Origin of the sequence: Stenotrophomonas sp. 2694 (assembly GCF_040548715.1) — a bacterium.
GTDB lineage: Bacteria > Pseudomonadota > Gammaproteobacteria > Xanthomonadales > Xanthomonadaceae > Stenotrophomonas > Stenotrophomonas indicatrix.
The window spans coordinates 225,306-282,976 of the sequence record NZ_JBEPSG010000002.1; the positions used below are offsets into that span (position 1 = coordinate 225,306).

Sequence of the window (57,671 nt, forward strand, 5' to 3'; positions counted from 1 at the left end):
GGCTGGAATAGCCGGTACCGAAATCATCGATGGCGATGTGCACGCCCATCGCGGTCAGATCGTTGAGGATCGCCAGGCTGGCCTCGACATCCTTCATCGCCGTGGTTTCGGTGATCTCCAGGGTCAGCCGCGCCGGGTCGATGCGATGCCGCTGCAGGACCGAACGCACGCTTTCAAGCAGGGCCGGCGAGGCGAACTGCAGCGGCGACAGGTTCACCGCCATCGTCCAATGGCTGTGTCCGCCGTCATGCCAGGCGCGCAGCTGCGCGCACGCCTGGTCCAGCACCCAGTCGCCGATCGGCAGGATCAGGCCGCTGCGCTCGGCGATGGGAATGAACACGTCCGGCGCCAGCAGGCCCAGTTCCGGGTGCTGCCAGCGCAGCAGCGCCTCGGCGCCGGTGGCCGGTGCATCGGCCGCCGGGAATTTCGGCTGGTAGTGCAGCAGCAGCTCGTTGCGCGCGATCGCCTTGCGCAGGTCCTGCAGCAGCCGCAGCTGGCGGTTGGCACTGAGCTGCATCGAGGGAATGAAGAAGGTGTAGCCGTTCCGGCCGGTTTCCTTGGTGTGGTACATCGCCGCATCGGCATGTGCCATCAACTCGCGTTCGTCGCTGGCATCGTCCGGATACAGGGCAATGCCCAGGCTGGCGGTAACCTGCAGTTCGGCAGCGTCCAGCACGAACGGTTCACCGGCCGCGGCGATCACCCGCTCGGCGACCACCGCCGCATCATCAGGTGCATCGATGGCCAGCACGATCACGAACTCGTCGCCGCCGAGGCGGGCGAGGGTGTCCTGCGGGCGCAGCTGCGCGCCCAGGCGCTGGGCCACCGCGACCAGCAGGCGGTCACCCAGCTGGTGGCCATAGGCATCGTTGACGGCCTTGAAGCCATCCAGGTCGCAGAACATCACCGCCACCGACTGCTGGCGGCGTTGCGCCTTCTCGATGGCCTGCTCGATGCGATCCTGCAGCAGCATGCGGTTCGGCAGCTGGGTCAGCGGATCGTGCAGTGCGGCCTGGATCAGCTTGTCGTTGGCGTGTGCCAGGGAATCGGCCAGCAGGCCGGTGCGCACGCGCATCTGGCGGTCGAACAGCGAGGCCACCAGGGCGATGCCGAGCGTGGCCAGGGTGGTCACGATCACCAGCACTGCCAGCCAGCGGGGATCGATGCCGCCGCTGCCGATGGCGCCGCAGACGCTGCCTGGCGGGAAGCGCGCGGCGGCCATGCCGGTGTAGTGCATGCCGACGATGGCCAGGCCCATCACCAGCGACGCCAGCATCCGCAGGCGCACCGTGTTGCGCTGTTCCACGCGCAGCCGGAAGGCAATCCACAACGCTGCACCGGCGGCAGCGATGGCCACTGCGATCGACGCGGCAAACCAGCCGGGGTGGTAATCGATACCAGGCTGCATGCGCATGGCGGCCATGCCCAGGTAGTGCATGGCGGCGATACCCAGTCCCATCAGCACCGCACCCGCGGCCAGCCGCTGCAACGGCAGGCTGGGGCGCGACACCAGCCACAGCGCATAGGCCGACGCGACGATCGACACCGCCAGCGAATACAGGGTGATCGCCAGGTCGTAACCGACCGGAACCGGCAGCTTGAAGGCCAGCATCGCGATGAAGTGCATCGACCAGATGCCCAGGCCCATCGCGGCGGCACCGCCGGCCAGCCACCAGCGGGCGACCCGGCCCTGGGCCGTGGCCAGGCGGCCGGCCATATCCAGCGCGGTATACGATGCCAGCATGGCCACCAGCAACGAGATGGCGACCAGGCTCTGACTGTAACTACCAGTCATGTTGAATCCAGAGGAGGAGGGAGGGGCGCCCGCAAGGCGCACGCCCGCCACCGCTATCGGCACCGACGGGTGGGACTTGAGTGGTCGCAGCAGCTGCGACCCGGCTCGGCTATCCTGCCACGCTCGTTGCCCCTGCAGGAAATCTCCGATGGCCAAAGCCCGCACCGCGTATGTCTGCAATGAATGCGGCGCCGAATACAGCAAGTGGCAAGGCCAGTGCACCGAGTGCAATGCCTGGAACTCGCTGTCGGAAATCGTCCTTGAGAGCGCTGCGGCGGCCAAGGCGCCCGCCTCGCGCCGTGCCGGCTGGGCGGGCAAGATCGACCCGCCGAAGATCACCGCACTGAAGGACGTGGCGCAGACCGAACACAACCGGGTCAGCACTGGCATCGGTGAATTCGACCGCGTGCTCGGCGGCGGCCTGGTCGAGGGCGCGGTGGTGCTGGTCGGTGGTGATCCGGGCATCGGCAAATCCACCCTGCTGCTGCAGGCGGTGGCGAAGATGGCTGCGGTCCTGCCGGTGCTCTACGTCACCGGTGAAGAATCACTGGCCCAGGTCGCCGGCCGCGCGCATCGGCTGGAGCTGCCGCTGGAGGGCGTCAACGCGCTGGCCGAGACCGGTGTCGAATCCATCCTGCAGCACGCCACCAAGAGTGGGCCGCGGCTGATCGTGGCCGATTCGGTACAGACCCTCTGGACCGAGACGCTGACCGCCGCGCCCGGTTCGGTCAGCCAGGTGCGCGAGAGTGCCGCACGGCTGGTGCGTTTCGCCAAGGAAACCGGAACCGCCGTGTTCCTGGTCGGCCATGTGACCAAGGAAGGCGGCATCGCCGGCCCGCGCGTGCTGGAGCACATGGTCGATGCCGTGCTGTATTTCGAGGGCGAGAGTGGCAGCCGCTTCCGCCTGCTGCGCGCGTTCAAGAACCGCTTTGGTGCGGTCAACGAGCTGGGCGTGTTCGCGATGGGCGACAAGGGCCTGAAGGAGGTCTCCAATCCGTCGGCGATCTTCCTTTCCGGTGCCAGCACGCACCAGCCGGGCAGCTGCGTGATGGTTACCCGCGAGGGCACCCGGCCGCTGCTGGTGGAAGTGCAGGCGCTGGTCGACGCCTCGCCGCTGTCCAATCCGCGCCGCGTGGCGGTGGGGCTGGAGCAGAACCGCCTGGCCATGCTGCTGGCGGTGCTGCATCGGCATGGCGGCGTGCTGGTCGGCGACCAGGACGTGTTCGTCAACGTGGTCGGCGGCATCCGCGTGCAGGAGACCGCCGCCGACCTGCCGGTGCTGCTGGCGGTGCTGTCCTCGCTGCAGGACCGTCCGCTGGCCGAGAAGACCATCGCGTTCGGCGAAGTCGGCCTGTCCGGTGAAATCCGGCCGGTGCCCAACGGCGAGGACCGCCTGCGGGAGGCGGCGACCCACGGTTTCAAGCGCGCCATCGTGCCCAAGGCCAATGCCCCCAAGGGCGGCTCGGTGAAGGGCATGGAAGTGATCGCGGTCGAACGCCTGTCCGAGGCCATCGACGCGGCGTGACCGGGGTCGGGTCCGTGCTCGGACCTGCAGATGCAGCCGACGGCACAGCAGCGGTCAGCCAGCCTGTGCTAGTTTTCCCGGCTCGACGAAGGCGCCCCCTGGCGCCTTTCCGTGGCAAGGAGTAATCGTTTACATGCAGGACCCGATGTTCAGCACCCCCGCCGCCGAAATCCGCCGCGCCGGGGTCGATCTCAATGGACTGATGACGGTGCTGGGCAAGCACCTGTATTCCACGCCGATGGTGGCGCTGCGCGAGCTTGTGCAGAACGCGCACGATTCGATCATCCGTCGCCGCATCGAGCAGCCCGGCATCCAGAGTGTGTCGCGCATCGACGTGCAGGTCGATGTCGCCGCCGGTGTGCTGCGCATCACCGATACCGGTGCCGGCCTGACCCGGCAGGAAATCCACGATTACCTGGCCACGGTCGGTGTCGGCTACACCCGGGGCCTGCGCCAGGACGGCGAGGACGATGAAGGCCTGATCGGCATGTTCGGCCTGGGTTTCCTGTCGGCCTTCGTATTGGCGCGCCGTGTCAGCGTGCGCACCACCTCGTACCAGGCGCCGCAGCTGGGCCACCTGTACGTGTCCAGCAACGCCGAGCAGTACACCGTCAGCGAAGTGCCGGCGCGCGCGATCGGCACCGAGGTCGAGCTGGAGCTGCATCCGGACTTCCTGCCGCTGGCCAACGAAGCGCGCCTGCACGAGGTGCTGGGCCGCTACTGCGCGCTGCTGTCCGAGCCGATCTTCATCGGTGCGGCGACGGCCGCGATCAATCCCGAACCGCCGCCGTGGCGCGGGCAGGGTGACGTCGCCCTGCATCCGGTGCAGGCACGCCGCCAGGCGCAGCAGTTCGCGGCCCGTTTCGAACACGATTTCGAGCCCATCGTGACGATGCCGCTGCAGCCCGATGGCAGCAGCGACGCCGTCGGCATGCTCTGGGTGCAGGACGGTGCCACCTACGGCACCAGCGACAACCGCAACCTGTCGGTGTTCGTGCGCGGCATGCTGCTGGACGACGATGCGCGCGACCTGCTGCCGCCTTGGGCCGGTTTCATCGGCGGGGTGATCGAATCGTCGAAGCTGACCCCGACCGCCAGCCGCGAGGACCTGCAGCGCGATGACCACTATCGCGCCGTGCAGCACGCCCTGCTGGAAGCGCTGATCGATGGCCTGGCCGACGTCGCCCGGCAGCAGCCCGAAGCCTGGCGCCGCGTGCTCAGCCGCCACAATGAAGCCCTGCTGGGCGCGGCGCTGTGCGATGAGCGCCTGTTCGACCTGCTGCTGGAACACGTGCGCGTGCCGACTTCGCAGGGTGACCTGCCGGCCAGCGCGTTGCCGGCGCGCGGCGCAGTGCATGTGATCCTCGACAACGGTGGTGGCTTCGAGGAAATGCTGTTCCGCGCGATGGGCGTGCCGGTCGCGCATGGTCATCGCTACGCGGTGGTGCCGTTCCTGCGGCGCTGGGCCCAGGCCAAGGGCCTGCGCCTGGTCGAACTGGGTACCGAGCAGGGCAACCGCGCACTGTTCCGCACCGACGACAGCCTTGACGATACGCAGCTGGCCTGGCTGCGCGAACACCTGGGCGACGGCGAACAGCTGCTGCCGGCGCGGTTCAGCCCCGAGGCGCTGCCGGTGGTGGTGGTGCCCGACCGCGAGGCCGAACTGAAGCAGCGCCTGGAAGACGACGAGAACGACAAGCGCGTATCGATGGCGGCACTGCGGCTGGCGCGCCAGTTCACCGCGCGCATCGAGGCGCGTGCGCCGTCGCGGCTGTACCTCAACCTGGACAATCCAGCGGTGCAGGCGTTGCTGCAGGCCCAGCGCGAGGGCCACCCGCAGGCCGGGGCGGCAGCGCGCCTGCTGCGCTCGCTGAAGATCATCGTGTCCGCACAGGGCCGGCCGCTGCAGCAGAGCGCGGCGACGCCGGGCCCCGATCTCAATGGTGCATTTACCGACATTGCCGGTGCCCTGCAGCAGATGCTGCGCTGAGCACCGCTATCCCCTCTCATCCAGCCTTCGCTAGACAGGAGCATTACCCCCATGGATATCTGGAACTGGGTCGAAAAACTGCAGGAAGACCTGCGCCAGGCAGGCCAGGCGCAGAACGCCCACCTGCTGACCCGCCTTGCCGATGAAGTCAGTGAACTGCAGGTCGACCGCGTCGATGCACTGCTGCCCGAAGCGCGCGCGCTGGGCAAGGCGCTGGACAACCCCTGGGTCGACGTCTATGTCGGCCATTGGGCGCTGCGCAACCGCGTCGGCAACCGCGTGGAAGGCGAAAGCGCGCTGGGCGAGTCGGTGGCGCTGTTCGAGCGCGCACACCGTGCCGATACCCTGGACTGCCCGCAGTCGATCTGCGTCACCCAGGATCTTGCCGCCTGCTACGGCAACATCGATGGTCCGGGCTGGGTGCCCGAACGCATCGAGGTCTGCGACGAGACGCTGGGCCGCATCGACCCGAGCTGGGCCTGCTTCCAGTGCCTGAGCTGCGAGAAGGCCGACGCGCTGCTGGACGACGGCCGCGGCCAGGACGCGCTGGATTACCTGCAGGTGCAGGCGGCGGCGATCCAGGCGCGCGGCAAGGAAGTGTTCGACAGCTTCCCTGAAATGCAGATCAAGATCCTGCTGGCCAGCGGCCGTGCGCAGGAAGCGCTGGCGCTGATCGAGAAGCGCGAAGCCGAAGTGGCCGCTGCGGGCGAATACGAGCCTGCCAACTGCACGGTGCCGCGCCGGCTGTCCAAGGCCTGGGCACTGGCCCAGCTGGGGCGCGATGAAGAGGCGCTGCAGCAGCTGGTGCCCTGGAGCGAGCTGACGCCGAATCACTGGCGGTTGTGGGCCAATACCGCTTCGACACTGTGCAGCCGTGATGCCGCCCGCAACACCTGGGATCTGGGAACGCGCTTCAACACGATCATCGAACACTTCGCCGCTGTCGGCGCGCATCGCCTGGTGATCGAGATCGCCGCGTTGAGCCTGGAGCTGGCCCTGCAGCGCGGTGCACGCTGGGTGGCGCAGCGCCAGCTGGGTCTGGCCCGCACCCATCTGGCGCAGCTGCGCCAGGACCGTGGCGCGGCCGCGCTGGTGGCCGGTCTGGCGGCACGCATCGAAGCGCTGCCGCAGATGGCGCCGCTGCCGGTGCCTGCCGATGAGCTGCTGGCGTGGCTGGAAGCGCAGGGCGAACAGAACCAGTCGCGCGATCCCGAGCGCGAAGCGCAGTGGCTGCTGCAGGCGCACGCCGAGCGGCCGGACGACGGCGCGCTGGCCGAAGTTGCCGCCTCGGCGCTGCATGCCTGTGGCGCGAAGAGCGAAGCGCAGGCGCTGCTGTGGGACTTCGTGCGCGGCCACGCGCAGGAAGACGGCGCGGCGGCCTACACGCTGATGCGTTGGCTGGCCGAGCAGGGCGATGATGATGGCCTGCGCAGGCTGGCCGCGACCTACCGCGACAGCGTGCCGGTGTTCGCGCACTGGTGCGAGGTGCAGCGTGCACGGCGCGCGTCCGACTGGCCTGCACTGGAACAGGCCGCGCAGGCATTGCTGGCGTTGTCGCCAGGTTCGAACGGCGCACGCGGGACGCTTGCCCGCATGTACATGGAGACCGGCCGCTTCAGCGAAGCACAGGCCTGCTATGCGCAGCTGGTGGAACTGCTGGAAGAGCCCAGTGCCGCGCATTGGGACCATATGAGTGCGGCCAGTGCGGCGCGCGACTGGGATGCGGTGCGCCGCTCGGCGGCAGCAATCGGCATGGAACTGTCCAGCCAGCAGGGTGTGGTCGAAGAGCCCTGGGGCTGGGTGATCATCCGCAGCGAAGAAGGCGGCGAGCCGATGGAGTACTACGCCCGCCGCAGCGGCCCGGTGACCGCGCGCATCGTCGAGAACGCACCGGCCAACCGCGCGCAGCAGGTGGGGGACTGGGTGGTGTTCGACGCCGGCCTGGTACACCCCGCACCAGAGGACGAAGCGGAGCGCGAGCACTTCATTCCGACCTATGCGCAGGTGCATGTGCTGGAGCGGGGTGGTTTCGCGCGCAGCTGGCTGGTCGACGGCGCGCACCCGGGCGAGGAGGCATGGAACGCTTTCGTGGAGGCAGCCGAGGGACAGGGCTGGAAGGTGTGGTCGCACAGCCGTGCGGACTACACCGTGACCGATCCGGATGCGGAAGACGGGACGTTGCCGGGCCTGTTGTTCACCGTCGCCCAGCCGCAGGACCATGCGCCGCTGGCGCTGCACCGCTTCCTGCAGCAGGCCACGGCGGATTGGGCACATCCACACTGCTGGCTGCGCCTGGCCGAGGCCTGCGACCAGGACCGCCAGCCGCATCTGGACGCGATCGAACGGTACGGGTTGTAATCCGCCGATATCGGGGGTGCCAGCCGCTGGCCGGCAACCCCATGGAATCACGCGTTGCCGGCCAGCGGCCGGCACTACCACCAGGGAATTGGAACATGCGGAAGACAGGGATGTGGGTGATCATCGGCCTGCTGCTGGCCCCCACCGTGCAGGCCGCGCCGGCCTGCCAGCAACCGGCTGACGTGGCGCGGGCCTTCTTCGAAGCGACCACCGGCAAGGGCGACCTGCTGGAGCCGCCGCAGGCACTGGCCAGTGCGGCGTTTGCCAAGGCGCTGCACGGCGAGCGTGCCTGCCAGGTGCGCGAAGAGGGCATCTGCACGCTCGATTCCGATCCGTGGCTGGACGCGCAGGACGGGGAGATCGACAGCCCGGTGCGCTACAGCTGGAAGCAGGCCTCGGCCACGGCCGGCCAGGTCGAAATGCGCTATCCGGTCTGGGGCAAGGCCTACGTGACCCGCGTGCCGATGGTGCGCAAAGGGGAGGGCTGCTGGCAGGTCGACGACATCCTCACCAACAGCGGTCGCTCGGTGCGCAGGATCCTGGCCCAACCGCTGCCCTGAGCATCCGGGGCATCCACGCATGGCGTGGATCTACCGCGCTCCCATTGTCGGCCGGCGGCCGGCACGACCAGGTGATGTTGGGGTGGGTGCCGACCGTTGGTCGGCACGCCTCTAGCGCGAATGCCCGAACACCAGCTCGATCACGAATTGGCTGCCGAAGAACGCCAGCAGCAGCAACAGCATCGCCGTCAGCGTCCAATGCACGGCCTTCGTGCCGCGCCAGCCATAGCGGCGGCGGCCGATCAGCAGCACGCCGAACACGATCCACGACAGCACGCTCAGCACCGTCTTGTGCACCAGCTTCTGCGCCAGCAGGTCGTCGACGAACAGCACGCCGGTAACCAGGGTCAGGGTCAGCAGGGCGAAGCCGACGGTGATCACCCTGAACAGCAGCGATTCCAGATCGGCCATCGGCGGCAGCGCACGCAGCCACGGACGGAATTCACGGCGCCGCAGCGCACGCTCCTGCAGCCACAGCATGATCGCCAGCAGCGCGGCGATGCTCAGCGTGGCGTAGGCCAGCAGTGCCAGCCAGGCGTGGCTGGCCAGGCGCCAGCCCAGCACCTTGCTCGGTTCATGGCCATAGCCGTGGTAGACCACCAGCAGCAGCGCGGCCAGCGGGAACACCACTACGCCCAGGGTGGACATGCGCCCGCGCGCGCCCACCAGCGAGGTCAGCCAGGCCATTCCCAGGCCGACCAGCGACAACGCGGCGAAGAAGTGCATGTCCGGGCCGCCGGTCGTGCGCATCGCCACCAGCACGTGGTAACCGCCATGCAGCAGCATCGCCGGCAGCGCAGGCCACAGCCAGGCGGGCGAGGTCACCCCGTCGTTGCGACCAAGGGCGCGCACCAGCAGGGCGCTGGCGGCCAGGTAGAGCAGGACGGCGATGAGAACGATTGTCATCGTTGAAGTTTCGCATACCCCCGCGGTGCTGGCGACGGGCGTGGCGTCGCAGTCCGGGGAGCGCGATGGACCCGTTATACTGTGGGCCTTATTGTCCCCCGCTTTCAGACAGGTTGCGCCGCATGTTCGAGTCCCTGACCCAGCGCCTTTCCGGCACCATCGAGCGCCTGCGCGGCCGTGGCCGCCTGACCGAAGAGAACATCCGCGAGGCGACCCGCGAGGTCCGCATCGCGCTGCTTGAAGCCGACGTCGCGCTGCCGGTGGTGCAGGCCCTGATCGAACGCATCAAGGTGCGTGCGGTCGGCCAGGAAGTGCTGAAGTCGCTGACCCCGGGCCAGGCCCTGATCAAGGTCGTGCGCGACGAGCTGACCGCGGTGATGGGCGCCGAAGCCAGCGACCTGAACCTCAACGTTCCCGCGCCGGCCATCATCCTGATGGCGGGCCTGCAGGGCGCCGGCAAGACCACCACGGTCGGCAAGCTGGCCAAGCACCTGAAGGAAAAGCGCAAGAAGAAGGTGATGGTGGTCTCGGCGGACGTCTACCGTCCGGCGGCGATCGAGCAGCTGAAGACGCTGGCCGACCAGGTGGGCGTGCTGTTCTTCCCGTCCAGCGCCGAGCAGAAGCCGGAGGCCATCGTCCGCGCCGCCATCGATGACGCGCGCAAGTCGTTCGTCGACGTGCTGCTGGTCGATACCGCCGGCCGCCTGGCCATCGACGAAGCGATGATGGCCGAGATCAAGGCCCTGCACGCTGCGGTCAACCCGGCTGAAACGCTGTTCGTGGTCGATGCCATGACCGGCCAGGACGCGGCCAATACCGCCAAGGCCTTCGGTGATGCGCTGCCGCTGACCGGCGTGGTCCTGACCAAGACCGACGGTGACGCCCGTGGCGGCGCCGCGCTGAGCGTGCGCTACATCACCGGCAAGCCGATCAAGTTCGTCGGTGTCAGCGAAAAGCCGGAAGGCCTGGACGTGTTCCACCCGGACCGTATCGCCAGCCGCATCCTCGACATGGGCGACGTGCTGTCGCTGGTCGAGCAGGTCGAGCAGCAGGTCGACAAGGACAAGGCGCAGAAGCTGGCCGAGAAGGTCGCCAAGGGCAAGAAGTTCGATCTGAACGACATGCGCGACCAGCTCGAGCAGATGCAGAACATGGGCGGCATCGGCGGCCTGATGGACAAGCTGCCGGGCCTGGGCCAGATTCCCGAGCACCTCAAGCAGCAGGTCAGCCAAGGCAAGGAAGTGCCGCGCATGATCGCCATCATCGGCTCGATGACCAAGAAGGAACGGCGCAACCCGAACCTGCTCAATGGCTCGCGTCGCGCCCGCATCGCCAAGGGCTCGGGCGTGACCCCGGCCGACGTCAACAAGCTCATGAAGCAGTACATGCAGATGGAAAAGATGATGAGCAAGATGGCCGGTGGCGGCATGAAGGGCATGATGCGCAGCATGAAGGGCATGATGGGCGCCATGGGCGGCCGTGGCATGCCGTTCCGCTGAGCGCGCGCTGTATCGGACGCTTGAACAACCCGCGGAATCAATCAAAGGAATGTGCATGAACAAGTCGATCGTGGTGATGGCGCTGGCCCTGGGCCTGGTTGCCTGCAAGGACGACACCTCCGTGTCGCAGAAGGCCGGTAGTGCCATCAGTGGTACCGCTGCCGATTTCGTCGCCGGGCTGGGCGAGGGCGTGGACAAGCGCATGAACGTGACGCTGCAGGCCGATCCGGGCCTGGTCGCGCAGGGCCTCACCGTCACCCTCGGCAAGAGCCGTGGCATGGGCTCCAAGGACGCGGCGGTGTACGTGGTGGCCGACAAGGCGTTCAAGGGCAAGCTGGTGGCGCGTGCGCTGGATGCCGAGGGCACCGAGATCGGTCGCGCCAGCGCCGAGGAAGAGTTCGCCGCTGATGACGCGCGCTACGTGACGTTCAAGTTCAACGAAGAAATGGACAGCCAGCTGGTCCGCACCTACGCGGTGTCTGCACGCTGAGCCGGGCGGGAGCGGATCGCCCGCGGCGACGCTCCCGTCCACAGTGTCTGGCGTATGCTGGCAGCGACTCCTCCCACAGGTGCGTCGCGTGAGCCTTTCGCCGATTCTCGAACGCGCCGACGATTTCTGTCGGCGTTTTTCATTGCAGCTGCCGATCCTGCTGGCACCGATGGCCGGTGCCTGTCCGGTTCCGCTTTCCGCCGCGCTGGCCAACGCCGGCAGCATGGGCGCGATGGGGGCCGTGTTGTCGCCGGCGGCGGATATCGGTCGCTGGATGCAGGACTTCCGTGCAGCGTCCAGCGGGCCGGCGCAGGTGAACCTGTGGTTGCCCGATCCCGCGCCGGTGCGCGATGTGGCCGCCGAGGCCGCCACGCGTGCGTTCCTGGGCCAGTGGGGGCCGGAGGTTGCGGCCAGCGCAGCGGATGCCGCGCCTGCCGATTTCGAGGAGCAGTTCAGTGCGCTGCTGGCGGCACGGCCGGCGGTGGCCTCGACCATCATGGGCGTGCTGTCGCCGCGTCATGTGCAGCAGTTGAAGGATGCGGGCATCGCCTGGATCGCCTGCGCTACGACGCTGGCCGAAGCGCGCGCTGCGCAGGACGCGGGTGCTGACGCGGTGGTCGCGCAGGGCGCCGAAGCCGGCGGCCATCGCGGCGCCTTCGATCCGATGCGTGCAGAGCAGCAGCTGGTCGGCTTGTTCGCACTGCTGCCGCGGCTGGCGGACAACCTGGATATTCCGGTGATCGCTGCGGGCGGAATCGGCGACGGTCGCGGCATTGCTGCTGCCTTGATGCTCGGGGCCAGCGCCGTGCAGATCGGCACGGCCTTCCTGCGCACACCCGAAGCAGCGGTGGCGCCGGCATGGGCCGATGCATTGGCCCGCAGCGAACCCGAAGACACCTGGCCGACGCGCGCGTTCAGTGGGCGCCTTGGCCGCGGCCTGGCGACTGCCTACGTGCGTGCAGCTGCTGCCGAGGGCGCACCCGCGCCGCGCCCGTACCCGGTGCAGCGTGGCCTGACTGGACCGATGCGCAAACAGGCCACGCAGGAAAACCGGCTTGCTGCGATGCAGGCCTGGGCCGGGCAGTCGGCATGGATGGCACCGGCAGCGCCGGCCGCTGGCGTGCTGCGTGGCATGTGGGAACAGGCACAGGCGCTGCTGCGATGACGGTGACCTGCAACGGCGCAACGGCGCGGGCCGAAGACCTGCTGCCGGCGCTGACCAACTACGGCCACTTCACCTCGTTGCAGGTGCGCGGCAACGCGGTGCAGGGTCTTGATCTGCATCTGCAGCGGCTGGCCAAGGCAACGCAGGAACTGTTCGGCAGCGGGCTCGATATCGCGCAGGTGCAGGCGTGGATGGCGCAGGCGCTGCAACAGGCCGGCCAGGTCGACGCATCGATGCGGGTCACCGTGTTCTCGCGCCGTTTCGATTTCCGTGAGCCACTGGCAAGCGTGCCGGTGGATGTACTGGTTGCCGTCTCCGCGCCGGTCGCGCTGACCGCGCCGAAACGCGTACGCAGCGCGACATGGCAGCGAGAGCTGCCGCAGATCAAGCATGTCGGTACGTTTGGACTGTTCGCCCAGCGCCGTGCCGCGTTGGCAGCGGGTGTCGACGATGCGCTGTTCGTCACTGCCGACGGGCAGATCAGCGAGGGCACCACCTGGAACCTGGCCGTGCATGACGGCGAACACCTGATCTGGCCACAGGCGCCTGCGCTGCGGGGAACCGCTGAAGCGCTGCTGCAGGCGGCCTGGGTGGGCCCACAGCAGACCCGGCCGTTGCGGCTGGAGCAGCTGGCCGGCATGCAGGCCGCCTTCGCCTGCAACGCCAGTGGGGTGTGGGCGCTGGACGCCATCGACGGTCAGGTGCTGCCGGGTTCGCAGGCCCTGGCCGAACAGGGCAGGGCGGTGTTGGCCCGGGTGCCCTGGCAGTCGCTTTCCTGAATGGAACCGTTGGAGTCAGAACCCTTTTGCTCGGTAAAAGGGATCTGACCCCGGGGTAGACGCCCGGGGTTGGCTCGGCCGGACTCTGCCGCTATAATCGCCCGCTTACCGCGCCATCCTGGCGACTGGGCAATAGGAAAAAACCACCATGGTCAAGATTCGACTGACCCGCGGCGGCGCCAAGAAGCGTCCGTTCTACCACATCATCGTCACCGACGTCCGCAGCGCCCGCGACGGCCGCAACATCGAGCGCGTTGGCTTCTACAACCCGGTTGCACAGGGCGGCGAGAAGCGCATCGAGCTGGACCTGGCCCGCGTTGACCATTGGGTCAAGAACGGCGCCCAGCCGACCGAGAAAGTTCGCAACCTGATCAAGGAAGCGAGCAAGTCCCAGGCCGCTGCGGCCTGATCCTGACGGGCCGCGCCCTGGTGCGGCCCATCTGATTGAACGCAGATGAAAGATAACGAGCGCCGCATCCTGCTTGGCAGGATTGTCGGCGCTTTTGGTGTGCGCGGCGAAATAAAGCTCGAGTCCTGGACCGAGCCGCGTTCCGCTATTTTCCGTTACCAACCGTGGATCCTGCGCAGCCCCAACGGGCAGGAATCGACGCTTGAAGGCGCCCGTGGCCGGGATACCGGCAAGCACCTGGTGGCCCGTTTCCCGGGCATCGAGGATCGCGACACGGTCGAGGCGATGCATGGCACCGAGGTCTTCGTGGCCCGCAGTGCGCTGCCGCCGCCCAATGCCGACGAGTATTACTGGGTCGATCTGGAGGGCCTGGATGTGAAGACCGTCGAAGGCGTTGCCCTCGGCCAGGTCTCGCACCTGTTCAGTACCGGCGCCAACGATGTGGTGGTCGTACGCGGTGACCGCGAGCGGATGATTCCGTTCGTCGTGCCGGAGTTCGTCAAATCCGTCGACTTCGAGGCCAATCTGGTCGTGGTCGACTGGGACCCCGAGTTCTGAGTGTGAGCATGCGTTTCGACGTCATCACCCTGTTCCCCGATTTCCTCGCCCAGTCCGCTGGGCTGGGTGTGGTCGGCCGTGCGCAGGAAAAGGGATTGTTCAGCCTGCATGGCTGGAATCCCCGTGATTACGCCGAGGGCAACTACCGCCGGGTGGACGATCGTCCGTTCGGCGGTGGCCCGGGCATGGTGATGCTGATCGAGCCGCTGCAGGCGTGCCTGCAGGCGATCCGTGAGGCCGATCCGACGCCTGCGCGGGTGATCCATCTCAGCCCGCAGGGCGCGCCGTTGACCCAGGCCAAGGTGCGGGAACTGGCGGCATTGCCGCGCATGGTCCTGCTCTGCGGCCGCTATGAAGGCATCGACGAGCGCTTCCTGGCCGCCAATGTCGATGAGGAGATTTCCCTCGGCGACTATGTGCTGTCCGGCGGCGAGCTGGGGGCGGCGGTCATCATCGACGCGGTGGCCCGGCTGCAGGAAGGCGCCTTGAATGACGCCGAATCCGCGGCGCAGGACAGTTTCGAGGGCGACCTCGGCCTGCTCGACTGCCCGCATTACAGCCAGCCGGCCCAGCATCCGCTGGGGGACGTGCCGGACGTGCTGCGCTCGGGCAACCATGCCGCCATCGCCGCCTGGCGCCGGCAGCAGTCGTTGATCCGTACAGCACAGCGGCGCCCGGACCTGCTGGATGAACAGGCGCTGGGCAAGGCCGACCGCAAGCTGCTGGCCCTGGCCCGCCAGGTCCCGGCGGAAAAGGGCAAGGTCTAGCGCCAGCCCTGCTTTATCGGCTATCATGGCCAATTACGCCGGCCCCGGCCGGTGCGCAGTACCCAAAACAAACGTGCAGCACAGTCCGGTGACTGCATGAGCCCACGCTGTCGAATGACACGCCCACCCGAACAATGAATCGGTGTAACCCATGAGCAAGCTGAACAAGTCCATCGTCGCGGAATTCGAATCCGCCCAGATCACCCGCGAACTGCCGCAGTTCAGCCAGGGCGACACCATTGTCGTCAACGTGAAGGTGAAGGAAGGTACCCGCGAGCGCGTGCAGGCCTATGAAGGCGTTGTCATCGCGACCAAGAACGGCGGCCTGAACTCCTCGTTCACCGTGCGCAAGATCTCGCACGGCTACGGCGTCGAGCGCGTGTTCCAGACCCACAGCGCCATCATCGACTCGGTCGAAGTGAAGCGCCGTGGTAAGGTCCGCGCAGGCAAGCTGTACTACCTGCGTGGCCTGGAAGGCAAGGCTGCCCGCATCAAGGAAGATCTGGCTGCTGCTGCTGCCGCCAAGGCTGCCCGCCTGGCAACCAAGGGCTGATAAACAACTTCGGTTGTTGCCGCGACGGCCGCCTTCGGGCGGCCGTTTGCGTTTGTGGTGCCGCCTCGTTAGTTTCAGTGGATGGATGAGACCGACCATCGATACCCGGCGGACATCCAGGTGGCGCTGCGCTTCCTGGACCGTTCCGGGGTGCCACGGAGGGAAGCGGCCCCCTTGCTGCACCGCATGCTGTGGCGGCTGGGTGTCGCGCTTCCGCCGCCGATACTGGCCGGTTTCCTGACCAATACGCTGCTGCAGGGCTTGCTGTTTGGCGTGTTCTGGACGGTACTGATGTGGCTGCTGTTGTGGCAGGGCAGGGCCCCGGCACTGGAACTGCTGTTGCTTGCCGGGGTGGCGGCAGGCGTGATGTTCGGCCTGGTGATGGCCACCCTGATGTGGTTCCTGCGCGGGGCCCGCAAGCTGCCCACCTGGCGGCAGTTCCGCAGCAGCCTCTGAGACCATGGCGCAGTGCGCCGTGACCGCTGCCGGGCGGCGGCGTACGCTCGGGCCTTCACCCCTCATGGCCCCTGCGATGCCCGCCAAGCGACCTGCCAGCAGTGCCGCGCCGAAGCTGCTGTCCGGCGGTAACCCGCAGATCGCCAAGGGTGAGGGCGATGCGCCCGTGCAGGCTTATATCGCTGCCATGCCGGACTGGAAACGGGCCGTTGGTGAGCGTCTGGACGCCCTGATCGAACAGGCCGTGCCCGGTGTGCACAAGGCAGTGAAATGGAACTCGCCGATGTACGGCGTTGCTGCCGGCGAGGGCTGGTTCCTCAGCTTCCATTGCTTCGCCCGCTACATCAAGGTCGCGTTCTTTCGCGGCGCGCTGTTGCAGCCTGTTCCGCCTGAACCGTCCAAGAGCGCCGACACGCGCTACCTGCACATCCTTGAGGACGAGCCGCTGGACGAGGCGCGGTTCCTCGACTGGGTGCGGCAGGCCAGCCAGCTGCCTGGCGAACGCATGTAATCCCCCAGGTTCTTTCCCCGAACGAGACCACGCGATGGCCACGCAGAAGTCCGATCCCGCAGATGCCGCTCTCCCCGCTGCCGCCCTGATTGACGCCCGCATCGCCGAGCTCGCTGATTGGCGCGGCGACATCCTCGCCCGCGTGCGCGCGCTGATCCACGAGGTGCTGCCGGACGTGGAGGAAACCTGGAAATGGCGCGGCACACCGGTGTGGGAGCACAACGGCATCCTGTGCACCGGCGAAACCTACAAGCAGGCGGTGAAGCTGACCTTCGCCCACGGCGCCGCGTTGCCGGACCCGAAGCGTCTGTTCAATGCCAGCCTGGAAGGCGGCACACGCCGCGCGATCGACATCCACGAAGGCGGCATGCCCAACGGCGCGGCGCTGAAAGCACTGCTGCGCGCCGCCGCCAGGCACAACGCGGAAAAGAAAAAGCGGTAGTGCCGGCCGCTGGCCGGCAATCCCATGGACTTCCCAGGTATCGCGCGGTTGCCGGCCAGCGGCCGGCACTACCGGTGCATGTTCAACGCGGTGGAATGGTTTCCAGCGCCACATCCGGGTCGGCCACCGGCGAAGGCGGACAGGCGGGAATCTCCGAGGGCGTGGCGAGTTCTTCGGCATGCACCGGTGTACTGATCATCTTCGCCTTGCGCCAGCCACCCCAGCGGTAATACGCCAGCGACAGCAGCATCGACACCAGCGAACCGGCCGGGAAACTCCACCAGATCGCATCGGCACCCCAGTACGGCTGCAGGAATTCGGCGAACGGCACGCGCACGCCCCACAGCGACGCGGCCAGGATCAGCAGCGGCGGCAGCACCGCGCCGGTGGAGCGCACCACGCCGGAGATCACGAAGCTGACGCCGAAGAACAGGAACGAACCGATCACGATGTGGTTCAGGTGCCGCGCGATCTGCAGCGACTCGCTGCCCTGCGGCAGGAACAAGGCCAGCGAATACTGGTCCAGCAGCACCAGCGGCAGGATCAACGCGCCGGTCAGCAGGAAGTTGAACGCGATGCCCTGGCGTGCGGTACCGCGCACGCGATCCCAGCGCTGCGCACCGACATTCTGCGCGGCCATCGACGAACACGCCGCACCGATCGCCATCGCCGGCATCTGCACGTAGTTCCACAGCTGCAGCGATGCACCGTAGGCTGCGCCGGTGTCAGTGCCGTACTGGTTGACCATGGTCATCAGCATGATCACCGACAGCGAGATCAGCACCATCTGCAGGCCCATCGGCACGCCCTTGACCACCAGCGCGCGCAGGATGGTCATGTCCAGCTTGAACAGGTGCATGTCGGCGCGGCCCAGCCACAGCGTGTGCCGCTTGTGCCGCATGTACAGCAGCAGGCCTGCCAGCGACAGCGTCTGCGACACCAGCGTGGCCCAGGCCGAGCCGGCGATGCCCAGTTCCGGGAACGGCCCCATGCCGAAGATCAGCACCGGGTTCAGGGCGATGTCCAGCACCACCGAGACCAGCAGGAAGCGGAAGGGCGTGCGCGAATCGCCGGCACCGCGCAGCGCCGCACTGAGGAAGGCGAAGGCGTACAGCGTTGGCATCGCCAGGAAGATGATGCGCAGATAGGCCTCGGCCAACGGCAGCGAGGCGGCGGGCGTGCCCATCGCCGCCAGCAGCGGGTGGGCCAGGAACCAGCCGGCGATGGCGATGATCACCGACAGGCCGATGAAGAACGTGGCGCTGGTGCCGACCACGCGTCGTGCCTGGGCGATGTCGCGCGCACCGATGGCCTGGCCGATCAGGATGGTCGAGGCCATGCCGAAGCCGAACACCGAACCGATCAGGAAGAACATGATGTTGTTGGCGTTCGCGGTCGCGGTCAGTGCCGCTTCGCCAAGGAAGCGCCCCACCCATACCGCATTCACCGAGCCGTTCAGCGACTGCGCGATGTTGCCTGCCAGGATCGGCAGCGCGAACAGCAGCAGGTTGCGGCCGATCGGGCCGGAGGTCAGGTCAAGCGGCGCTTTGGCCATGGAGTGGTGATCGATTCCCGGGAGGCGCACACTAGCATCAAGCCGGTTTGCAGGATGTGGCAATGCATCAACCACAACAGGCGATGCGGATGATCGTGGCGGCCTTGATCGCAGCGGCACTGGCCGCATGTTCGTCGGGTGACCGGCTGGGCGATACCCAGGTGCGGCCGACCGACCGCCCCGAGTGCCTGGTCGGCAGCCAGCGCCAGGACCTGGCGGCCGGCACGCCGGCATTGATCGGGGGCAGCGGCTGCCGCACCGACCCCGACAATCCGCGCCCCCTGAACAAGCGAACGGAGTAGTCCCCACCGATGTCCGAGCTTTCCCCGTTGGCGCCCAGCGTCCGTCTGGACATCTGGTTGTGGGCGGCCCGCTTCTTCAAGACCCGCAGCCTGGCCAAACAGGCGATCGAGACCGGCAAGGTATCCGTGGCCGGGCAGCGTCCGAAATCCTCGCGCGCAGTACGCGTTGGAGAGCAGCTGCTGGTCGATCGCGGTGAAGAACACTTCGAGATCCAGGTGCTGGGCCTGAGCGACCAGCGCGGTCCGGCGCCGGTGGCGCAGCAGTTGTATGCCGAGAGCGAAGTCTCCAAGGCCCGCCGCGCCGAACAGCGTGCGCTGCGCATTGCCGCGCGTGATGGCTACCAGGCACCGGAGCACAAGCCGGACAAGCGCGCACGCCGGTTGATCCGCGCACTGGGTGATATCGACGCCCTGTGACGGCGCCGCCCGGGCGCTGGTAGTCGCCCACCTCGGTGGGCGTTGCGCCATGTGCCGACCAAGGTCGGCATCAACCGGGTAAAGGCCCCGCAGCAGAGTCTGGTAGTCGCCCACCTTGGTGGGCGCCGTGCCAGGTGCCAACCAAGGTTGGCACCTACCATATCCGGTCAACCGTGCAGGTCGTAGCGATCCAGTTCCATCACCCGGGTCCAGGCGGCGATGAAATCCTGCACGAACTTCTTCTCGCCATCGACGCTGGCGTAGACCTCGGCCAGGGCGCGCAGCACGGCGTTGGAGCCGAACACCAGGTCGGTACGGGTGCCGGTCCAGCGCGCAGCGCCATCGCTGCGGCCGCGGCCTTCATAGCTTTCGCGACCGGTCGCCTTCCAGGTGGTGCCCATGTCCAGCAGGTTGACGAAGAAGTCGTTGCTCAGCGTGCCGGGACGGCTGGTGAACACGCCGTGCCTGCCGCTGTCAGCATTGGCGCCGAGCACGCGCAGGCCACCGACCAGGGCGGTCATTTCCGGTGCCGTGAGGGTCAGCAGCTGAGCCTTGTCGATCAGCAGCGCCTCACCCGGCACGCTGTAAGCGCCCTTGAGGTAGTTGCGGAAACCATCGGCAGCCGGTTCCAGCACCGCGAACGATTCGACGTCGGTCTGTTCCTGGCTGGCATCGGTGCGGCCCGGAGTGAACGGCACGCTCAGGTCATGGCCGCCGGCCTTCGCTGCCTGCTCGATGCCGACGCCACCGGCCAGCACGATCAGGTCGGCCAGCGACACCTGCTTGCTGCCCGCGCCGTTGAACTCGGCCTGGACCTTTTCCAGCGCGGCCAGCACCTTGGCCAGCTGCTGCGGCTGGTTCACCGCCCAGTCCTTCTGCGGTGCCAGGCGCACGCGTGCACCATTGGCGCCACCGCGCTTGTCCGAACCGCGGAAGGTCGAGGCCGAGGCCCACGCCGTGGACACCAGCTCGGCCACGCTCAGGCCGGTCGCTGCGATCTTCTGCTTCAGCGCGGCGATGTCCTTGGCGTCGATCAACGGGTGCTTGGCTTCCGGCACTGGGTCCTGCCAGATGAATTCCTCGGCCGGAATCTCCGGGCCGAGATAGCGCGCACGTGGGCCCATGTCGCGATGGGTCAGCTTGAACCAGGCGCGGGCGAAGGCATCGGCGAAGGCCTGCGGATCAGCAAGGAATTTCCGCGAGATCTTTTCGTAGGCCGGGTCCATGCGCAGCGACAGGTCGGTGGTCAGCATGGTCGGGCGGTGCTTTTTCGATGGATCGTGCGCATCGGGAATCACTGCGTCCGCATTCTTGGCGACCCACTGGTGCGCGCCGGCCGGGCTCTTGCTCAGCTCCCATTCGTTGCCGAACAGGATCTCGAAGAAGTCGTGGCTCCACTGCGCGGGGGTGCGGGTCCAGGTGACTTCCAGGCCGCTGGTGATGGTGTCGCCGCCCTTGCCACTGCCGAAGCTGTTGGCCCAGCCCAGGCCCTGGCTTTCCAGGCCCGCTGCTTCCGGTTCCTTGCCGACGTTGTCGGCCGGGCCGGCACCATGGGTCTTGCCGAAGCTGTGGCCACCGGCGATCAGGGCGACGGTTTCCTCATCGTCCATTGCCATGCGGCCGAAGGTGTCGCGGATGTCATGCGCGGCCAGCACCGGATCGGGATTGCCATCCGGGCCTTCCGGGTTCACATAGATCAAGCCCATCTGTACCGCGGCCAGCGGGTTTTCCAGTTTGCGCGAGTGCACATCGCCATCAGCGTCGTCATCGGACACCAGCACGCCGTGCTCCTCCTGCACGCCCTCCGAGCCGTGCTTGTAGCGCACGTCGCCGCCGAGCCAGGTGGTCTCGCGGCCCCAGTACACGTCCTGGTCCGGCTCCCAGGTATCGGGACGGCCGCCGGCAAAGCCGAGCGTCTTGAAGCCCATCGACTCCAGCGCGACGTTGCCGGTCAGGATCAGCAGGTCGGCCCAGGAAATGGCCTGGCCATATTTCTGCTTGATCGGCCACAGCAGGCGTCGCGCCTTGTCCAGGCTGACGTTGTCGGGCCAGCTGTTGAGCGGAGCGAAGCGCTGCTGGCCGCGGCCACCACCACCACGGCCGTCATCGATGCGGTAGGTGCCGGCGCTGTGCCAGGCCATGCGGATGAACAGGCCGCCGTAGTGGCCGAAGTCGGCTGGCCACCAGTCCTGCGAGTCGGTCATCAACGCCTTCAGGTCGGCCTTCAGGGCGCTGTAGTCCAGCCCATTGAAGGCCTTGGCGTAGTCGAAGCCCGCATCAAGGGGATTGGAGCGCGTGGAGTGCTGGTTGAGCAGATCCACGCGCAGCTGGTTCGGCCACCAGTCGCGGTTGGTCGTCGCATCACCGACGACGGCATGGTTGAACGGGCACTTCGCTTCGCTTTTCATGGGTCTCTACCTGTGGGCTGGCGAATGAGGGAATCAGATCGCTTACCCACCATAGGCATCGCCTAATGATGGGTAAATTCGATTGATTCAACCGATGCGATAGTGGCTGCCTATGGCAGGCGGCGCTTGCATCGTTGTGCGCGATCAGCGCTTGAGCAGGCCCGCGCCGAGCTTGAACAGATCGCTGGCGCCGAACTGGCCATCGCCGTCCTGATCGAGCGCACCGCCGAGCAGGCTGCCGATGCCGCCGCCGGATTGCTGTGCTTCCTGGCCCAGGGCCTGGCTGAGCTGGCCGGCGTTGCCGCTCTGGGCAAACCGCTGGGCCAGGAACGACATGACGATGGGGGCCAGGATCGCCAGCAGCTGGCTGGACCTGCCGCTGTCCAGGCCGGTCTTCTGGCCCAGCACTTCGGCCGCCTGCGAGGTCTGCCCACCGAACACGTGGCCGAGGATGCCGGCACCGTTGGTGGCGTTGCCGCCGCCACCGCCCATCACCGCGCCGAGGATGCTGCCGATGTCGAAACCGCCGCCAGCACCGCCACCGCCTCCCGAACCAAGGTGGTCGCGCTGCAGGGCATTGAGCAGGGACTGCGCACCCTGCGGCTCGCTGGCGTTCTGGCCCATCGCGCCGAGCAGCAGCGGCAGCGCGCTGCCGACGGCCTGGGTAGCCTGGCTGCTGTCCAGGCCGAGCTGCTGCGAGACCTGCTGCAGGCCTTGGCCCTGCTGCAGCTGCTGGAAGAGGGATGCAGCAAGGGATTCGGTGTTCATGGCGGTCTCCGGTCTGTGAAGGACGAACCGCCCGAGCATAACGCCGTGTACACGACGGCAATGCGAAGGCTTCATGGCGGGCGTCCGCCGGGCAGGGCCGGCGGAACCTGCGGCCTGCCTTACAGCAGCGCCTTCAACCGGTACAGCGCTTCCAGTGCCTGCTTCGGGGTCAGCTCGTCCGGGTCGATCGCGGCCAGCGCCTCCTGCGCCTTGTTCGGCGGAGCGGCAAACAGCCCGAACTGCTGCGGGGCATCCAGCGCCTGCGGGGCGAGTTCGGCGGCATGGCTTTCGCCGCCGCGCTGTTCCAGTTCGGCCAGGCGTCGGCGCGCCTGTGCCACGGTGGCACGCGGCAGACCGGCCAGGGCAGCCACCTGCAGGCCGAAGCTGCGGTTGGCCGGACCGTCCTTCACTGCATGCATGAACACCAGTGCTTCGCCGTGCTCGACGGCATCCAGATGCACGTTGGCGATGCCGCTGCGGCCGCCCTCGTGCTGTTCGTCGGCCAACGCGGTCAGTTCGAAGTAATGGGTCGCAAACAGCGTGTAACAGCGGTTTTCGTAGGCGAGGTGGCGCGCTACCGCGTCGGCCAGGGCCAGGCCGTCGTAGGTGGACGTGCCGCGGCCGATCTCGTCCATCAGCACCAGCGAATGCGCGGTGGCGTGATGCAGGATGTAGCTGGTTTCGGCCATCTCGACCATGAAGGTCGACTGCCCGCGGGCAAGGTCATCGCCTGCGCCAATGCGGGTCAGGATGCGGTCGATCGGGCCGATCAGCGCACGGCTGGCCGGCACGAAGCTGCCGATGTGGGCCAGCAGCACGATCAGCGCGTTCTGCCGCATGTAGGTCGATTTACCGCCCATGTTCGGGCCGGTGATGACCAGCATGCGACGGTCCGGGTGCAGGTCCAGGTCGTTGGGCTCGAACGGCTGGTCACGCACCGCTTCCACCACCGGATGGCGGCCGCGCTCGATCTTCAGGCACGGCTCGGCCTGCAGCTCCGGGCGCGCCCAGTCCAGCGCCTGCGCACGTTCGGCGAAGGCGGCCAGCACGTCCAGTTCGCTGAGTGCGGCAGCACACTGCTTGAGCGGCTCCAGCTGGGTGCCCAGCGTGTCCAGCAGCTGCTCGTACAGGTACTTTTCGCGCGACAGCGAACGGTCGCGGGCGGACAGCACCTTGTCTTCGAACGCCTTCAGTTCTTCGGTGATGTAGCGCTCGGCGTTGGTCAGTGTCTGCCGGCGGGTGTAGTGCACCGGCGCACGGTCGGACTGGCCCTTGCTGATTTCGATGTAGTAGCCGTGCACACGGTTGTAGCCGACCTTCAAGGTGGCGATGCCGCTGCTCTCGCGCTCGCGCTGTTCCAGGTCGACCAGGAACTGGTCGGCGTGGGTCGACAGGCGGCGCAGCTCATCCAGCTCGGCGTCGAAGCCATCGGCCAGCACGCCACCATCGCTGAGCTTGAGCGGCGGCATGTCGGCGATCGCGCTGGCCAGCAGGTGGGCGCATTCGTCGTGTTCGCCGAGCGCGGCGTGCAGGGTCTGCAGGCGCGGTGAATCCAGCGGTGCCAGCACCTCGCGTACGGCCGGCAGCAGGCCGAGGCCATCGCGCAGGGTGGAGAAGTCGCGCGGCCGTGCCGAGCGCAGGGCAACGCGGGTGAGGATGCGTTCAAGGTCGCCGAGGCGGCGGAACTGTTCGCGGATATCTGCGTCCGCGCCACGGTCGATCAGTGTTTCCACCGCGTGGTGGCGCTGCACCAGCACCTCGCGCAGGCGCAGCGGCCGATGCAGCCAGCGGCGCAGCAGGCGGCCGCCCATCGGCGTCACCGTGCTGTCGAGCACGCCGAGCAGGGTATTGCGGGTATCGCCGTCGACACGGGTGTCCAGCTCCAGATGGCGCCGCGTTGCCGCGTTCATCGCGATCGCTTCGCCGGCGGTTTCCATCGAGATGGAGGTCAGGTGCGGCAGGCGCTGCTTCTGGGTTTCCTCGACATAGCCGAGCAGGGCGCCGGCAGCGGCCGTTGCGCGCGGCTTGTCGTCGATGCCGAAGCCGCTCAGGTCATGCAGCTTGAAGAAGTTCAGCAGCTGGCGGCGGCCACTGTCGGCGTCGAACAGCCATGGCGCGCGGCGACGCACGCCGCTGCGCTGGCGCAGGAACTCCGGCCAGTTCTCCTCATCCGGCACCAGCAGTTCGGCCGGCTCCAAACGCGCGAGTTCGGCTTCCAGCGCGTCATCGGTGTCCACCTCGTTGACCAGGAAACGGCCGCCGGCCAGGTCGGCCCAGGCCAGGCCATAGCCGTTCTTGTTGCGCGACAGGGCCATCAGCAGGGTGTCGCGACGCTCGTCCAGCAGCGCTTCGTCGGTGACCGTGCCGGGGGTGACGATGCGCACCACCTTGCGTTCGACCAGGCCCTTGGCCAGTGCCGGGTCGCCGATCTGTTCGCAGATCGCCACCGATTCGCCCAGCGCGACCAGTCGTGCCAGGTAGCCCTCGTAGGCGTGCACCGGCACGCCGGCCATCGGAATCGGTGCACCACCGGAGCTGCCGCGCTGGGTCAGGGTGATGTCGAGCAGGCGCGCGGCCTTGCGCGCGTCGTCGTAGAACAGCTCGTAGAAGTCGCCCATGCGGAAGAACAGCAGCAGGTCCGGATAGTCGGACTTGGCTGCGAAGAACTGCTTCATCAGCGGGGTGTGTTCGGCGGACTTGTCTTTGGACATGGGACTCGTGGATCAGGGGCGTCCGCTCGCGCCGGAGGGCAGCGGGGCGGAGCCGGTACAGGGTTGTCCATGGTAACTGGTCGCGGCAGGGGGGACGCTTTTGCCGGGGGCGTGGCACGTGTCGCAGGTGAACAGCTGCGGTGGCGCGTGCGACTTTCAATGGTTGTGCGGGAGGCTCGGGCGATGGGCAATTGCGAGTGAAAAGGTCGTTGCCGGCGCCAGCCTGCTGGTGCTGGGTGAATCCGCGTTATGGGTCACAGCTTTCGGAGGGATGTCCGGCGGAGGGTGGATCGCCGCAATCGAGCGGTCAAACGGAGTCATGCATGTTCCTTCGGGTGTTGCTTGCGATATTTCTGGCCTGCACCGCGGGTCTTTCCCTGGCGGCAGAGGCGGCGCCTTCGAATGACCTGCACCACCTTGCGTTGCGGGTGCTGCACGACGGGGTCCCCGCGTTCTCGCCCCGGCTGAGCGTGCGGCAGGGGCGCACGGCGACCGTCGCGCTGGAGGGCAGGCATGGGCAACGCTACAGCCTGGTGGTCGACATTGCCGAAGCGGAGGCCATCGCCGGCGAAGCGGGTGCAGACCTGCAGTGGAGCTTGTGGCAGGACGGGACGCTGCTGCAGGAGGGCGCATTGACGATCTCTCCGGCGATGGTGCAGGCGGCGGCACTGGAGGGGCGGCCGCTGGGTGTCCGCAAGCGTGGGCTGGGCGGGGGACAGGTCGACGTCCAGGTGCTGGACTATTCGGCGGAGGCGTCGCCCTCGGAAGGAGATGGCAGGGCGACTGCCTGTGCCATCGCCTCGCCAATGGCAACCGCTCGCGATAAGGGATGTTGTGCAGCGAAGTGCCAGGATGGCAGCGGACAGTCGCTCAAGTGCTGTGGTGCAAGCTCCTGCTGTGCATGTGGTACCTGTTGCCACGTTCCTTGATGGGCGTCGGCAGCAGGCGTGGCAGCCTCAGGCCTGTACCAGGGTGATGTCCGGGTGGCTGGCGAAGATCTCCATCACGATGTCGAAGTAGGTCTGCCCCTCGCCACGTTGCAGGGCGTCCAGCTGGCGGCCGATGGTTTCGGCATTGAACGTACCCGGCTGCCGCAGCTTGTCTTCCAGCCACGCGCGCGTGGCCTCCAATCCCAGTGCCTGTCGGCTGCGGTCGATGTCGCACCAGACCAGCGTGGCGGTTTCGTGCCCGGCCAGCGCGCCATAACCGCCGTACAGCAGATCGTCCAGCCCATCGAGACTGGGCCCGAGCTGCCAGGCTTCGCCGGCCATGAATACCCGGTTGATCTCCGCATAGAGGCTGGGGATATCAACAATGGCGGTGCCATCGATCTGCAGGAATACGGTCATGCGCCGACTGTAGCGTGGGCCGGCGAAAGGCGTTGTGCTGAACGCCGTTGCTTTGCGACGTGGCGCGTGCGTACGCATACTCTGGATCTCTGCCTGCGGTGTTCTGTCCCGTAGTCCTGGGCATTTGAAAATTTTCCTATAGAAATCCTTCGGGCGGCCGATAGCCTATGCGCCACTTCGCGTCGGGCGCGGTGGCATGCCGTTGCATACCCCCGGCGAACCTCGATTCAAGCCATTGGGTTGGCCCTTCTCCTTTCCGGGAGCAGGACCGCTGACGCGTGGCATCAACGCGTGGAATTGATTGTGCAAGCAAGGAAGATGTCTGTGCGCGGTGCGCGCCGCAGTGGTGGAGGGTTGGTGCTTCTGGGCATGGCCTTCAGTGTCGCTGCCCAGCAGGTGGGTGACCCGGGCGCGCAGGAGCTGCTGCGCCAGCAGGAACGAGAACGCGTGCTGCGCGAGCAGCAGGAAAGCCGGCCCGATGTACGCCTGGAGAGCAGCCAGGGTGAACAGGGGGAGCGCCTGCCGACGCAGGAGCAGCCCTGCGTTCGTATTGATCGCATCGTGCTGGACGGCGAGGGTGCCAAGGACTTCCAGTGGGCATTGGCCGCAGCCGATCCGCGCGAAGATCCCGCCAGCGGCCGCTGCCTGGGCACTGAAGGCATCAACGTGGTGATGAAGCGCGTGCAGAACGCGATCATCGCGCGTGGCTATGTCACCACCCGCGTGCTGTCGGCACCGCAGGATCTGAATACCGGCACGCTGACACTGTCGGTGGTGCCCGGGCGATTCCGCGAGGCGGTGTTCACCGAGGCGGATGGGCGGCATCCGGCCATCGCCAATGCGCTGCCGATCCGCAGTGGCGGCCTGTTGAACCTGCGCGACATCGAGCAGGGGCTGGAGAACCTGCAGCGCGTGCCCACCGTCACTGCTGACATCAAGATCGCACCTGCAGACGGCGAAGGCGCCGCGCCCGGGCAGAGCGACCTGAACATCGACTGGAAACAGCGTTCGCCGGTGCGTGCCAGCCTGACCCTGGACGATGCAGGCAGCCAGGGCACCGGCAAGCTGCAGGCCAACGCCACGCTGTCGTTGGACAACCCGCTGGGCCTGAACGAGCTGTTCTACGTCAGCGCGGGGCGCGGCGTGTTCAATGGCAAAGGCAAGGACACCAACAGCTGGACCGCGCACTACGACGTGCCCTACGGCTACTGGCTGTTCGGCGCCACGGCCAGTGCCTACGACTACAGCCAGACCGTGGTGGGCGCGTACGAAAGCTATGACTACAGCGGCCGCAGCGGCAACGCCGAGGCACGCGTGGATCGCCTGCTGCTGCGCAATGCCAAGACCAAGCTGGGCATCTACGGCCGCGGCTGGCAGCGCACGTCGAAGAACTACATCGACGATACCGAGATCGAGGTGCAGCGTCGCCGTACCTCGGGCTGGGAGCTCGGCCTGACCCACAAGCAGTTCATCGGTGCGGCCACGCTTGATGCCACGCTGGCATACCGGCGCGGCACCGGCGCCTTCCATGCACTGCGCTCCCCGGAAGAGATGGCCCAGGCGTGGGATCCAAGCCTGCCGTTGGAAGGCACCTCGCGGATGAAGCTGATCACGGCTGACGCGCAGTTCAGCGTGCCGTTCCAGCTGGGGAAGCAGCGCCTGCGCTACACCGCTGCCTGGCGCGCGCAGTGGAACCGCACACCATTGTCGCCCCAGGATCGCTTTGCGATCGGCGGCCGCTACACGGTGCGTGGCTTCGATGGCGAAAGCTCGCTCAGCGGTGAGCGCGGCTGGTCGCTGCGCAACGACCTGTCGCTGGGTATCGGCGGCGGCCAGGAGTTCTACGTCGCCGCCGACTACGGCCGCATCGGCGGGCCATCGGCGCAATGGCAATCCGGCCGGGATCTGGCCGGCATGGCATTGGGCCTGCGCGGCGGCTGGCAGCAGCTTTCCTGGGACGGCTTCGTGGGCTCGGCCCTGCACAAGCCCTCCAACTTCCCGACTGACTACACCACCTTCGGCTTCAGCCTGGCGTGGCGCTACTGATCTGGCACAAGGATTCGTGAAATGAACAGCATCTATCGCCTGGTTTTCAACCGCGCGCTGCGCGTGTGGCAGGTCGCTTCGGAACTGGTGAAAGGCGGTGGAGGCCTGGTCGGCCAGGTCGCCGGCCGGCAGACGGCAGCCGTGTCGCCGCTCGGCTTCGCGCTGATGTGCGCGTTGGGATGGGTCAGCCTGGCGCCCGTAGCTGCAGCGCAATCGGTCGGCCACATCGTGTCCGATCCCAACGCGCCCGGCCGTGAGCGGCCCACCGTGGTCACCGCGCCGAACGGTGTGCCGATGGTCAACATCACCACGCCATCGGCCGGTGGTGTTTCGCGCAACCGTTACTCGCAGTTCGATGTCGGCCGCGAGGGCGTGATCCTCAACAACGCGCGTGGCCAGGTGCAGACGCAGCTGGGTGGCTGGGTGCAGGGCAATCCGTGGCTTGCCACCGGCAGCGCCCGGGTCATCCTCAACGAGGTCAACGGCCCGGCCAGCCGGCTCAATGGCTACGTGGAAGTGGCCGGACAGCGCGCCGAGGTGATCATCGCCAATCCTGCCGGCATCCAGGTCAACGGTGGCGGTTTCCTCAATGCCAGCCGCGTCACGCTCACCACCGGCACGCCGGTGTTCAGCGGCAGCGGTTCGCTGGAAGGTTATCGGGTCAGTGGTGGGGCAATCGAGGTCAACGGCGATGGCCTCGATGCCAGCCGCGCCGACTACACCGACCTGATCACCCGATCGCTGAAGGTCAACGCCGGCATCTGGGCCAACCAGCTGCAGGCGACCCTCGGCAACAACGTGGTCAGTGCCGACCACAGCCAGGTCAACGCTGCGACGGCCAGCGGCGAAGCGCCGACCTTTGCGCTGGACGTGGGCGCGCTGGGCGGCATGTTCGCCAACAAGATCTGGCTGGTCGGCAATGAACACGGCGTGGGCGTGCGCAATGCCGGCAGCATCGGTGCCCAGGCCGGCGAACTCGTGGTCACGGTGGATGGCCGGCTGGAGAACACCGGCGCGCTGCAGTCACTGCAGAACGTGCGCGTGCATGCGAGCGGCGATCTGGCCAATGCCGGCACCATCGCTGCCACGCATGAAGCTGCGATCACCTCCGGTGGCACGCTGGACAACAGCGGCGGCAAGCTCAATGCACAGCGCCTGCAGCTGCAGGCACAGGCCCTGCGCAACCGTGGCGGTGCCATCGAGCAGACCGGCGTGCAGGCGTTGAGCCTCACAGCAGGCAGCGTGAGCAATCGCAGCGAAGGCCTGATCGGTGCGCTGGATGCGGTGGCGTCGGGCGGCTCCGGCGGTACCCCCAGTGGCACCTCGCCGGGAAGCGGCGGAACGCCAGGTACCGGTGCACCCGGAACCGGCACGCCCGGCACCGGTACCCCGGGTACACCGGGTACCGGCACTGGCGGCGGTACGCCGGTGACGCCGGCTGTTCCGTTGGCCGCCGGTGTGCTGGACATTGCCGGCACGCTCGACAACGACGGCGGCAGCATCAGCAACGGCGGTCGTGTATCGCTGGTTGCGGGCAATGGTCTGGACAACAGCGGAGGCCGCCTTGGTGTGGCCTCGCTGCGCGCCACGGGCGATCTGAACAACGATGGCGGCACACTGCAGGTGCACGGTGACGCTGCGCTGCAGCTGGGCACGCTGTCCAACCAGAAGGGCGCGCTGAGTGTGGCCGGTGCGCTGCAGCTGCAGACACAGTCGCTGGACAACCGGGCAGGCGAGCTGCGCCATGCCGGCAGTGCCGAGTCGGCCTGGACAGTGCAAGGCGCGTTCAACAACGAGGGCGGCCTGCTGGCGACCAATGCCGAGCGCCTGACGCTGGGGGCAGGTTGGGTCTTCAACGCCGGTGGCCGCATCGAGCATGCCGGTAACGGCGGCCTGTTGCTGACCACGGGCGACTGGACCGGTGCCGGCGGTCGCCTGAGCACGCTCGGTCGCCTGGACTGGACGGTGGGCAATGCGGACGTGCGCAATGGCACGCTCACTGCAGCGCAGTTCCAGATCGTCGCCGGCACGCTGGACAACCGCGGCGGCAGCCTGCTGTCGCTGGGCAACCAGGGCAGCATGCTGCGCGCCGGTACGCTGGACAACAGTGCTGGTGGCACCGTGGCCGGCAATGGCGAGCTGACCGTCTCGGCGGGGACGCTGGACAACAGCAAGGGCCTGCTGCAGCAGGCCGGCAACGGCGCGTTGCGTGTACACGCCGATACGCTGCGTGGCAGCGAGGGCCGCCTGCTCAGCAACGGTGACCTGTCGCTGACCGGTGGCCAGCTGGATGTGAGTGGCGGCACCACCTCGGCGCAGAGCGTGCAGATCCAGGCCGACGGCCTGCGCAACGCCGGTGGCCAGATCGTGTCGCTCGGGAATTCCGAGTTGGCGCTGGATGTACGTGGCACCTTCGACAACCAAGGCGGGCAGGTGCTTGGCAACGCGGGCCTGCGCATCGATGCGGGCCGCATCGACAACCAGAAGGGCACGCTGCAGTCGGCCGGTAGCCAGGGCGCGACACTGACCGTGCGCGACGAACTGGACAACAGCGCCGGTGCGATCTCTGGCAACGGCCAGTTGCAGCTGCACGTCGGCAGCCTGCTCAACCAGGGCGGCAAGGTGCTTGCGGCGGGTAACAGCCTGTTGCAGGTGCAGGCCCGCGAACTGCTGGACAACAGCAACGGCGGCCGCCTGGCCGGCACGGGCGACGTGCTGCTGCAGGCGGCGCGGCTGGACAACCGTAGCGGTGCAATCGAGCACGCCGGCAGCGGCACGCTGCAGATCCGTGCCGATGCGCTGCAGGGCGCGGGGGGCCGGATTCTCAGCCAGTCGGCGCTGACGCTCGACGGCGGCGAGCTGGTGCTGGGCGCCGGCAGCACCACCCAGGCCGAGCGCATCGCGATCAATGCCGAACGCCTGGACAACGCCGGCGGCAACCTCAGCGCCACCGGCAGCGATGCACTGCAGTTGCGCGTGGCACAGACCGTGGACAACAGCGGCGGCACGATCGCAGGCAACGGCGCCCTGGATGTGCGGGCCGGTGAACTGCTCAACCGCAAGGGCACGCTCAGTGCTGCCGGTGCAGCCGACAGCACGTTGCAGGTCAACGGTGCGCTGGACAACCATGAAGGCACCATCGCCAGCAATGCCAACCGGCTGACCCTCACTGCCGCACAGCTGGACAATACCGCCGGTGCCATCCGCCAGGCCGGCAACCAGGGCCTGGATATCACCACGGCCCGCCTGGATGGCAGCAAGGGCACGCTGGTCTCTGCGGCTACGCTGACCCTGCGCGCGGATGAGGTAGACCATCGCGACGCAACGCTGGGGGCTGATCGCTTCGACCTCGAGGCCGGAACGCTGGACAACACCGGCGGCCGCATCATCGCAAGTGGCGAGGGTGCCAGCCGCATCCATGCCACCACGCTGGGCAATGCCGGCGGTACGCTGGCCAGCAATGGTGACCTGATGCTGCAGGCGCAGACGCTGGACAACAGCGCAGGCAAGATCCAGCACGCCGGCAGCGGCCAGTTGCAGGTGCTCGCACAGACCCTGCTAGGGTCGGGTGGCAGCGTGCTCAGCAATGGCACGTTGGTGCTGGAGGGCAAGACCCTCGATCTGTCGAAGGCGACCACCTCGGCGCGCCGCATCGATATCGACGCCGATAGCCTGACCACCGCCGGCGGTGCGCTCACTGCCACCGGCGAAGAAGCACTGCGCCTGCGGGTGCAGGGGCTGCTGGACAATCGCGGCGGCTCGCTGGCCAGCAATGGTGTGCTCGACGTTTCCGCGCGGCAGCTGATCAATGCGCAGGGCACCCTGCAGGGCGCCGGCAGCGGCCGTTCCACCCTGGCCATCGGCCACGCACTGGACAACCAGACCGGGCGCATCCTGCTGGGTGGCGCGGGCACGATCAATGCCGCCAGCCTCGACAACCTCGGCGGTACCGTCCACGCCGGTGGCAGCGAGCTGGTACTGGGCATCGACGGTCGCCTCGACAACGGCAGCCAGGGCCTGCTGTCCAGCGCCGGTGCGATGACGCTGGACGCTGCCAGCCTCGACAACCGGCATGGCACGGTGGTGGCAGGCAAGAACCTGCTGCTGACCACGGTTGCAGGCGTGGACAACAGCGATGGCGCGATGCAGGCCGGCGAGCTGCTGCAGCTGCAGGCCACTGGCCTCGACAACCAGCGCGGCACGCTGCTGGGTGGGCAGCTGACCCTCGATACCCGCGGCCAGCGGCTGGACAACAGCGCAGGTACGCTGGGTACGCAGAAGGGTGCGCTGACCGTGCACAGTGGCGCGCTGCTCAACCAGGGTGGCCGGGTGCAGTCGGCCGCCGATCTCCGCATCGATACCGCTGGGCAGACCATCGACAACCGGGACACCGCCAGCAGTGGTGGCCTGTTGGCGGCGGGCACACTGCAGCTGGACGCTGGTGCGCTGGACAACCGAGGTGGCACGCTGAACGCACAGGGCGATGCGCGGCTGGTGCTGGCCAGTGCCGACAACAGCGCCGGCGGTACGCTTGCCAGCGCGGCGGGCCTGTCGCTGCAGGCGACGACGCTGGCCAACGGCGCCGGGCGCGTGCAGGCCGGGCGCAATCTCGACCTGACCCTGAGCGGGCACCTGGACAACACTGCCGGCGCGATCGCCGCCGGCCAGTTGCTGACCCTCACCGCAGCCAGCGTCGACAACCGCAACACCCGCGGCGGCGATGGCACCCGCGGCCTGCAGGCGGGCCAGCTGCAGTTCGGAACGCAGTGGCTGGACAACAGCCAGGGACAGATCGTCACCGATGGCGGCGCGCGGTTGCAGGTCAACGGCCAGCTGCAGAACAACGGGGGTGTCATCACCACCGGCGGCAACCTCGACAGCAGTGCCGACAGCGTCGCCAACAGTGGCGGCCTGCTGCGGGCCGATGGCAGCCAGACCCTGGTGGCGCGCGCGCTCAGCGAGGACGGCCAGGTACACGCCCAGCGCGACTTGAGCCTGACCCTGCAGCAGGGCCTGAGCAACCGCGGTGAATGGGTGGCCAACGGCACGCTGGCCCTGCATCTGTCCGGCGACCTGGACAACCAGGGCGTACTGCGTGGCGGCAACCTCGATCTCAACGCGCAGAACATCACCAACGCGGCCAACGGCGAGATCTCCAGCGAAGGCATCACCCATCTCAATGCACGCGGCCAGCTGACCAATCGCGGCCTGATCGACGGCAAGGTGACCCACCTCGAAGCCGACGTGCTGGACAACCTTGGCACCGGCCGCATCTATGGCGACCACGTGGCGATCTCGGCCGGCGTGCTGAAGAACCATGCCGAGGATGCCAACGGTGCCACCCGCGTCGGCACCGTGGCCGCGCGCGAGCGCCTGGACCTGGGCGTGCGCGAACTGCAGAACACCGGCAAGGGCCTGATCTACAGCGGCGGCGACGCGGCCATCGGTGGATCGCTGGGGGCTGATCGCATTGCCGCGGGCACGGCCGGCAGAATCGACAACATCGGTTCGATCATTGATGTGAGCGGCAACCTGGCGATCGATGCGGGCGCGATCAACAACATCCGTGAGAACGTGGTCATCACCCAGACCACCACGGTGAACGCGCCGGTGCGCATGGATCGTCCTGCATGGTGGCGCAACGGCAAGAACGGCACCGAGAACATCCGCAGTACCAGCCACTACATCGCCCAGGAGGTCTATTACCTCAACCCGGCCGATATCCTGGAAGATACGCCGCACATCACCCCCGACGGCTTCACCGTACACCGGGCGGTGGTGCGCCTTACCGCGCAGACCAGCGCGTACTTCTTTGGACGTGGCGGCCTGTATGCCGCGCTGGGTGAGCGTTCGCGCCTCAACCTGCAGGATGGCACCGTGGTGCTGTACTACGTAGGGCGCCAGGACAACCAGGCCAACCCGGACCAGGCCGGCAGTGGCGCCGACGATCCCTTTGCCGAGCTGACCCATCTGCACCCGGATTCGCCGGCATTCCGCTATGTCGATGACAAGCTGACCTATTCACCGGCCTATGGCACCTGCACCACCAACTGCGTGCAGCTGTGGACCTACAAGGACTATGCCCCGGATCAGCACCTGACCAATCCGCGCGGTTCCGGCGGCAACAACGTCAGCAGCAACGAGCAGTACCGCATCGCCACGCAGACGGTGACCGAGGATACTCTGGGGCCAGGCGTAGGCGCCGATGCGGTCATCCGCTCCGGTGGTGCAATGCGATTGCGTACCGATGATCTGCGCAATCACTACGGCAGCATCGCCGCCGGCGGCAATCTCGACATCGTTGGCCTGGGTGGCACCGCCAAGGTGGAGAACCTGGCTGCGACGCTGTATCGCACCCATGCTTTCAACAACGTGGGGCATACCTTCTCCGGCGACCTCGTCACCTGGAGCAACCCGGCGATCTCCGAAGTGACCGGGAAGATCGGCGGCAGCATCACCAGCGGCGGCACCCTGACCATCGACGTTGGCGATCTCAGCAACCTCAACCAAGGGCGCAACGCACCCAACGTGCAGGATGGCGCGGCAATGGCCAACCTCAACGCGCAGGGGCCGAAGACGCTGCCGGACGGCCCTGGCCATAACGGTGCGCAGGGACCGGGCCATAGCGGAGGGACGGGGGCGGAACGCGCGCTGGCGCAGGCGGCCGATGCCGCCGGCACGCAGCAGGGCGGCACGGTCGGGGGCATCGCCGGCAATGGCGCCGCATCCGGTTCGCGCGTGGTCGCCGCCGCCGGCGGCTCGCCGGACCGCATCGCGATGGGCGCGCCGGACACCCGCGCACCCACGGCCAGCCTGTTCAACGTCAACCGCAACGGTGGCAACTATCTGGTTGAAACCGATCCGCGCTTCACCGACCACAAGACGTGGCTGAGCTCGGACCACCTGCTGGGGCAGATGGGCTACTCGCCCGATACCGTGCAGAAGCGGCTGGGTGACGGCTACTACGAACAGAAGCTGGTGCGCGAGCAGATCGGCGAGCTGACCGGCCGCCGCTTCCTGGACGGCTACGCCAGCGATGAGGCGCAGTACCGCGCGCTGCTGGAAGCCGGTGCTACCGTGGCCAGCGAATGGGGCCTGCGCCCGGGCGTGGCGCTAACCGAGGCGCAGATGGCGCAGCTGACCAGTGACATTGTCTGGCTCGTCGAGCAGACCGTGACCTTGGCCGACGGCAGTACCACCACCGCACTGGTGCCGCAGGTCTACCTGCGCCTGCGTCCGGGTGACCTGGATGGGCAGGGCGCACTGCTGGCCGGTGCCAATGTCGATATCAAACTGGCCAATGGCCTGGTCAACACCGGTGACATCGCTGGCCGCAAGCTGGTGACCATCGATGCGGGCAACATCGAACACCTGGGCGGCAGCATCTCCGGCCAATACGTCGGGTTGGCGTCGGACAAGGACATCCGCATTGCCGGTGCATCCGTGACGGCGACCGATGCGCTGTCGGTGCAGGCGGCGGGAAATGTCACGGTGGCCTCCACGGTGGAAACACAGCGGGGCGGTGGTACCTACCAATACGAGACCAACCGCATCGATCGCGTCGCCGGCCTGTATGTGACCAACCCCAGCGGCGACGGCATGTTGTCGGTGGTGGCCGGCGGTGACATCAGCCTGCAGGCCGCGCAGATCCGCAATGCCGGCATCGATGGTCTTACCCAGTTGGCGGCAGGGGGGAATCTGGATGTCGGCGCCATTGCGCTGGACGAGCGCCGCGATGCCACCTTCGATGACCGCAACCACCAGCGCAGCGACAAGACAACGCACGCTGCCACGTCGGTACAGGGTGGTGGCGATGTAGTGCTGGCTGCTGGCAAGGACATCAACCTGGCCGCCGCGCAGATCAAGGCCGGTGGTGGACTGGCGCTGCAGGCCGGTGGTGACATCAACAGCCAGGCATTGGTGGACAGTGAGAGCCGCGACTTCGCCAATGCGGGCAAGCGCAGCTCACTGCAGGTCAGCCAGAGTGATGAGACGGTGCGGGGCAGCACGCTGCAGGCAGGGGACAATCTGCTGCTGAGCGCTGGCCGCGACGTGAACCTGACCGCCGCACTGGTCGACAGCAGCGATGGCGCAGTCAGCGTAGTGGCTGGCCGCGACGTGAATCTGCTCTCGGCCAACGAGACGCACGACTACAGCCTGGACAGCTACGAGAAGAAAAAGAAGACGCTCTCCAGCACCACCACCACGCGCAGCGTCGACAACAGCGACAGCTATGCCATCGGCACGGCGATCCAGGGCGAGAGCATCAACATCACTGCTGGTCGCGATCTGACCGCAGTCGGTGCGGTGGTCGATGCCACTGGCAACGTGATTCTGGGGGCGGCCAACAACGTACTGATCACGGCCGCCGAAGACCATCACAGCAGTGAGTCCAGCGAAAGCAAAAAGAAGTCCGGCATTACCGGAGGCTTTGGCAATGGCGTGGCGTCGGTGGGCTACAGCAGCGCGAAGAACAGCAGCACCAACGCCGAGCAGTCCACCACCCAGGTCGGCTCGGCCATCGCCTCACGCGAAGGCAATGTGCTGATCAATGCCGGCAACCAGCTGACCATTGCCGCTTCGGACGTCGCCGCTGGCGAGAACCTGACGCTGGTGGGCAAGGACATCGCGCTGCTGGCGCGGCAGGACACCACGGACAGCCAATCCAGCCAGGCGAGCAAATCCAGCGGCTTCTCGGTGGGCGTGACCTACGACCCGACCAAGGCCTACCGCAGCGCCCGCGACTCGACCACCGACGGCATGGCCGACAGTGGCTCGGCGATGGGGCGGATCACCCGCACCGCTGAAGGTGCGGCCTCCGGCCTGCGTGCAGCCACCACGTCGACCGTGGTGACCGCGGGCAGCCAGCGGTCCAACAGCGAGCAGAGCCATTCGACCAGTGACGCGCGTGTCAGCCAGCTGGCTGCCGGTGGCGATCTTACGCTGATTGCCAACGGGGGCTCGATCCTCAGCCAGGGCACGCAGATGTCGGCCGAGGGCAATGCCGTGCTGCTGGCCACCAAGGACATCGTGTTCGACGTTGCCCACAACACCGAGCGCAGCGACAGCAGCAGCCGGGGCAAGGGCTGGGGCCTGGCCAACAACACCAGTGGCCTGCCGTTTGGCACCAACAACTCGCAGAGCGACGGCAGCGGCAGCAGCGACACCATCACCGGCACTCAGTTGTCGGTGGGAGGTGGCGTTCGCATGGCCACCACCGAAGGCAACATCAGCCTGACCGCGGCCAACATCGCCGCAGAGAAGGACGTGAACATCCGTGCGGCCGGTGATCTGCTGGTGCGTAGCGGGCAGGACACGGTCAGCAACGCCAATACGTCGGACAGCAAGGCGATAGGCTCGGTGCAGATTTCTGATACCGAAAAGTTCTCCGGCTGGCACCGCGAGCAGCACCAGGACGACAGCGCGCAGGTGTCACAGGTGGCCAGCAGCATCGGCAGCCTGGGCGGCAACGTGAACCTGACGGCTGGCGGCAAGTACACGCAGACGGCCAGCAACGTGGTGGCCGCCAAGGACGTGAACATCACTGCCGCCGAGATCGAGCTGCTGACCGCCGATGAAAGCGGTCATTACTCGCAGAGCGACAAGGACCTGAAGATCGGCGTGTTCGCACGGGTGAAGTCGCCGCTGATCGACCTGATCAACAACGTGGACGCGGCCCGTCAGTCCGATGACCGCCTGCAGAAGATGCAGGGCATGGCCGCCGGCGCCAACGCGTATCAAGCGGCCAGTGCGATCAGGGGGCTCGCCAGCGATGGCGTGACGGGCAGCGGCGAGCTGTTCCGTGCCGAGGCCGGCATCGGCTTCAAGACGGCCAACAGCAGTGCCGATGGCAGCAGCACGGTCTCGCGCGGCTCGACCATCCAGGGCGGCGGCAACGTCAACCTGACCAGCACCACGGGCGACATCCACGTGGTGCAGGGCAACCTGAGCGCGGGCAACACGCTCAGCCTGGATTCGGCCGGGGACATCCTGCTGGAAGCGGGCAAGGCGCACGTGGCAGACCGCAGCAAGAGCAGCAATGCCGGCGCCGAAGTGGGCGTTGGCGTTGTCGTGGGCGCGCAGACAGGCGTGTATGTGTATGCCGAAGCCAGCGTGGGCAGCAGCAAGGCGAACTCGGACAGCAATACCTGGCAGAACACCACGCTGACCGGCCAGAACATCTCGCTGAAGGCCGAGGGTGATACCACCTTGCGTGGCGCGACTGCCACGGCCGATCGCATCGACGTCAAGACCGGCGGCACGCTGACGATCGAATCGCTGCAGGACATTGCCGAGAGCATGTCCAAGAACAGCCAAGTGGGTGGGCGCGTGCAGGTGGCCTTCGGTAATGCGTGGAATGCCGATGGCTACGCCAGCGCAGGCAAGGCAGAGGGCAGCTACCAGGGCGTGGGCCAGCAGAGTGGCTTGTTTGCCGGCAACGGTGGCTATCACGTGGATGCTGGACACGTGAACCTGATTGGCGGCGCGATTTCCAGCACCAACGCGGCCAACAGTGAACTGACCGCACAGACGCTGACCTTCAGCGACCTGCAGAACCAGATGGACTACTCGGCCAGCTCCGGCAGCATCAGCGGTGGTGCGGGCGGGCAGATGAAGGGTTGGGACCCGAAGGCGGGCACTACCGCCCCCCGCGGTGGCCCAGGCATGTCGATGACGGAGAACGGCAGCGACAGCAGTTCAACGCTTGCGACGCTGACCGAAGGCAACATCACCATCGGTGGCAAGCAGACCACGGCGGCGGAGCTGGGTATCAATACCGATGCCAGTGCAGCGCATCGTGCGCTGGAGGCGATGCCGGATGCCACCAAGCTGCTGGCGGACCAGCAGGCGATGGCGGCTGCGGCGGGGACGGTGCTTTCCACAAGCCAGCAGATCGCCAACGACATTGGCAGTGCTGGAGCGAACAAGATCACCGACAAGTATCGGGAAGGGCTGAGCGTCGAAGAAAGACGGGTATTTGATGACCTTCCTTGGGACGAGCAGTTCAATCGTCTGGTGGCGTTCGATGCATCCTACGCGGATGCGCTGGTGACCCAGCAAAAGTGGGCCCCTGATGGTGTCTATGGCCGCGCATTGGGGGCTGTCACCACCGCACTGGTCGGAGGCATGTCCGGGCAGGGACTAGGTCAGCTGGGTTCCAATGCGCTGGCACCGTATGCGGCTGAACTGATTGGCAAGACGTTCGACCCGAACAAGCAGAGTGCTGTGCCCAGCGAGGCCATGCAGATGCTGTCGCATGCGCTGCTGGGCGCGTTGTTGGCTGAGGCCAATGGTGGCTATGCGGGGAGTGGGGCGCTTGCGTCCGGTGGTGGTGAGCTTGCTGCCAAGTTCCTGACGGACAAGTTGTTCGGCGGGGATCCTTCGAGCCTGAGCCCACAGGAAAGGGAAGCAGTTCTGGCGCTGTCGCAGGCGGTGGGTGCACTGGCGGGTGGGTTGTCGGGACAGGATCTGGCCGGAATCGCATTGAATGCTGGGATTGCCAAGAATTCTGTTGAGAATAATTTCCTCGGGAAGAACGATCAGCAGCGGCTGGCAGATCTACGTGAGAAGTCTAAGAAGGGAAAACTGACGCCACAGGAATCCGCGGAGCTTATTTATCTCGACGGTGGGGATCATATGAGTGATGGTCTGCTGAATATGCTTGCCGGCGGCCAGCCTCTTTCTGTCGTGCAGCAGCACAATCTGGAGCTTTATCTGGGGGCATATGCGCAGCAGAACGGCACGGATGCGGCGATTGCCCTCGTCAGTGGGGGTATTCGCGAGGCAAGCGAATTCCCTTACTCGGGACTTTCGCGTGATAAGCAGAAGTTCACTGATGAGAACTTTTCGTTCTTCGAAAAGAACATTTGGAGAGCTGATAGCGAAAACGAGGCAATCTTCAACAAGGCTGTCATCAGGTCCGGCTTGGAGGTATGGCGCTCTGAAGATCTCCTGCCAACGGTGATGAGGCAGCGGCGTGATTTTGCGCTGATGGATGCCTTGGTCGGTAGCCCTCTGGCGAGCGGAAGCTACCTGTTCGGCAGCCTTGTAGGGCTGAGCGACGATGATCGATATGCGCTCACCATGACTGCGGGGAACATCGCGCTGATTGCCGGGGCAACGGCTGCGGGAAAGACGGGTTTGCTGCCTGTGACGGGCCGCTTGGGAATTAACCCAGTTGGTGAGGGCGGCCAGAAGAGCAGCGCTTCGAGCAGAAGGCGCGTGGGGGAGTCGCCTAGAAGCGATAGTGTTTCCGTCTCCACCAATAGTGGAACAATCAAGGCCAGCGAAACGATCGGTCAGCCTGTAGAGGCTGTCATAAACGGTCGTAAAAGGATGCTTCGGGTCGATATCGAGCCGAATGGTAAGCTTCAGATCCAGTCAGGAGGCGGAAAGGACTCGTTCGTAGACTTCCGTCCGGATCTATCATTGCCCTTGGCTCCTCAGATAGACAAGGCGTTCAGGCGATTGCCAAAATCTGCAAGGGATCAGCTTGTCAGAAACGCTGAGAAGGGGCTAAGACGCCTGCAAGAAACAGGAAATATGTGATGGGAACCAAATTTATTGTTGTTTTGAAGGGTGGCATGAAGTTGCCCGAGAGAAAGTTCTTGATTGATCAGGCATGGGGTGATTTTCCCGTGTCCTACTTTCAGGATGATGAGAGTCTTGATGAATGTAATTTTCTTGATCTTAAAGTTAATAAGTGGGAAATTAATAGCGAGTGGAGTTTGGTGCAAGGGGACGCGCCTTGGATCAGGGTTGAAATATTGCGGGGCGCTCCTCTCGAGGAGTATTTAAAAGGTCAAGGGGTCTTTCCGCTGATAAAGGGGTCTGGTGAGCTGCTGCTTGTTTTTGAGTTGGATGATGGCGGTAACGATTTGGATGAAAATCTTCTGCTTCGGCTTGTGATGGTTTTTTGGGGTAGTGGAATAATATATCGATGGGATGATGGTTTTCATGTCGTCGATGAAGATGCTATTGCTTCTTTACCAGGGCTCGAAGTAGTTCGGAGTCGCTTGCTTAGATGTGAGTAGCTGAATTCTGCTTGCCTGAGCGCTTTCCTGCCAGGTGGCAGTAAAGTGGGTTGAATGTAGTCGTGAGTGATCGGTTGTGGCGGATCGGAATGATCCTGATTGGGTCGTATTTACATGTTTGGATTGGATCTATGGGCTGGTGTGTTCGTGCAGATGCTGAAGTGTCTGACGAAACGTTGTGGATTTGGGCCTGATGATGTTGACTGTAGTTTCCCGAATTTGAACAGCTTTTACGCGGATGATCACTTCTGTGGCGTAGGGTTTTCATATGGAATTCTGTGCGAACCCGACGTGGTTATTGTCAGCGATGAAGATTTTTCTACATATTTGTCTATGGCGTTCTCCAGGTATGTTGAGGGGAATCCTGAATCTGCTGATCAAGTGCTTTCAATGATGTATGTCAAAGGGTGTGTCTGAATTGTTTGCCAGTGGAGGGTTCAAGTGTCCAGTAACGCGCTCAACCATCGCGGCCATGCTCGGCGTGCTTTCTGCAGTAACTTGACGCTGGCGACAACTCTCGCCATAGCGAGTCTGGCACTCACTTCACATCCCTCGCTGGCTGCCGAATCCGGCTTCGAGGGCGTCGCCTGGGGCGCAACCCAGGCCCGGCTGAAAGAAGCACTGGGCGAGCGCTTGGCTACGCGAGCCTGCCCCGAGGAACAGCAGGAAGAGCCGGAACTGAAGCGATACGCGAGAGCCTGCGGCCCTTACATCGAGGATTACACCATCGACGGAATCTCCTTCGTGGCGTTCTTCGGTCTTCGCGGAATCGAGGGGCCGCTGAGCGCTGTCTATCTCGATCGCGCCGCGACGGTAACCAACGAGCAGATCAAGGCAGGTAAAGGTGCGGAATTCAGGTGCAACCGGGTGAAGAAGGTGCTGGCAGAACGGCATGGCCGGCCTGAAAGGGTAAGCGAAACGTCTGCGCGTCCGCGCGACAAGCCTGCGGTGCTGCTGACCGAATGGGTGAGTGGTGATACGACGATAACCCTCACTGAGACAATTGTCTCCGAGGCCCCCGGTCAGCAGTACTACGTCAGTGTCGTCTACGCGCCGAAAACCGAAGTGCCGGAAGTTCGCTGACCTTCCTCAGCCTTTCGAGCGATTATCAATGGTGTCTTGTTTTTGGATGAAGAATCAGTGCGAATGAAGATCGAGCCCACTTTCGGTAGCGCCGAAGGTGGCGCGGAGCGAGGCGCAGACTCGGCCTCTGACGAGCCAAGTGAAAAGAGTGCGCTGGCGATTGTGGTTGGGGACCGGTTCTCCACCTATTGCCATTTCTGGAGGCTGGACGACGCAGCCGGCAGGGCGCCGAGACGGTGGCATTGGCCGGCGTTCCTGTTTTCATCATTGTGGTTCTTCTTCCGACGCATGCCTGTATGGGGCACGATCTGGTTCATCGTTCCGCCTTTGGCGATGACCACGTTCACTCAGATGGGTCTGCCATGGTTCGCGGTAGTCGTCTTCGTGGTCTGCCGCGTGCTTGCTGGAATCCTGGCGAATTCCCTGTATCTGTCTCATTGCCGGAGGATTGCCCGCAAGGTGCTTGCCGGGCATGGAGGCGCGCATCGGCGGCGTGCCGAACTGCAGAAGGCCGGTGGTGTCAGCTACACCGCTCTGGTGATCGCCTTGGCGGTAACGGCCTCACAGAACACCCTGATCAATCTGGCAGTTCGTTCGATGCCCAAGGCAGCGCCCAGGCAGTCTTCACTGCACCTGCCGGCGAACCGGCCGGACCCGGATCTCGAATATGCGGAGAGGGAGGTGTACCAGGAGGAGCTGCGTGCGATCGCGATGACGGCGTGGCCGGCGGGTGTTCCAATGGACAACAATGTCTGCATTGTCGAGCTACGTCTGACGCCACCGGGTACCGTGCTGGATGCCAATGTTCTGGAGCCTTGCACGCTGGACGAAGCACAGCGTGAGATGATGTTGGGCGAAATCAGGCGCACGGACTTTACGATCGAGGGGAAGATGCGGTTCTTCACCCGCCATACCGTCATCGGCTTGCGTGGCTGATTCCCCGCCACGGGCCTGAGTTCCTCACGGTGAGATTCTGCTTGAACGCGTTTATGTTAACGCGGCGTTGTTTCAATAACTGTTCTTAAAGTTTCCCCGGGTCGTGCCGCCACCGATATAGGGCCACGATCAAGGGAATTGAGATGCTCGCCTTACGCAACCTCCGTGTGGGATCCCGGCTTTCCGCCGGCTTCGGTCTGCTGTTGCTGTTCATCCTGGCCATCGTCGGCCTGGTGTTGTACGGAAACCATTTGAAGTCCGCCCAGTTCGAGAAAGTGGTGGGCGTGAACATGGTCAAGATGCGGTTGTTGAACGACATGCTCGATACCAACAACGCGGTGCTGATGCATCGCCGCCTGATGGTGATCAAGCGCGGCGAGGAGTTCGACAAGGATTACCAGCGGGCGCAGGAACTGAGCCGCACCTACGACAGCATCTGGGACAAGTACGTCAAAATTCCCCGCGATGCCACCGGCGATACGCTGGTGGCGCAGATCGCGGCGGCACGCAAGGCCACCGACGTCTCCACTCAACAATTGCACGAGCGGATGAAGGCGGGCGACTACGATGGTGCAGCCACCGAGCTGCTGGCCGAGCACGGTCTGGCCACGGCCTGGAATGGAGCGATTTCCAGCCTGCTGCGGCACCAGGAAACTCTGACCGAACGCAGCCGTGAGGAATACCGCGCCACGGAAGCGTGGACGGGAACCCTGTCCATCGCCTTCGGTGTGCTCAGCCTGATTCTCGGCGCACTGGCCGCGTGGGCGATCACCCGCAGCCTGACCCGCCCCTTGGCGGGCGCGGTGAAGCTGGCCGATGGCATCGCCAACGGTCGCTTGGACAACGTCATCGATGCCTCGGGCAACGACGAGGTGACCCAGTTGCTGAAGTCCATGCAGCGCATGCAGGGGCAGCTGCAGGCGGTGATGGCCGCGCAGGGCGAGATGGCGCGGCAGCACGATGATGGCAGCCTGGGTTATCGCATGGACGAGAGCGCCTTCCCCGGCGACTACGGGCGCATGGTGCATGACACCAACGCGCTGGTGGGCTCGCACGTGCAGGTGCAGAACCGCTTGATCGAGGTGATGAAGCACTACGCACGCGGCGACCTGTCGGTGGACATGGATCGCCTGCCGGGCGAGAAGGCGGCGATCACCCAGGCCATGGACGAGACCAAATCGAGTCTGTCGGCCATCAACGGCGAGATCCGCAGGCTGGCCACGGCCGCGGCCGCGGGCGACTTCAGCCTGCGTGGCGACGAAACACGCTTCGAGCATGATTTCGGCGACATGGTGACCGGGCTGAACCGGTTGATGCAGACCACGGACGAGAACCTGGTGCAGGTGTCGAGCCTGCTGCAGGCGATCTCGCGCGGCGATCTGACCGTACGCATGCAGGGCGACTTCCACGGCGTGTTCGCCCGCATGCGCGACGACTGCAACGCGACCGTCGAGCAGCTGACCCACATCGTCGGCCGTATCCAGGCCAGTGCATCCAGCATCAATCTGGCAGCGGGGGAGATTGCCTCGGGCAATACCGATCTGTCGCGGCGTACCGAGCAGCAGGCGGCCAACCTGGAAGAAACGGCAGCGTCGATGGAGGAGCTGACCTCCACGGTGAAGCAGAACGCCGAACACGCGCGCCAGGCCAACCAGCTGGCGATCGGTGCACATGGGGTGGCCTCACAGGGCGGCGAGGTGGTCGGCCAGGTGGTGACCACCATGAGCGCCATCGAAGCGTCGTCGAAGAAGATCGCCGAGATCATCAGCGTGATCGATGGCATCGCTTTCCAGACCAACATCCTGGCGCTCAACGCCGCCGTGGAAGCGGCACGTGCGGGTGAGCAGGGCAGGGGTTTTGCGGTGGTGGCCAGCGAGGTGCGCACCTTGGCACAGCGCTCGGCGGGTGCGGCCAAGGAGATCAAGGGCCTGATCGAGGAGTCGGTGGGCAAGGTGTCCGACGGCTCGGCGCTGGTGCGTCAGGCGGGCACCACGATGGGCGAGATCGTTGCATCGGTGCAGCGGGTGACAGACATCATGGCCGAGATTTCCGCCGCGTCGCAGGAGCAGAGTTCCGGCATCGAGCAGGTCAACCAGACTGTGATGCAGATGGATGAAACCACCCAGCAGAATGCTGCGCTGGTGGAAGAGGCCAGCGCTGCTGCACGTTCGATGGAGGAGCAGGCCAACCTGCTGGCCGAAGCGGTGTCGGTGTTCCGCACCGGGGCTTCGGTGGCGGCGGCAGCGGTCCGGCCGATGCTGGCCGCGGTCGCCGCAAGCGTGCCGCCGGTGCGTCGCGTGACCGGCGTGCCGCCGCGCATCGCCCCGTCGCTTGCTGCCAACACGGGTGGGTGGGAAGAGTTCTAAGCCGGGTGGGAGACGGCGCCCATCGCGATGCTGGTCGCGACGGGCGCATTTTTGTTTCCTGAACCGATGATGGCCGCTCAACCCTCGGCGACGTGGATTTCACCTGCAGTTGCCACCCGCAGGCAGACACTTGCGCCATACCGGAGCACAGGAGATGGCCATGAAGACCTCGACCCGATTGATGGTGCTGGGCACCTTGCTGGCGGCCTCGTCCGTCGCTGGCGCACAGAATTACGGCCCGCGTGATGAAGGGCGCAAGTTCAACGATGGCAGCCGCGTGGTCTGCAAGAACGTGGAAGTGCAGCGCAATACCCGCGATCCCAACCGCATCACCGGCACCGCTACCGGCGCCGTGGTCGGCGGCCTGTTGGGCAACCAGGTAGGCGGCGGCAACGGCAAGAAGCTGGCGACCGTCGCCGGTGCCGTGGCGGGCGGTGCAGCTGGGCGGCAGATCCAGGGCAACCATCAGCAGAAGACCGGCGACCGCGTGGTCGAGCGCCGTTGTGAGCGCGTCTATCGCTGATACCTCCATGCGATAGCCCCTTCCACACTGCTGTACCCCGAACGCCGGCCCTGTGCCGGCGTTCTCCGTTTCAAGCCCATCCCTTCCTTGGACCATCCCGTTCTGGTACGCGCCAGACCCGTAAAAGGGGACGGAGGGCATTAAGTCGATTTCTCCCTCTCCGTGCCAGCTACGACTTAATCCCCTTCGTCCCCTTTGGGCTGTGCAGACGCCAGAGGGCGAGGCCGCCGTACAGCGCCAGCAGCACGGCCAGGGTGATCAGTTCGTGGCTGACCTCGGCCAGGCTGGCGTCCATCTGGTTCAGGCGCACCATCAGGTTGATGCCGGAGGTGGTCGGCAGCAGCTGCGCCAGCCACACCAGCGGGCGCGGGGTCATCACCGCCGGCCACGACAGGCTGGCCAGGAAGAACAGCGGGATCGAGGTGGCGATGATGTACTGGAAGGCGCGTTCGCGCGTGCGGAAGAAGCTGCCGACGAACAGGCCGAACGCCACCGTGGCAGCGATGAACAGGGTGCCGCCGAGCAGCTGGCCGAGCGGGTTGCCGCCACGCGGATAGTCCTGCACCCAGGCGGTGAAGCCGGCGTACCAGAACAGCCCGAACAGCCCGATCAGGCCGAAGCCAAGGGCCATGCCGGTCAGGGTGGGCAGGTCGAACTGCAGGCGCCGGCCCAGCACCAGCCGGCGGCCACCGAGCAGCACGCCGATGCCCATCAGCAGCGTCTGGTGCACGATCAGTTCGGCCACGCCGGGCACGATCGCGCTGCCATAGCCTTCCTGGGTGTTGAACAAGGGCCGCTGCACGAGGGTGACCGGTGGTGCCTGTGGCGCGCCCATGAACGCGGCCTGGGTGACCGCCGCTTCACGGCCGAACGCACCCAGCGCATCGGCCACGCTGCCCAGCACCCAGCTGGCGCGGCCAAGATAGGCGCCGTTGCCGAGCAGCACCAGTTTGGCCGGATGCCCGCGCAGGATGTCGCGTTCCAGGTTGGCCGGGATAAGCACGATGCCTTCGGCATGGCCGGCCTCCAGCTGTGCGCGCGCTTCCTGCAGGTCGGCCGGTTGCCCGACCACATGGGCCACGCGCAGCGAATCGAGCTTGCGCAGCAGCTCGCGGCTGGTCGCGCTGTGGTCTTCATCGACCACCAGCACGGGCAGGTTGCCGGCCACCTGATGGCGATAGGCGGCGGGGTAGAAGAACGAGTACAGAATCACCGCGCCGACCATCACCACGATCGCGTAGCGATCGCAGAGCACGGCCAACAGGGTCTGTCGCAGGCTGTGCCAGATCCGGCTCATGTGCCTGCCTCAGCCGGTTGCGCGGCCTTCGGCGTGCGCGCGAACGCAAGCAGGCGCCAGCCGCCGATGCCGCCGGCCACCACGATCATCATCAGCAGCGTTGCCAGCGGCCATAGCGATACCGCTAGTGGCGAGCCGATGAACTGCTGCTGGGTCTGCAGCTTGATGTAGGCGCTGAGCGGCAGCAGCAGGTGCCAGACGCGGGTGAACAACGGTGCGTCGATCACCGGGAACGTGGCGCTGGAGAACGCCAGCGCGGTGCCGATGCTCAAGCCCACCGCGGACAGGGCGGTGCCCATGTCGCGGGTAACGCCAACGAAGAACAGGGCATAGGCCGCGGTGGCCAGGTAGAACAGCGGCTGTGCGAGCAGCAGCAGAAGCACGCTGCCAGCGATGCCGTCGCCACGCAGCCAGGCCAGGTAGGCCGCGCCCAGCGCGCCGTACAACGAGAACAGCAGCACGTAGGGCAGCACCTTGCCGGCAATGGCCGACCATGGTGCATGGCCCAGCCAGGCGGGCAGGGTACCGTCGCGGATCTCACGGCCGAGGCTGCCGGCCACGGCCAGCGCCAGTACCAGCGACAGTACCGCCGGGAAGATCAGTGGCAGCAGGAACAGCTCGTAGCTGCGCGCCGGATTGAACAGGATGTCCGACTGCACCGCGATGGGGGCGGCACGCAGCTTGCCCGGCCCGACCTGCAGGCCGATGCGTTCGCGCAGCAACCGCGCGTTCCACGCAGAGACCGCGTCGCCGATATCCCGCGCGGCGGACTGGCCGGTGGTCATGTAGGTGGCGTTGTAATAGGAAAACACCGTGCCCTGCCGGCCGCGCAGCGCCTGGCGGGTCACATCGCGCGGCACCAGTACCACCGCGAACACCTCCAGCCGACGCAGCTGCGCGCGCGCCTCATCCATATCGACCGGTTGGCGGGCGATGCGCACGCCGGGGCTGGCGTCGAGCATGCGCAGCAGCAGGCGGCTGTCGCTGCTGTGGTCAAGGTCGACCACGGCAATCGGCACATCGCGCATCACCGATGCGGAGAACATCCAGGCCATAACCACCAGCATCAACAGCGGCAGCACGGTGACCAGCGCCAGGTCCGCACGGCTGCTGCGCAACCGGCGCAGTTCGCGCTGCCATGAGCTGCCGAAGCTGCTGCGGCTGGTGTTCAGTGCTGCGGCCATGCGAACAGCACGCTCATGCCGGGGCGGAAGCCCTCGATGCGGCGTACCGGGCGCACCCGCACTTCGAAGCTGCGCACGTCATAGCCCGATGACTGGCGGGTGGTGCGCCAAGTGGCGTAGTCGCCTGCGGGATTGATGAAGTAGACCTCGAACTCACCGACCTTGCCGAGTGCCGGCACGCTGCCCTGCAGCTTGCTGCCGACCTTCAGGCCCTGCATCTGCGATTCGCGCAGGTTCATCGACACCCACATGCGGTCGATGTCGACCAGGGTGAACACCGGATAGCCGGCTGGTACCAGTTCGCCCGGGTCGGCCATGCGCTTGTTGATCTCGCCGGCCACCGGCGCGCGGCCTTCCACTTCAACGCGCGCGGCGTTGACTTCCGCCACCGCACCCTGGGCCTGCTGCACCTGGCCCTGCGCGGCACGCTTGTCCTGTTCGCGCGCGCCGGTCAACGCCATGTCGTACTGGGCGCGTGCGGCGCGGGCCAGTTCGCGCGAGCTGGTGGCCTGGGCCGCCGCTTCATCGCGCTTCTGCCGGGTCATCACCCCTTCGTTGAACAGGTTCTGCACGCGCCGGTAGGTGGCATCGGCAAGCGTGGCACCGGCTTCGGCGCGCTTCCAGTTGGCTTCGGCCGCGCGGATGTCTTCGCTGCGTGCGCCTTCGGCAGCCTTGTCGGCCACCGCCTGCGCCGCAGCCAGTGCGCCGTGCGCCTGCTGTTCCTTGGCTGCTACTTCGGGGCTGTCGAGCAGGAACAGCACCTGCCCGGCCTGCACGCGATCGCCCTCGCGGACCTTCAGTTCGGCCACGCGCGCGGTGATCTTGGCCGACACGTTGAGGGTGTCGGCGTCGGCCATGCCCTGGATCTGGTCGGCGGGGCTGCGCCAGGCCAGCCACAGGCCCAGCACCACCGCCACCAGCAGCACCACCAGCAGAATCGGCCCCAGCCGGCGCTTGCCCGGGGGCGTCGTTGCTTCGTCGTGCAACACATCACTCATGATCAATTACCTCGTCTGCACGCCGCCGATGGTCTTCGAAGCGGTCCATCTGTCCACTCACCTCGAGCAGTTGTGCCAAGGCGATATCGTATTGGTAGGCGGCCTGCGCACGTTCGACGCGGGCACCGCCAAGACCGAGCCGTGCGTCGATCACGTCCAGCGAGGTGGCCTGGCCTTCGCGGAAGGCCAGCTCCTGCAGGCGCAGGTTCTCGTCAGCCTGGGCGATGCTGCTGTCCAGCAGCACGAACTGCTGGCGTGCGGTTTCCAGCTCGTTCCAGGCCTTGCGCACACCCAGCGCGACCTGGTTCTCGGCCTCGCGCAGGCCGGCCTCGGCCTGTTCCTGCTGCGCGCGTGCCGCACTGATCTGTGCCGGCCGTGAGTTCGGCGACAGGAACGTGTACTTCAGGCCGATGCCGAACGCCCAGTCCGGATCGGTCAGCATTTCGTCGCGGCGGCGGAAGTCGTACTGGCCGAACAGGAATACCGTTGGCTTCAGCTTGGCCTGCTGCACGCGCACGCCCTGTTCGGCCTGCGCCACGATCGCCCGCAGGCGGGCGATCTGCGGCTGCCGTGCCTGCGCGGTACGCTCGAAGCTGGCGACCGGTTCCAGCGGCGCGCGCTGCACGAACAGCGGCGACAGCGGCTGCACATCGCCGCCACTGCGCAACAGCGTGGCCAGCGCAGCCTTCAGCGTGGCCAGATCATTGAGCGTCTTCTGATACTCGCGCTCGGCCTTGTCGCGGGCGACGGTGGCCTGCAGGCGCTGCGCACGCGTGGCGAAGCCTTCGCGTTCCAGTTTCTCGGCATCGGACAGGTGGCGGTTCAAGCCATCGCGCACGTCGCGGCGCACGACCACTGCCTGTTCGGCCAAGCGCTGACCGAAGTAGGCCTGGGCCAGTTGCACGGTCAGCGACTGCCGCTGCGCTTCGCGCTCGGCGCTGGCCTGTTCGCTGGCCGCGCCGGCAGCACGCTGCGCGGCCGGAATCAGGCCGCCGGTGTACAGCGGCAGCACCGCAGTGACCACCGGCCGTGTGCGCCAGTCGCGCTCGGTGAACGACAGCGGTGAGTCGATGCCAAAGGCTTCGGCCACCGGCGCCAGCGAGCCCAGCGGCAGGGTCAGTGTCTTCTGGAACTGCAGCCGCCGCACTTCGCCGGTGATCTCCGGCAGGCGCAGCAGGCGGGTGGCCTCGTGCAGTTCTTCCTTGTTGCGCACGCCGGCATCAGCAGCGGCCAGCGCGTCGGAGACCTGTTCCAGACGCTGCCGCGCCTGTTCCCATTCCAGTGCGGGAGGCGCGCTGGTCTGTGCCGCTGCAGCCAGCGGCAGGCTGGCCAGCAAGGCCAGGCCGGCAGCGCCGAGCGCGCGATGCATCCTTGTCCGTGGGCAGCTCAGGCGCATGCCGTTCCTGTAGTGAAGAAGTGGGCAAACGGTAGTGGTCCGCGCGTGAAGCCGGGGTCTGCGGTGGTCTGGATCATGCTCTTTTCAACGTAGGGTATTGCCCGCGGCGGTACGCAGCGCGTGGGTGATGTGTTGCAACGTGCTCGAACGCACGGCGGCATGCTGCCAGAACAAGGGTACGTCGAGCCAGCGACGCGGTTCCAGCACCACTATCTGCCCGGCCTCTGCCGCTGGCGTGACCAGGGCCTCCGGCGCCAGGCACCAGCCCAGCCCACGCGCGGCAGCATCGACGAAGCCGGTGGAGGAGGGCAGGTAGTGTACGGGCGGTTGCATTCGCGCGCGGGTGAGCCTGCGCAGGAAACGCCATTGCAGTTCATCCTTGCGGTTGAACACGATCATCGGCGCCGAGGCCAATGCTTCGGCCTGCATGCCCGCGCTGAAGTGGCGGCGCGCAAATGCCGGTGAGGCGATGGCGCGGTAGCGCATCGCGCCCAGCGGATGCACGTTGCAGCCCTTCAGCGGCCTGCGTTCGGCGGTGACCGCGCCAAGCACGCTGCCGGTGCGCAGCAGTTCCAGGGTGTGGTCCTGGTCGTCCATGCGCAGGTCGAACAGGTAGCCGTGGCGCTGGTGCAGCTCGGCGAGGGCGGCGACGAACCAGGTGTCCAGCGAATCGTCGTTGACCGCCAGCGGAATCGGCGTACGGGTGGCATCGCTGCCGCGTTCCGGCAGCAGTTCGGCAAGCGCTTCGGTCTGCAGTGCCTGCATCGGCCGCACCCGCCGCAGCAGCACTTCGCCGGCAGCAGTAGGCCGGCACGGGGCCTGGCGCACCACCAGCACCTGGCCCAGCCGGTCCTCAAGCGCCTTGATCCGTTGCGACAACGCCGACGGGCTGATCGACAGGCGGCGTGCGGCGGCCTCGAAGCTGCCTTCTTCGAGCACGGCGGTGAAGGCGCTCAACTGCGGATGTACCAGGTCCACGCGGTGCCTCTTCAGTTTTTCTGCACAGGATAAAGAAAAACCAGCTGGCCTTAACGAGCCCTTTGGTCGCACCCTGCGCCTCTTCTCAAGGTGGAGAGCGTCGGATGTGGATTGCTGCGGCCCTGGCCGGTCTGTTTGCAGGTGCTGGCCTGATCATCGCCATCGGCGCGCAGAACGCCTTCGTGCTGCGCCAGGGGCTGCAGCGCCGCTACGTGGGCATGGTGGTACTGGCCTGCATGGGCGCGGACATCGCGCTGATCCTGGCCGGCGTTGGCGGCATGGGGGCGCTGGTGCTGCAGTGGCCGTTGCTGTTGCAGGTGCTGCGCTTCGGCGGGGCCGCCTTCCTGCTGTGCTATGGGCTGCAGGCTGGGCTGCGCGCGTGGCGCGGTGGCAGCGCGCTGGCCGCGGCCGATGCCAGTGGTGGCAGTCGGCGGCAGGTGCTGCTGGCCTGCCTGGCGTTCACCCTGCTCAACCCGCACGTGTACCTGGATACGATGGTGCTGCTGGGCAGCCTGTCCACGCGCTACCCGGGTGACCTGCGTTGGGTGTTCGCAGCGGGCGCCTGCGTGGCCAGCGTGCTCTGGTTCTGCGGGCTGGGGTTCGGCGCACGGTTGCTGCAGCCGGTGTTCCGCAACGCGGCAGCATGGCGGTTGCTGGATGCAGGCGTGGCGGCCTTCATGCTGTGCCTTGCGCTGCTGTTGCTGCTGCGCCCGCTCTAGGCCGCATCCACCGCGCACAACGGGGTTTCACCAGGGCGCAGGGTCAGCACGCGCACGCCGCTGCCGGTCACGGCCACGGTGTGCTCGAACTGCGCCGACAGCTTGCCGTCACGGGTATACACCGGCCATTCGTCCGGCTGCTGGCGGATGGCAGGCTTGCCCTGGTTGAGCATCGGCTCGATGGTGAACACCATGCCTTCCTGCAGCTCCATGCCGGTGCCGGCATGGCCGTAATGCAGGATCTGCGGCTCCTCGTGCATCTCCTGGCCGATACCGTGGCCGCAGTACTCCTTGACCACGCTGTAGCCGTGGCTGCGCGCGTGGCGGGCGATGGCGTGGCCGATATCGCCCAGGCGCGCGCCGGGCCGCACGGCGGCGATGCCTTTCCACATGGCCTGGTAGGTCACCTGCACCAGCTTGCGCGCGGCGTAGTCGGCATCACCCACAACATACGTGGTGCTGGAATCGGCAATGTAGCCGTTCTTCTCCAGCGTGATGTCGAGGTTGACGATCTGGCCATTGCGCAGCACGTCATCGGCCGACGGCATGCCGTGGCAGATGACGTTGTCGATCGAGGCGTTGAGCACGTACGGGAACCCGTACTGCCCCTTGCTGGCGGGCCGCGCCTGCAGCTCGTCGACGATCATCCGCTCGACGATGTCGTTGATCTCCAGCGTGCTGCGACCCTGCAGGGGCAGGGCGTCGAGCATGGCGAAGACCTGCGCCAGCAGTCGTCCGGACTCGGCCAGGCGGTCGATCTCGTCGGGGCGCTTGATCATGGCCATCGGCTCAGGCCCGCCCGGGGGCAAGCAGCTGCGGCTGCACACCGGCGGCGCGCAGTTCACTGGCGACGACGTCCTGGAAGCTCAGGGTCGGGTTCATCTCGCACAGCATGCCGACCCGGATCCAGAACGTGGCCTGGGCGTTGATCGAGCGGTTGGAGACGGTGCAGGCACGGCGCAGCTGGTCGTGCAGGGTGTCATCGATGTTGACGATGCCCATGGGCGTTCTCGATTGGGAATATATGAAGCGTATACGAAGCGTATATTCCCGTTCAAGCGCGTGGCATTCAGCCAGCGTCGGTGGCGAAGCGCAGGCGGTTGCCATCCGGGTCGACGATCAGCATCTCGCGGCTTCCCCAGTCGGTATCGTGTGGCGGCTGCTCGATGGGTACTCCCGCAGCGCTGAACGCGCGGTGCAGGCCATCGATGTCGGTGACGATGAAATACACCGCACCGCCCACCTCGCAGTCGCCGGTGTGTTCGGTCAGGAAGATCGTCTGGCCTTCGCGGGTGAGCTGGGCGAACAGCGGGAAGCCGGGTTCGAAGCGGTGCTCCCAGTCGACGATGAAGCCCAGTCCCTGCACGTAGAAGGGCAGGCTGGTATCGGCATGGCGCATGCGCAGCTGCGGGATGACGGTCTGGGGCATGGCGGCGGCTCCGGGGGCAGACGTCCAGTGTAGTGCCGGCCGCTGGCCGGCATCCTCGTGAGCCCGGGAACAATGAGGTTGCCGGCCAGCGGCCGGCACTACCGACTCTGCCTGGGTCTGGTAGGTGCCAACCTTGGTTGGCACATCGTGGTACAGCTACCGGCCAGCGGCCGGCACTACCCCCGCTCAGCAGGCCGTCGGAACGGCGGCCATCGCCGCCAGCAGTTCGCGGTTCACCTGCTGGTGCTGCTGCTGCCATGCCGGAAGATCATCGGCGCTGACGTCGGGCTGCCCATCCAGCGATGACAACCAGCGCTTGAAACGGCTCTGGTAGTTGGCAAGTGACACCTCGCCGGTGATGTCGCTGCCCACCAGTCCACCGGTGCGCAGGGCCTCGATCACCATCAGTGCGTGTTCAAGCTGGAAGCGGCCCTGGTCCCAGTTGCTGCGCGCAACATCTTCAGCGAACACGTCCTTGTCGATCGACAGGTAGGTCGGTTGAGGGGCCTGCGCCTGTTCGGCGGCGAACGCGGCGACCAGGGCCTCGGGATGGTCGAAGCGGCGGAAGGCAGCTGCCATGCCCACGCGGCTGGCCCAGCCCACATCCACATCCATGCACCAGTAGGTCAGCCGCCGCCCCAGCAGCGGCCGCCAGTGGTTTTCCCACGCATGGCCCAGGCCGATATCGGCGGAGGTGATGCCCAGCACATGCACATGCGATACCTGCGGCAATGCGGCGGCAGCATTGACCCAGGAACCGCAGTGCATGCCGAAGGGAAAGCGCATGTTGTCCGGATGGTTGTCCAGCACCACCAGCTGGAACGGGGCACGCGTGTGCAGGTGCTGCAGCAGCGGCAGGCTGAGATGGTGGAAGTCGCCGCTGCCGAGCATGACCGTGCCGAGCTGTGCCGGCAGCGGCCGAAGAACTTCACCGGCAAAGCGTGACAGCGTGGCGTTGCGGCAGGCAAAGCGCAGCGGGTCATGCCAGTGCTGCAGCGCAAGCGTGCGTGCCTGTGGCAATGGCAGTACGCCACCATCGAGGTCGAGGATCAGCGGCGGACGCAGTTGCATCGGTCAGCCTCCTCCATCCGGCTCAGCCTGCAGGTGCGGGGCCAGCCTGCGCAGGACGGCGCGCAGCAGCGGCGAACGCGCATGCACCGCGTGTACGGTGGAGGTGAAGCGGGCACCCAGTTCGGCCTTGATGCGTGAATCGGTCCAGCCGGCAACGTAGTGGCTGAGGCCGTGCTGCAACGCGTATTCCAGGTTGTGCATCCAGCTGACCGAGTACAGGTTGTGGTCGCGCGACTGCGGATAGGACAGGCCGATGTACTTGTCCACCAGCTTGCCGGCATGCACGTAGCACAGGTTCCAGCCGATCAGCTCGCCGTTGTGGCGGTAAAGGAACAAGCGCCCCTGTCCCTGCGTGTCTGCCAGCAGGTGCTGGAAGAAGGGTAGCTCGAGCCGGTCGAAATGCACGGCGCTCTGTGCATACACCTGCAGGTACAGCGCATGCAGTTCGGCCTGCAGCCGCGGTTCGGCAAGGGCAGGGTCACCGGTGGCGATGCAGTCGATCTGCAGGTTGCTGCGTGAGCGCAGCTTGCGCCGGATGTTCTTGCGACGCGCTGCGGACAGGCGAGCCAGATAGGCGTCGATGCAATCGAAATCGATCGCCACCCATGCCAGCGGCATGCCTTCCAGCGGGATGAAACCGCGTGCTTCCAGCGCCTGCAGGAAGGCGTGGCTGTGTGCGTTGGCGGCATCGTCCAGCAAGGGCGAATCGATCGCCAGATCCTTGACCACCAGCAGCCGGCTGTCACCGACGCCATGGCGCAGCACGTCGTCGGCCAGTGCAGCCGCCGACACATGCGCCGGCAGCGGTGTGTACTCGGTGCTGGTGGCACCGATGAACCGCGTCTGCCAGGTCAGCCACGGCCGCCACAGGCGCGACAGCGGCAGCCCCAGCAGGCGCGAGCGCAGTGCATCGTCCAGGGTTGTGGTCAGATCCAATGGCGCACGGAAACTGGGCAGGCCGCTGGGCAGGCGGCTGGCATCGAACCCCAGGGGAGGGTGGGCCAGGAAGCCCTCCAGCAGCGCGGCCGGTTCCAGCGCGCTGCTGGATACACGCGGGATCATGTCCATGCGGGGCACGGGAACCGGCAGCGCATTCCCGCTCAGCCCTTGGCCTTGGTCAGCAGCTGGTCCAGCAGGGTAATCGCCAGGTCGATCTCTTCGTAGCTGATGTTCAACGAGGGCGCGAAGGTGATCACGTTCTTGTACCAGCCACCCACATCGAGCACGAGGCCCATGCGCTTGCCGTCGTGCAGCAGGTCGCCGGCCAGGCCGATGTCGACCATGCGGTCCAGCAGTTCACGGTTCGGGGTGAAGCCATCGGCGGCGCAGATTTCCGCACGCAGTGCCAGGCCGAGGCCATCAACATCGCCGATTTCCGGATGGCGCTTCTGCAGACCGCGCAGGCCGTCGAGGAAGTAGGCCCCCTTCTCCGGCACGGTGCGCTCGTAGTCCATCTCCTTGCCCAGCTTCAGCACTTCCAGGCCCAGGCGCGTGCCCAGCGGATTGGAGTTGAAGGTGGAGTGGGTGGAGCCCGGCGGGAACACGGTCGGGTTGATCAGCTCTTCGCGCGCCCACAGGCCCGACAACGGGTTGAGGCCATTGGTCAGCGCCTTGCCGAACACCAGCACGTCCGGGGTGACATCGAAGTGTTCGATGGCCCACAGCTTGCCGGTGCGCCAGAAGCCCATCTGGATCTCATCGACGACCATCAGGATGCCGTACTTGTCCAGCACGCGCTTGAGGCCCTTGAAGAAGTTGCGCGGCGGAATGACGTAGCCGCCGGTGCCCTGGATCGGCTCTACGTAGAACGCGGCGTACTCGGCCTGGCCGACCTTGGGATCCCACACGCCGTTGTACTCGCTTTCGAACAGGCGCTCGAACTGGTGCACGCAGTGGTCGGAGTACTCGTCCGGGGTCATGCCCTTCGGGCGACGGAACGGATACGGGAACGGGATGAACATCGCGCGTTCGCCGAAATGGCCGTAGCGGCGGCGGTAGCGGTAGCTGGAGGTGATCGACGAGGCGCCGAGGGTGCGGCCGTGGTAGCCGCCTTCAAACGCGAACATCAGGCTCTTGCCGTTGCGCGCGTTGCGGACGATCTTCAGCGAATCCTCCACCGCCTGCGCACCACCGACGTTGAAGTGCACGCGGCCATCGAGGCCGAACTTCTCGTGCATGTCCACCGCGATGGTCTTGGCCAGCTGCACGCGCGTGGGGTGCAGATACTGGCTGGCGACCTGCGGCAGGGTGTCGATCTGGTCCTTCAGCGCATTGTTCAGGCGCTGGTTGGCGTAACCGAAGTTGCAGGCCGAGTACCACATCTGCAGATCGAGATAGG

At 66.3% G+C, this 57,671-nt stretch carries 45 protein-coding genes (2 of these 45 cut by a window edge); 27 read left to right on the forward strand and 18 right to left on the reverse strand.

Going from position 1 to position 57,671, the window contains the following annotated elements:
* Window positions 1-1,795: the 5' portion of a putative bifunctional diguanylate cyclase/phosphodiesterase gene (locus ABIA73_RS03810; protein ID WP_354275451.1), read on the reverse strand. 263 nt of this gene lie to the left of the window's left edge; 1,795 of the gene's 2,058 nt are visible here — the first part of the coding sequence; its start codon is at window positions 1,793-1,795; the stop codon falls past the left edge of the window.
* 148 nt (window positions 1,796-1,943) lie between these two features.
* On the opposite strand from ABIA73_RS03810, the gene radA reads away from it, so the two are divergent.
* The 4 genes from radA to ABIA73_RS03830 all read left to right on the forward strand — a co-directional run bounded on the left by radA (window position 1,944) and on the right by ABIA73_RS03830 (window position 8,228).
* A complete protein-coding gene (radA, locus tag ABIA73_RS03815) occupies window positions 1,944-3,320 on the forward strand; it encodes a DNA repair protein RadA (RefSeq protein ID WP_025873829.1) in 1,377 nt (458 codons plus the stop codon).
* 133 nt (window positions 3,321-3,453) lie between these two features.
* Window positions 3,454-5,310, forward strand: a complete 1,857-nt coding sequence (locus ABIA73_RS03820) for an ATP-binding protein (protein WP_080149397.1) — start codon at window positions 3,454-3,456, stop codon at window positions 5,308-5,310.
* 51 nt (window positions 5,311-5,361) lie between these two features.
* Window positions 5,362-7,668 carry a tetratricopeptide repeat protein gene (locus ABIA73_RS03825; RefSeq protein WP_223482133.1) on the forward strand — a complete coding sequence of 769 codons (2,307 nt, stop codon included), beginning with the start codon at window positions 5,362-5,364 and terminating at the stop codon, window positions 7,666-7,668.
* A gap of 95 nt (window positions 7,669-7,763) precedes the next feature.
* Entirely contained in the window at window positions 7,764-8,228 is a 465-nt protein-coding gene (locus ABIA73_RS03830) for a hypothetical protein (RefSeq protein WP_105163668.1), read from the forward strand.
* A gap of 111 nt (window positions 8,229-8,339) precedes the next feature.
* Here the strand turns inward: ABIA73_RS03830 and ABIA73_RS03835 are convergent, their stop codons facing one another.
* On the reverse strand, window positions 8,340-9,134 hold the full coding sequence (locus ABIA73_RS03835) for a cytochrome C assembly family protein (protein ID WP_025873825.1): 795 nt from the start codon (window positions 9,132-9,134) through the stop codon (window positions 8,340-8,342).
* A 122-nt stretch (window positions 9,135-9,256) separates the two neighbouring features.
* Here ABIA73_RS03835 and ffh point away from each other — a divergent pair, with 122 nt between their 5' ends.
* The 11 genes from ffh (at window position 9,257) to ABIA73_RS03890 (ending at window position 16,763) form a co-directional block, all read left to right on the forward strand.
* On the forward strand, window positions 9,257-10,633 hold the full coding sequence (ffh, locus tag ABIA73_RS03840) for a signal recognition particle protein (RefSeq protein ID WP_025873824.1): 1,377 nt from the start codon (window positions 9,257-9,259) through the stop codon (window positions 10,631-10,633).
* A gap of 55 nt (window positions 10,634-10,688) precedes the next feature.
* Window positions 10,689-11,123, forward strand: coding sequence for a hypothetical protein (locus ABIA73_RS03845; RefSeq protein WP_354275452.1), 435 nt, complete (start codon window positions 10,689-10,691; stop codon window positions 11,121-11,123).
* An 88-nt stretch (window positions 11,124-11,211) separates the two neighbouring features.
* Window positions 11,212-12,288 carry an NAD(P)H-dependent flavin oxidoreductase gene (locus ABIA73_RS03850; protein ID WP_354275453.1) on the forward strand — a complete coding sequence of 359 codons (1,077 nt, stop codon included), beginning with the start codon at window positions 11,212-11,214 and terminating at the stop codon, window positions 12,286-12,288.
* Window positions 12,285-13,067 carry an aminotransferase class IV family protein gene (locus ABIA73_RS03855; RefSeq protein WP_354275454.1) on the forward strand — a complete coding sequence of 261 codons (783 nt, stop codon included), beginning with the start codon at window positions 12,285-12,287 and terminating at the stop codon, window positions 13,065-13,067. Before ABIA73_RS03850 ends, ABIA73_RS03855 begins: the two co-directional genes overlap by 4 nt.
* A gap of 148 nt (window positions 13,068-13,215) precedes the next feature.
* Window positions 13,216-13,476, forward strand: a complete 261-nt coding sequence (gene rpsP, locus ABIA73_RS03860; RefSeq protein ID WP_025873821.1) for a 30S ribosomal protein S16 — start codon at window positions 13,216-13,218, stop codon at window positions 13,474-13,476.
* A gap of 45 nt (window positions 13,477-13,521) precedes the next feature.
* On the forward strand, window positions 13,522-14,034 hold the full coding sequence (gene rimM / locus ABIA73_RS03865) for a ribosome maturation factor RimM (protein WP_025873820.1): 513 nt from the start codon (window positions 13,522-13,524) through the stop codon (window positions 14,032-14,034).
* An 8-nt stretch (window positions 14,035-14,042) separates the two neighbouring features.
* Window positions 14,043-14,801: a tRNA (guanosine(37)-N1)-methyltransferase TrmD gene (gene trmD, locus ABIA73_RS03870; RefSeq protein ID WP_025873819.1), complete on the forward strand. Its 759-nt coding sequence runs from the start codon at window positions 14,043-14,045 to the stop codon at window positions 14,799-14,801.
* A gap of 151 nt (window positions 14,802-14,952) precedes the next feature.
* On the forward strand, window positions 14,953-15,354 hold the full coding sequence (gene rplS / locus ABIA73_RS03875; protein WP_025873818.1) for a 50S ribosomal protein L19: 402 nt from the start codon (window positions 14,953-14,955) through the stop codon (window positions 15,352-15,354).
* A gap of 81 nt (window positions 15,355-15,435) precedes the next feature.
* Window positions 15,436-15,810, forward strand: coding sequence for a DUF6404 family protein (locus ABIA73_RS03880; protein ID WP_025873817.1), 375 nt, complete (start codon window positions 15,436-15,438; stop codon window positions 15,808-15,810).
* Window positions 15,811-15,886: 76 nt separating this feature from the next.
* Window positions 15,887-16,321, forward strand: coding sequence for a DUF1801 domain-containing protein (locus tag ABIA73_RS03885; protein ID WP_033830650.1), 435 nt, complete (start codon window positions 15,887-15,889; stop codon window positions 16,319-16,321).
* Between the two features lie 34 nt (window positions 16,322-16,355).
* Window positions 16,356-16,763, forward strand: a complete 408-nt coding sequence (locus ABIA73_RS03890) for a DUF1801 domain-containing protein (RefSeq protein WP_313283357.1) — start codon at window positions 16,356-16,358, stop codon at window positions 16,761-16,763.
* 82 nt (window positions 16,764-16,845) lie between these two features.
* Here the strand turns inward: ABIA73_RS03890 and ABIA73_RS03895 are convergent, their stop codons facing one another.
* Entirely contained in the window at window positions 16,846-18,318 is a 1,473-nt protein-coding gene (locus ABIA73_RS03895) for an MATE family efflux transporter (protein WP_354275455.1), read from the reverse strand.
* Between the two features lie 62 nt (window positions 18,319-18,380).
* Between ABIA73_RS03895 and ABIA73_RS03900 the strand changes: the two genes are divergently transcribed.
* Window positions 18,381-18,620, forward strand: a complete 240-nt coding sequence (locus ABIA73_RS03900; RefSeq protein ID WP_025873813.1) for a hypothetical protein — start codon at window positions 18,381-18,383, stop codon at window positions 18,618-18,620.
* Window positions 18,621-18,629: 9 nt separating this feature from the next.
* Window positions 18,630-19,037, forward strand: a complete 408-nt coding sequence (locus tag ABIA73_RS03905; RefSeq protein ID WP_279208567.1) for an RNA-binding S4 domain-containing protein — start codon at window positions 18,630-18,632, stop codon at window positions 19,035-19,037.
* 167 nt (window positions 19,038-19,204) lie between these two features.
* On the opposite strand, the gene katG is transcribed toward ABIA73_RS03905, so the two are convergent.
* The 3 genes from katG to mutS all read right to left on the reverse strand — a co-directional run bounded on the left by katG (window position 19,205) and on the right by mutS (window position 24,924).
* Entirely contained in the window at window positions 19,205-21,445 is a 2,241-nt protein-coding gene (gene katG, locus ABIA73_RS03910) for a catalase/peroxidase HPI (RefSeq protein WP_354275456.1), read from the reverse strand.
* Between the two features lie 144 nt (window positions 21,446-21,589).
* Complete coding sequence (locus ABIA73_RS03915; protein WP_025873810.1) at window positions 21,590-22,213, reverse strand: DUF937 domain-containing protein; 624 nt, start codon at window positions 22,211-22,213, stop codon at window positions 21,590-21,592.
* Window positions 22,214-22,332: 119 nt separating this feature from the next.
* On the reverse strand, window positions 22,333-24,924 hold the full coding sequence (gene mutS, locus ABIA73_RS03920) for a DNA mismatch repair protein MutS (RefSeq protein WP_099783279.1): 2,592 nt from the start codon (window positions 24,922-24,924) through the stop codon (window positions 22,333-22,335).
* Window positions 24,925-25,247: 323 nt separating this feature from the next.
* On the opposite strand from mutS, the gene ABIA73_RS03925 reads away from it, so the two are divergent.
* Entirely contained in the window at window positions 25,248-25,853 is a 606-nt protein-coding gene (locus ABIA73_RS03925; protein WP_354275457.1) for a hypothetical protein, read from the forward strand.
* A 27-nt stretch (window positions 25,854-25,880) separates the two neighbouring features.
* Here ABIA73_RS03925 and ABIA73_RS03930 read toward each other — a convergent pair whose 3' ends face one another.
* Entirely contained in the window at window positions 25,881-26,273 is a 393-nt protein-coding gene (locus ABIA73_RS03930) for a barstar family protein (RefSeq protein WP_354275458.1), read from the reverse strand.
* A 369-nt stretch (window positions 26,274-26,642) separates the two neighbouring features.
* On the opposite strand from ABIA73_RS03930, the gene ABIA73_RS03935 reads away from it, so the two are divergent.
* From ABIA73_RS03935 to ABIA73_RS03970, 8 genes are all read left to right on the forward strand, one after another.
* Window positions 26,643-28,319, forward strand: a complete 1,677-nt coding sequence (locus ABIA73_RS03935; protein ID WP_354275500.1) for a ShlB/FhaC/HecB family hemolysin secretion/activation protein — start codon at window positions 26,643-26,645, stop codon at window positions 28,317-28,319.
* A 21-nt stretch (window positions 28,320-28,340) separates the two neighbouring features.
* Entirely contained in the window at window positions 28,341-40,868 is a 12,528-nt protein-coding gene (locus ABIA73_RS03940; protein WP_354275459.1) for a hemagglutinin repeat-containing protein, read from the forward strand.
* Entirely contained in the window at window positions 40,868-41,353 is a 486-nt protein-coding gene (locus ABIA73_RS03945; RefSeq protein ID WP_309911470.1) for a hypothetical protein, read from the forward strand. The genes ABIA73_RS03940 and ABIA73_RS03945 overlap by 1 nt, the downstream gene beginning before the upstream one ends.
* A gap of 114 nt (window positions 41,354-41,467) precedes the next feature.
* Complete coding sequence (gene cdiI / locus ABIA73_RS03950; RefSeq protein WP_227417115.1) at window positions 41,468-41,770, forward strand: ribonuclease toxin immunity protein CdiI; 303 nt, start codon at window positions 41,468-41,470, stop codon at window positions 41,768-41,770.
* A gap of 24 nt (window positions 41,771-41,794) precedes the next feature.
* The gene (locus ABIA73_RS03955) at window positions 41,795-42,436 is read left to right on the forward strand and encodes a hypothetical protein (protein WP_309911472.1); all 642 of its coding nucleotides are present in this window, start codon (window positions 41,795-41,797) and stop codon (window positions 42,434-42,436) included.
* A 63-nt stretch (window positions 42,437-42,499) separates the two neighbouring features.
* Window positions 42,500-43,372: a DUF2628 domain-containing protein gene (locus ABIA73_RS03960; protein ID WP_309911473.1), complete on the forward strand. Its 873-nt coding sequence runs from the start codon at window positions 42,500-42,502 to the stop codon at window positions 43,370-43,372.
* A 143-nt stretch (window positions 43,373-43,515) separates the two neighbouring features.
* The gene (locus ABIA73_RS03965; RefSeq protein ID WP_354275460.1) at window positions 43,516-45,738 is read left to right on the forward strand and encodes a methyl-accepting chemotaxis protein; all 2,223 of its coding nucleotides are present in this window, start codon (window positions 43,516-43,518) and stop codon (window positions 45,736-45,738) included.
* 154 nt (window positions 45,739-45,892) lie between these two features.
* Window positions 45,893-46,261, forward strand: coding sequence for a glycine zipper 2TM domain-containing protein (locus tag ABIA73_RS03970; protein WP_025873797.1), 369 nt, complete (start codon window positions 45,893-45,895; stop codon window positions 46,259-46,261).
* Between the two features lie 169 nt (window positions 46,262-46,430).
* Here the strand turns inward: ABIA73_RS03970 and ABIA73_RS03975 are convergent, their stop codons facing one another.
* From ABIA73_RS03975 to ABIA73_RS03995, 5 genes are all read right to left on the reverse strand, one after another.
* Window positions 46,431-47,558, reverse strand: coding sequence for an ABC transporter permease (locus ABIA73_RS03975; protein ID WP_354275461.1), 1,128 nt, complete (start codon window positions 47,556-47,558; stop codon window positions 46,431-46,433).
* Complete coding sequence (locus ABIA73_RS03980) at window positions 47,555-48,742, reverse strand: ABC transporter permease (RefSeq protein ID WP_354275462.1); 1,188 nt, start codon at window positions 48,740-48,742, stop codon at window positions 47,555-47,557. Before ABIA73_RS03980 ends, ABIA73_RS03975 begins: the two co-directional genes overlap by 4 nt.
* On the reverse strand, window positions 48,727-49,740 hold the full coding sequence (locus tag ABIA73_RS03985; RefSeq protein ID WP_354275463.1) for an HlyD family secretion protein: 1,014 nt from the start codon (window positions 49,738-49,740) through the stop codon (window positions 48,727-48,729). The genes ABIA73_RS03980 and ABIA73_RS03985 overlap by 16 nt, the downstream gene beginning before the upstream one ends.
* Complete coding sequence (locus ABIA73_RS03990; protein ID WP_170919598.1) at window positions 49,733-51,109, reverse strand: TolC family protein; 1,377 nt, start codon at window positions 51,107-51,109, stop codon at window positions 49,733-49,735. Before ABIA73_RS03990 ends, ABIA73_RS03985 begins: the two co-directional genes overlap by 8 nt.
* A gap of 111 nt (window positions 51,110-51,220) precedes the next feature.
* Window positions 51,221-52,114, reverse strand: a complete 894-nt coding sequence (locus ABIA73_RS03995) for a LysR family transcriptional regulator ArgP (RefSeq protein WP_313282873.1) — start codon at window positions 52,112-52,114, stop codon at window positions 51,221-51,223.
* Between the two features lie 104 nt (window positions 52,115-52,218).
* Between ABIA73_RS03995 and ABIA73_RS04000 the strand changes: the two genes are divergently transcribed.
* Window positions 52,219-52,833: a LysE/ArgO family amino acid transporter gene (locus ABIA73_RS04000; protein ID WP_025873790.1), complete on the forward strand. Its 615-nt coding sequence runs from the start codon at window positions 52,219-52,221 to the stop codon at window positions 52,831-52,833.
* Here ABIA73_RS04000 and map read toward each other — a convergent pair.
* The 6 genes from map to ABIA73_RS04030 all read right to left on the reverse strand — a co-directional run.
* Window positions 52,830-53,612 (reverse strand): type I methionyl aminopeptidase, encoded by a 783-nt coding sequence (gene map, locus ABIA73_RS04005; protein WP_025873789.1) that lies wholly within the window; start codon window positions 53,610-53,612, stop codon window positions 52,830-52,832. The two genes, ABIA73_RS04000 and map, sit on opposite strands and share 4 nt — an antisense overlap.
* Window positions 53,613-53,622: 10 nt before the next feature.
* The gene (locus tag ABIA73_RS04010) at window positions 53,623-53,835 is read right to left on the reverse strand and encodes a ParD-like family protein (protein WP_025873788.1); all 213 of its coding nucleotides are present in this window, start codon (window positions 53,833-53,835) and stop codon (window positions 53,623-53,625) included.
* A 67-nt stretch (window positions 53,836-53,902) separates the two neighbouring features.
* A complete protein-coding gene (locus tag ABIA73_RS04015) occupies window positions 53,903-54,262 on the reverse strand; it encodes a bleomycin resistance protein (protein ID WP_354275464.1) in 360 nt (119 codons plus the stop codon).
* A 186-nt stretch (window positions 54,263-54,448) separates the two neighbouring features.
* A complete protein-coding gene (locus ABIA73_RS04020; protein ID WP_279208537.1) occupies window positions 54,449-55,333 on the reverse strand; it encodes an arginase family protein in 885 nt (294 codons plus the stop codon).
* 3 nt (window positions 55,334-55,336) lie between these two features.
* A complete protein-coding gene (locus ABIA73_RS04025; RefSeq protein ID WP_279208536.1) occupies window positions 55,337-56,401 on the reverse strand; it encodes a GNAT family N-acetyltransferase in 1,065 nt (354 codons plus the stop codon).
* 32 nt (window positions 56,402-56,433) lie between these two features.
* On the reverse strand, window positions 56,434-57,671 hold the 3' portion of the coding sequence (locus ABIA73_RS04030; RefSeq protein ID WP_032976023.1) for an aspartate aminotransferase family protein. It continues 163 nt past the right edge of the window; 1,238 of the gene's 1,401 nt are visible here — the last part of the coding sequence; the start codon falls outside the window, past its right edge — the gene reads right to left on this strand; it ends in the stop codon at window positions 56,434-56,436.

Coding starts and splice junctions, on each gene's coding strand:
- radA (WP_025873829.1), top strand. CDS start 1,944: ATGGCCAAAGCCCGCACCGCGTATGTCTGCAATGAATGCGGCGCCGAA.
- ABIA73_RS03820 (WP_080149397.1), top strand. CDS start 3,454: ATGCAGGACCCGATGTTCAGCACCCCCGCCGCCGAAATCCGCCGCGCC.
- ABIA73_RS03825 (WP_223482133.1), top strand. CDS start 5,362: ATGGATATCTGGAACTGGGTCGAAAAACTGCAGGAAGACCTGCGCCAG.
- ABIA73_RS03830 (WP_105163668.1), top strand. CDS start 7,764: ATGCGGAAGACAGGGATGTGGGTGATCATCGGCCTGCTGCTGGCCCCC.
- ABIA73_RS03835 (WP_025873825.1), bottom strand. CDS start 9,134: ATGACAATCGTTCTCATCGCCGTCCTGCTCTACCTGGCCGCCAGCGCC.
- ffh (WP_025873824.1), top strand. CDS start 9,257: ATGTTCGAGTCCCTGACCCAGCGCCTTTCCGGCACCATCGAGCGCCTG.
- ABIA73_RS03845 (WP_354275452.1), top strand. CDS start 10,689: ATGAACAAGTCGATCGTGGTGATGGCGCTGGCCCTGGGCCTGGTTGCC.
- ABIA73_RS03855 (WP_354275454.1), top strand. CDS start 12,285: ATGACGGTGACCTGCAACGGCGCAACGGCGCGGGCCGAAGACCTGCTG.
- rpsP (WP_025873821.1), top strand. CDS start 13,216: ATGGTCAAGATTCGACTGACCCGCGGCGGCGCCAAGAAGCGTCCGTTC.
- rimM (WP_025873820.1), top strand. CDS start 13,522: ATGAAAGATAACGAGCGCCGCATCCTGCTTGGCAGGATTGTCGGCGCT.
- trmD (WP_025873819.1), top strand. CDS start 14,043: ATGCGTTTCGACGTCATCACCCTGTTCCCCGATTTCCTCGCCCAGTCC.
- rplS (WP_025873818.1), top strand. CDS start 14,953: ATGAGCAAGCTGAACAAGTCCATCGTCGCGGAATTCGAATCCGCCCAG.
- ABIA73_RS03880 (WP_025873817.1), top strand. CDS start 15,436: ATGGATGAGACCGACCATCGATACCCGGCGGACATCCAGGTGGCGCTG.
- ABIA73_RS03885 (WP_033830650.1), top strand. CDS start 15,887: ATGCCCGCCAAGCGACCTGCCAGCAGTGCCGCGCCGAAGCTGCTGTCC.
- ABIA73_RS03890 (WP_313283357.1), top strand. CDS start 16,356: ATGGCCACGCAGAAGTCCGATCCCGCAGATGCCGCTCTCCCCGCTGCC.
- ABIA73_RS03895 (WP_354275455.1), bottom strand. CDS start 18,318: ATGGCCAAAGCGCCGCTTGACCTGACCTCCGGCCCGATCGGCCGCAAC.
- ABIA73_RS03900 (WP_025873813.1), top strand. CDS start 18,381: ATGCATCAACCACAACAGGCGATGCGGATGATCGTGGCGGCCTTGATC.
- ABIA73_RS03905 (WP_279208567.1), top strand. CDS start 18,630: ATGTCCGAGCTTTCCCCGTTGGCGCCCAGCGTCCGTCTGGACATCTGG.
- katG (WP_354275456.1), bottom strand. CDS start 21,445: ATGAAAAGCGAAGCGAAGTGCCCGTTCAACCATGCCGTCGTCGGTGAT.
- ABIA73_RS03915 (WP_025873810.1), bottom strand. CDS start 22,213: ATGAACACCGAATCCCTTGCTGCATCCCTCTTCCAGCAGCTGCAGCAG.
- mutS (WP_099783279.1), bottom strand. CDS start 24,924: ATGTCCAAAGACAAGTCCGCCGAACACACCCCGCTGATGAAGCAGTTC.
- ABIA73_RS03925 (WP_354275457.1), top strand. CDS start 25,248: ATGTTCCTTCGGGTGTTGCTTGCGATATTTCTGGCCTGCACCGCGGGT.
- ABIA73_RS03930 (WP_354275458.1), bottom strand. CDS start 26,273: ATGACCGTATTCCTGCAGATCGATGGCACCGCCATTGTTGATATCCCC.
- ABIA73_RS03935 (WP_354275500.1), top strand. CDS start 26,643: ATGGCCTTCAGTGTCGCTGCCCAGCAGGTGGGTGACCCGGGCGCGCAG.
- ABIA73_RS03940 (WP_354275459.1), top strand. CDS start 28,341: ATGAACAGCATCTATCGCCTGGTTTTCAACCGCGCGCTGCGCGTGTGG.
- ABIA73_RS03945 (WP_309911470.1), top strand. CDS start 40,868: ATGGGAACCAAATTTATTGTTGTTTTGAAGGGTGGCATGAAGTTGCCC.
- cdiI (WP_227417115.1), top strand. CDS start 41,468: ATGTTTGGATTGGATCTATGGGCTGGTGTGTTCGTGCAGATGCTGAAG.
- ABIA73_RS03960 (WP_309911473.1), top strand. CDS start 42,500: ATGAAGATCGAGCCCACTTTCGGTAGCGCCGAAGGTGGCGCGGAGCGA.
- ABIA73_RS03965 (WP_354275460.1), top strand. CDS start 43,516: ATGCTCGCCTTACGCAACCTCCGTGTGGGATCCCGGCTTTCCGCCGGC.
- ABIA73_RS03970 (WP_025873797.1), top strand. CDS start 45,893: ATGGCCATGAAGACCTCGACCCGATTGATGGTGCTGGGCACCTTGCTG.
- ABIA73_RS03975 (WP_354275461.1), bottom strand. CDS start 47,558: ATGAGCCGGATCTGGCACAGCCTGCGACAGACCCTGTTGGCCGTGCTC.
- ABIA73_RS03980 (WP_354275462.1), bottom strand. CDS start 48,742: ATGGCCGCAGCACTGAACACCAGCCGCAGCAGCTTCGGCAGCTCATGG.
- ABIA73_RS03985 (WP_354275463.1), bottom strand. CDS start 49,740: ATGAGTGATGTGTTGCACGACGAAGCAACGACGCCCCCGGGCAAGCGC.
- ABIA73_RS03990 (WP_170919598.1), bottom strand. CDS start 51,109: ATGCATCGCGCGCTCGGCGCTGCCGGCCTGGCCTTGCTGGCCAGCCTG.
- ABIA73_RS04000 (WP_025873790.1), top strand. CDS start 52,219: ATGTGGATTGCTGCGGCCCTGGCCGGTCTGTTTGCAGGTGCTGGCCTG.
- map (WP_025873789.1), bottom strand. CDS start 53,612: ATGATCAAGCGCCCCGACGAGATCGACCGCCTGGCCGAGTCCGGACGA.
- ABIA73_RS04010 (WP_025873788.1), bottom strand. CDS start 53,835: ATGGGCATCGTCAACATCGATGACACCCTGCACGACCAGCTGCGCCGT.
- ABIA73_RS04015 (WP_354275464.1), bottom strand. CDS start 54,262: ATGCCCCAGACCGTCATCCCGCAGCTGCGCATGCGCCATGCCGATACC.
- ABIA73_RS04020 (WP_279208537.1), bottom strand. CDS start 55,333: ATGCAACTGCGTCCGCCGCTGATCCTCGACCTCGATGGTGGCGTACTG.
- ABIA73_RS04025 (WP_279208536.1), bottom strand. CDS start 56,401: ATGGACATGATCCCGCGTGTATCCAGCAGCGCGCTGGAACCGGCCGCG.